General features: G+C 71.3%; 52 protein-coding genes and 1 tRNA gene. 23 read left to right on the top strand and 30 right to left on the bottom strand.

The window, feature by feature from the left end; all coding sequences use genetic code 11:
• Nucleotides 1-33: 33 nt before the first annotated feature.
• A complete protein-coding gene (locus QCN29_RS09625) occupies nt 34-723 on the bottom strand; it encodes a TetR/AcrR family transcriptional regulator (protein WP_279927330.1) in 690 nt (229 codons plus the stop codon).
• A 255-nt stretch (nt 724-978) separates the two neighbouring features.
• Between QCN29_RS09625 and QCN29_RS09620 the strand changes: the two genes are divergently transcribed.
• The gene (locus QCN29_RS09620) at nt 979-2298 is read left to right on the top strand and encodes a M6 family metalloprotease domain-containing protein (RefSeq protein ID WP_279927329.1); all 1320 of its coding nucleotides are present in this window, start codon (nt 979-981) and stop codon (nt 2296-2298) included.
• On the opposite strand, the gene QCN29_RS09615 is transcribed toward QCN29_RS09620, so the two are convergent.
• Complete coding sequence (locus tag QCN29_RS09615) at nt 2285-3967, bottom strand: class I adenylate-forming enzyme family protein (protein ID WP_279927328.1); 1683 nt, start codon at nt 3965-3967, stop codon at nt 2285-2287. The genes QCN29_RS09620 and QCN29_RS09615 overlap by 14 nt on opposite strands.
• Nucleotides 3968-4150: 183 nt before the next feature.
• Between QCN29_RS09615 and QCN29_RS09610 the strand changes: the two genes are divergently transcribed.
• Nucleotides 4151-4226 (top strand) — tRNA-Arg (locus QCN29_RS09610).
• 475 nt (nt 4227-4701) lie between these two features.
• Here QCN29_RS09610 and QCN29_RS09605 read toward each other — a convergent pair.
• The 3 genes from QCN29_RS09605 to QCN29_RS09595 are packed head-to-tail and all read right to left on the bottom strand — an operon-like array spanning nt 4702 to nt 5518.
• Nucleotides 4702-4878: a hypothetical protein gene (locus QCN29_RS09605; RefSeq protein WP_279927326.1), complete on the bottom strand. Its 177-nt coding sequence runs from the start codon at nt 4876-4878 to the stop codon at nt 4702-4704.
• A complete protein-coding gene (locus QCN29_RS09600) occupies nt 4875-5219 on the bottom strand; it encodes a DUF6415 family natural product biosynthesis protein (protein ID WP_279927325.1) in 345 nt (114 codons plus the stop codon). Before QCN29_RS09600 ends, QCN29_RS09605 begins: the two co-directional genes overlap by 4 nt.
• Nucleotides 5216-5518, bottom strand: coding sequence for a hypothetical protein (locus QCN29_RS09595; protein WP_279927324.1), 303 nt, complete (start codon nt 5516-5518; stop codon nt 5216-5218). Before QCN29_RS09595 ends, QCN29_RS09600 begins: the two co-directional genes overlap by 4 nt.
• A gap of 214 nt (nt 5519-5732) precedes the next feature.
• Here QCN29_RS09595 and QCN29_RS09590 point away from each other — a divergent pair, with 214 nt between their 5' ends.
• The 3 genes from QCN29_RS09590 to QCN29_RS09580 all read left to right on the top strand — a co-directional run bounded on the left by QCN29_RS09590 (nt 5733) and on the right by QCN29_RS09580 (nt 8118).
• Nucleotides 5733-6584 carry a helix-turn-helix domain-containing protein gene (locus QCN29_RS09590; RefSeq protein WP_240138077.1) on the top strand — a complete coding sequence of 284 codons (852 nt, stop codon included), beginning with the start codon at nt 5733-5735 and terminating at the stop codon, nt 6582-6584.
• A gap of 17 nt (nt 6585-6601) precedes the next feature.
• Entirely contained in the window at nt 6602-7159 is a 558-nt protein-coding gene (gene cyaB, locus QCN29_RS09585; RefSeq protein WP_240138078.1) for a class IV adenylate cyclase, read from the top strand.
• Between the two features lie 554 nt (nt 7160-7713).
• A complete protein-coding gene (locus tag QCN29_RS09580) occupies nt 7714-8118 on the top strand; it encodes a DUF3592 domain-containing protein (RefSeq protein WP_279927321.1) in 405 nt (134 codons plus the stop codon).
• 152 nt (nt 8119-8270) lie between these two features.
• On the opposite strand, the gene QCN29_RS09575 is transcribed toward QCN29_RS09580, so the two are convergent.
• Together QCN29_RS09575 and QCN29_RS09570 are read right to left on the bottom strand one after the other, a co-directional pair.
• Entirely contained in the window at nt 8271-9095 is an 825-nt protein-coding gene (locus QCN29_RS09575) for a M23 family metallopeptidase (RefSeq protein ID WP_279927319.1), read from the bottom strand.
• A gap of 180 nt (nt 9096-9275) precedes the next feature.
• The gene (locus tag QCN29_RS09570) at nt 9276-9836 is read right to left on the bottom strand and encodes a GIY-YIG nuclease family protein (protein ID WP_279927317.1); all 561 of its coding nucleotides are present in this window, start codon (nt 9834-9836) and stop codon (nt 9276-9278) included.
• A 171-nt stretch (nt 9837-10007) separates the two neighbouring features.
• On the opposite strand from QCN29_RS09570, the gene QCN29_RS09565 reads away from it, so the two are divergent.
• A complete protein-coding gene (locus QCN29_RS09565) occupies nt 10008-10973 on the top strand; it encodes a phage baseplate protein (RefSeq protein WP_279927316.1) in 966 nt (321 codons plus the stop codon).
• Between the two features lie 191 nt (nt 10974-11164).
• Complete coding sequence (locus tag QCN29_RS09560) at nt 11165-11587, top strand: hypothetical protein (protein WP_279927315.1); 423 nt, start codon at nt 11165-11167, stop codon at nt 11585-11587.
• A gap of 97 nt (nt 11588-11684) precedes the next feature.
• Here QCN29_RS09560 and QCN29_RS09555 read toward each other — a convergent pair whose 3' ends face one another.
• From QCN29_RS09555 to QCN29_RS09545, 3 genes are all read right to left on the bottom strand, one after another.
• Complete coding sequence (locus QCN29_RS09555; protein WP_279927314.1) at nt 11685-12617, bottom strand: adhesin; 933 nt, start codon at nt 12615-12617, stop codon at nt 11685-11687.
• 154 nt (nt 12618-12771) lie between these two features.
• A complete protein-coding gene (locus QCN29_RS09550; RefSeq protein ID WP_398859168.1) occupies nt 12772-14553 on the bottom strand; it encodes an MFS transporter in 1782 nt (593 codons plus the stop codon).
• A 182-nt stretch (nt 14554-14735) separates the two neighbouring features.
• A complete protein-coding gene (locus QCN29_RS09545; protein ID WP_279927313.1) occupies nt 14736-17192 on the bottom strand; it encodes a D-alanyl-D-alanine carboxypeptidase family protein in 2457 nt (818 codons plus the stop codon).
• A gap of 199 nt (nt 17193-17391) precedes the next feature.
• Between QCN29_RS09545 and QCN29_RS09540 the strand changes: the two genes are divergently transcribed.
• The 3 genes from QCN29_RS09540 (at nt 17392) to QCN29_RS09530 (ending at nt 19794) form a co-directional block, all read left to right on the top strand.
• Nucleotides 17392-18108 carry a GOLPH3/VPS74 family protein gene (locus tag QCN29_RS09540; RefSeq protein WP_240138085.1) on the top strand — a complete coding sequence of 239 codons (717 nt, stop codon included), beginning with the start codon at nt 17392-17394 and terminating at the stop codon, nt 18106-18108.
• A gap of 388 nt (nt 18109-18496) precedes the next feature.
• Nucleotides 18497-19354, top strand: coding sequence for a helix-turn-helix domain-containing protein (locus QCN29_RS09535; RefSeq protein ID WP_240138086.1), 858 nt, complete (start codon nt 18497-18499; stop codon nt 19352-19354).
• Nucleotides 19355-19584: 230 nt separating this feature from the next.
• Complete coding sequence (locus QCN29_RS09530) at nt 19585-19794, top strand: DUF397 domain-containing protein (protein WP_240138087.1); 210 nt, start codon at nt 19585-19587, stop codon at nt 19792-19794.
• 180 nt (nt 19795-19974) lie between these two features.
• On the opposite strand, the gene QCN29_RS09525 is transcribed toward QCN29_RS09530, so the two are convergent.
• Nucleotides 19975-20823 (bottom strand): hypothetical protein, encoded by an 849-nt coding sequence (locus tag QCN29_RS09525; RefSeq protein WP_279927312.1) that lies wholly within the window; start codon nt 20821-20823, stop codon nt 19975-19977.
• Nucleotides 20824-20908: 85 nt separating this feature from the next.
• Here QCN29_RS09525 and QCN29_RS09520 point away from each other — a divergent pair, with 85 nt between their 5' ends.
• On the top strand, nt 20909-21703 hold the full coding sequence (locus tag QCN29_RS09520) for an SDR family oxidoreductase (RefSeq protein WP_279927311.1): 795 nt from the start codon (nt 20909-20911) through the stop codon (nt 21701-21703).
• Between the two features lie 616 nt (nt 21704-22319).
• Here the strand turns inward: QCN29_RS09520 and QCN29_RS09515 are convergent.
• Nucleotides 22320-23435 (bottom strand): ADP-ribosylglycohydrolase family protein, encoded by a 1116-nt coding sequence (locus tag QCN29_RS09515; protein ID WP_240138090.1) that lies wholly within the window; start codon nt 23433-23435, stop codon nt 22320-22322.
• Between the two features lie 616 nt (nt 23436-24051).
• Entirely contained in the window at nt 24052-26667 is a 2616-nt protein-coding gene (locus QCN29_RS09510; RefSeq protein WP_279927310.1) for a bifunctional FO biosynthesis protein CofGH, read from the bottom strand.
• Between the two features lie 19 nt (nt 26668-26686).
• Here QCN29_RS09510 and QCN29_RS09505 point away from each other — a divergent pair, with 19 nt between their 5' ends.
• Nucleotides 26687-26857, top strand: coding sequence for a hypothetical protein (locus tag QCN29_RS09505; protein ID WP_279927309.1), 171 nt, complete (start codon nt 26687-26689; stop codon nt 26855-26857).
• Here QCN29_RS09505 and QCN29_RS09500 read toward each other — a convergent pair.
• Nucleotides 26839-27666 carry an LLM class F420-dependent oxidoreductase gene (locus tag QCN29_RS09500; protein WP_279927307.1) on the bottom strand — a complete coding sequence of 276 codons (828 nt, stop codon included), beginning with the start codon at nt 27664-27666 and terminating at the stop codon, nt 26839-26841. The two genes, QCN29_RS09505 and QCN29_RS09500, sit on opposite strands and share 19 nt — an antisense overlap.
• A 146-nt stretch (nt 27667-27812) precedes the next feature.
• Between QCN29_RS09500 and QCN29_RS09495 the strand changes: the two genes are divergently transcribed.
• Entirely contained in the window at nt 27813-29351 is a 1539-nt protein-coding gene (locus QCN29_RS09495) for a CehA/McbA family metallohydrolase (RefSeq protein ID WP_279927306.1), read from the top strand.
• Between the two features lie 175 nt (nt 29352-29526).
• Here the strand turns inward: QCN29_RS09495 and QCN29_RS09490 are convergent, their stop codons facing one another.
• Both QCN29_RS09490 and QCN29_RS09485 read right to left on the bottom strand, forming a co-directional pair.
• On the bottom strand, nt 29527-29925 hold the full coding sequence (locus QCN29_RS09490) for a hypothetical protein (protein WP_240138094.1): 399 nt from the start codon (nt 29923-29925) through the stop codon (nt 29527-29529).
• 80 nt (nt 29926-30005) lie between these two features.
• Nucleotides 30006-33449, bottom strand: a complete 3444-nt coding sequence (locus QCN29_RS09485; RefSeq protein WP_279927305.1) for an ALF repeat-containing protein — start codon at nt 33447-33449, stop codon at nt 30006-30008.
• Nucleotides 33450-33743: 294 nt separating this feature from the next.
• On the opposite strand from QCN29_RS09485, the gene QCN29_RS09480 reads away from it, so the two are divergent.
• Entirely contained in the window at nt 33744-34139 is a 396-nt protein-coding gene (locus QCN29_RS09480) for a PadR family transcriptional regulator (protein ID WP_279927303.1), read from the top strand.
• Nucleotides 34123-34707 (top strand): hypothetical protein, encoded by a 585-nt coding sequence (locus QCN29_RS09475; protein WP_279927302.1) that lies wholly within the window; start codon nt 34123-34125, stop codon nt 34705-34707. Before QCN29_RS09480 ends, QCN29_RS09475 begins: the two co-directional genes overlap by 17 nt.
• On the opposite strand, the gene QCN29_RS09470 is transcribed toward QCN29_RS09475, so the two are convergent.
• Nucleotides 34689-35468 (bottom strand): hypothetical protein, encoded by a 780-nt coding sequence (locus QCN29_RS09470; protein WP_279927301.1) that lies wholly within the window; start codon nt 35466-35468, stop codon nt 34689-34691. The genes QCN29_RS09475 and QCN29_RS09470 overlap by 19 nt on opposite strands.
• 120 nt (nt 35469-35588) lie before the next feature.
• Here QCN29_RS09470 and QCN29_RS09465 point away from each other — a divergent pair, with 120 nt between their 5' ends.
• The gene (locus tag QCN29_RS09465) at nt 35589-36701 is read left to right on the top strand and encodes a glycosyltransferase family 39 protein (RefSeq protein WP_279927300.1); all 1113 of its coding nucleotides are present in this window, start codon (nt 35589-35591) and stop codon (nt 36699-36701) included.
• Nucleotides 36702-36848: 147 nt separating this feature from the next.
• Here the strand turns inward: QCN29_RS09465 and QCN29_RS09460 are convergent, their stop codons facing one another.
• Nucleotides 36849-38060, bottom strand: a complete 1212-nt coding sequence (locus tag QCN29_RS09460) for an alpha/beta hydrolase family protein (protein WP_279927299.1) — start codon at nt 38058-38060, stop codon at nt 36849-36851.
• Here QCN29_RS09460 and QCN29_RS09455 point away from each other — a divergent pair.
• Complete coding sequence (locus QCN29_RS09455; RefSeq protein ID WP_279927298.1) at nt 38059-38355, top strand: excalibur calcium-binding domain-containing protein; 297 nt, start codon at nt 38059-38061, stop codon at nt 38353-38355. The two genes, QCN29_RS09460 and QCN29_RS09455, sit on opposite strands and share 2 nt — an antisense overlap.
• A gap of 20 nt (nt 38356-38375) precedes the next feature.
• On the opposite strand, the gene QCN29_RS09450 is transcribed toward QCN29_RS09455, so the two are convergent.
• Nucleotides 38376-38864: an MmpS family transport accessory protein gene (locus tag QCN29_RS09450; RefSeq protein WP_240138951.1), complete on the bottom strand. Its 489-nt coding sequence runs from the start codon at nt 38862-38864 to the stop codon at nt 38376-38378.
• A 294-nt stretch (nt 38865-39158) separates the two neighbouring features.
• Between QCN29_RS09450 and QCN29_RS09445 the strand changes: the two genes are divergently transcribed.
• Entirely contained in the window at nt 39159-40124 is a 966-nt protein-coding gene (locus tag QCN29_RS09445; protein WP_279927297.1) for an alpha/beta hydrolase family protein, read from the top strand.
• A gap of 24 nt (nt 40125-40148) precedes the next feature.
• Here the strand turns inward: QCN29_RS09445 and QCN29_RS09440 are convergent, their stop codons facing one another.
• The 3 genes from QCN29_RS09440 to QCN29_RS09430 are packed head-to-tail and all read right to left on the bottom strand — an operon-like array spanning nt 40149 to nt 41379.
• Nucleotides 40149-40289 (bottom strand): hypothetical protein, encoded by a 141-nt coding sequence (locus QCN29_RS09440; protein WP_279927296.1) that lies wholly within the window; start codon nt 40287-40289, stop codon nt 40149-40151.
• Nucleotides 40286-40528 carry a DUF397 domain-containing protein gene (locus tag QCN29_RS09435; RefSeq protein WP_279927295.1) on the bottom strand — a complete coding sequence of 81 codons (243 nt, stop codon included), beginning with the start codon at nt 40526-40528 and terminating at the stop codon, nt 40286-40288. The genes QCN29_RS09440 and QCN29_RS09435 overlap by 4 nt, the downstream gene beginning before the upstream one ends.
• A complete protein-coding gene (locus tag QCN29_RS09430) occupies nt 40525-41379 on the bottom strand; it encodes a helix-turn-helix domain-containing protein (protein ID WP_279927293.1) in 855 nt (284 codons plus the stop codon). Before QCN29_RS09430 ends, QCN29_RS09435 begins: the two co-directional genes overlap by 4 nt.
• Nucleotides 41380-41589: 210 nt before the next feature.
• Here QCN29_RS09430 and QCN29_RS09425 point away from each other — a divergent pair, with 210 nt between their 5' ends.
• The 4 genes from QCN29_RS09425 to QCN29_RS09410 are packed head-to-tail and all read left to right on the top strand — an operon-like array spanning nt 41590 to nt 44798.
• Nucleotides 41590-42012: a hypothetical protein gene (locus QCN29_RS09425; RefSeq protein ID WP_240138956.1), complete on the top strand. Its 423-nt coding sequence runs from the start codon at nt 41590-41592 to the stop codon at nt 42010-42012.
• Nucleotides 42013-42023: 11 nt separating this feature from the next.
• Entirely contained in the window at nt 42024-42845 is an 822-nt protein-coding gene (locus QCN29_RS09420; RefSeq protein WP_279927291.1) for an ATP-binding cassette domain-containing protein, read from the top strand.
• A complete protein-coding gene (locus tag QCN29_RS09415) occupies nt 42845-44149 on the top strand; it encodes a hypothetical protein (protein WP_279927290.1) in 1305 nt (434 codons plus the stop codon). Before QCN29_RS09420 ends, QCN29_RS09415 begins: the two co-directional genes overlap by 1 nt.
• Nucleotides 44150-44180: 31 nt before the next feature.
• Complete coding sequence (locus QCN29_RS09410; protein ID WP_279927289.1) at nt 44181-44798, top strand: hypothetical protein; 618 nt, start codon at nt 44181-44183, stop codon at nt 44796-44798.
• A gap of 362 nt (nt 44799-45160) precedes the next feature.
• Here QCN29_RS09410 and QCN29_RS09405 read toward each other — a convergent pair whose 3' ends face one another.
• The 5 genes from QCN29_RS09405 to QCN29_RS09385 are packed head-to-tail and all read right to left on the bottom strand — an operon-like array spanning nt 45161 to nt 49271.
• Nucleotides 45161-46429 (bottom strand): cytochrome P450, encoded by a 1269-nt coding sequence (locus QCN29_RS09405; RefSeq protein WP_240138961.1) that lies wholly within the window; start codon nt 46427-46429, stop codon nt 45161-45163.
• Nucleotides 46426-47025 carry a GTP-binding protein gene (locus tag QCN29_RS09400; RefSeq protein WP_240138962.1) on the bottom strand — a complete coding sequence of 200 codons (600 nt, stop codon included), beginning with the start codon at nt 47023-47025 and terminating at the stop codon, nt 46426-46428. The genes QCN29_RS09405 and QCN29_RS09400 overlap by 4 nt, the downstream gene beginning before the upstream one ends.
• On the bottom strand, nt 47003-47365 hold the full coding sequence (locus QCN29_RS09395) for a DUF742 domain-containing protein (RefSeq protein WP_240138963.1): 363 nt from the start codon (nt 47363-47365) through the stop codon (nt 47003-47005). The genes QCN29_RS09400 and QCN29_RS09395 overlap by 23 nt, the downstream gene beginning before the upstream one ends.
• Nucleotides 47362-47796 (bottom strand): roadblock/LC7 domain-containing protein, encoded by a 435-nt coding sequence (locus QCN29_RS09390; protein WP_240138965.1) that lies wholly within the window; start codon nt 47794-47796, stop codon nt 47362-47364. The genes QCN29_RS09395 and QCN29_RS09390 overlap by 4 nt, the downstream gene beginning before the upstream one ends.
• Nucleotides 47793-49271, bottom strand: coding sequence for an ATP-binding protein (locus QCN29_RS09385; protein ID WP_279927286.1), 1479 nt, complete (start codon nt 49269-49271; stop codon nt 47793-47795). The genes QCN29_RS09390 and QCN29_RS09385 overlap by 4 nt, the downstream gene beginning before the upstream one ends.
• A gap of 487 nt (nt 49272-49758) precedes the next feature.
• Here QCN29_RS09385 and QCN29_RS09380 point away from each other — a divergent pair, with 487 nt between their 5' ends.
• The gene (locus tag QCN29_RS09380; protein ID WP_279927285.1) at nt 49759-50040 is read left to right on the top strand and encodes a hypothetical protein; all 282 of its coding nucleotides are present in this window, start codon (nt 49759-49761) and stop codon (nt 50038-50040) included.
• Nucleotides 50041-50305: 265 nt separating this feature from the next.
• On the opposite strand, the gene QCN29_RS09375 is transcribed toward QCN29_RS09380, so the two are convergent.
• From QCN29_RS09375 to QCN29_RS09365, 3 genes are all read right to left on the bottom strand, one after another.
• The gene (locus QCN29_RS09375; protein WP_279927284.1) at nt 50306-51904 is read right to left on the bottom strand and encodes an APC family permease; all 1599 of its coding nucleotides are present in this window, start codon (nt 51902-51904) and stop codon (nt 50306-50308) included.
• 240 nt (nt 51905-52144) lie between these two features.
• Entirely contained in the window at nt 52145-53650 is a 1506-nt protein-coding gene (locus QCN29_RS09370) for an aldehyde dehydrogenase family protein (RefSeq protein ID WP_279927282.1), read from the bottom strand.
• Nucleotides 53647-55392, bottom strand: a complete 1746-nt coding sequence (locus QCN29_RS09365) for an N-acyl-D-amino-acid deacylase family protein (protein WP_279927459.1) — start codon at nt 55390-55392, stop codon at nt 53647-53649. The genes QCN29_RS09370 and QCN29_RS09365 overlap by 4 nt, the downstream gene beginning before the upstream one ends.
• Between the last annotated feature and the right edge of the window lie 173 nt (nt 55393-55565).

Raw genomic sequence — 55565 nt, 5'->3', positions numbered from 1 at the left:
AAAGCGAATAAAAGGGTCGGCGGGGTCAACGGTTCACGAGGTGCTCCGCAGGTCGCCCAACGTCGCGGGTACGCCGGGAAGTTCGGAGCGGGCGGGCGCTTCGAGGCCGTCCACGAAGAGCTGGAGATGGCGGTGGACGAAGCGGTCCATGTTCGGGCAGACGGTGCCCGGCAGGGGCCTGGCGAGCTGGGACAGCGCCACCATCAGATCGCCGACGGCGACGTCGCCGCGCATCCGGCCCGCGGACTGGGCGCGTTCGACGAGGCTCTGCACGGCCCCTTCGAGCCGCTCCCGCCCGTCGTCTAGATCGGGGTGGGCGGTGTCGAAGGCCCCGGAGAGCATCGGGCACAGCGCACCGATGCGCTCTTCGGCCGCCGTGTGCACAAAGCGCCGTACGGCGGCGAAGGGGTCGGCCTCCTCCGCCATCGCCGCTTCCGCCTGCCGGGAGACGCGGTCCAGCACGGCGACCACGACATCGCGGATGAGGACGGCTCGGTCGGGAAAGTGCCGGTAGAGCGTGGCGTTGCCGACGCCGGCACGGCGGGCGATCTCGTCGAGCGGCACATCGGGGCCGTGCTCGACGAACATCTCGCGTGCGGCGGCGACGATCCGCTCCCGGTTGCGCAGAGCGTCGGCCCGTGGTCTCGGGGCGCGACGGGCGCACTCCCGGTCGCCGGACGCGCCTCCGGCGGACCCGGCCGCAGCGGACTTCACGGCTCCCATGCGCTCTCCCACGCCCCTCGCTGTCTTGGCGAACCGGGGATCAGCTCCCCGTTTCTTGCGGACATGAGTGCAAACGGGGAAACGGTCCCCGGTTATTTCCTCCGATTGATGTGACCTGAGTCACTCGCCCGGGGGAGCCCGGCGCGAACCCCACGATCGGCCCACCCGGCGCGCGTCCCACCGTCCCCCCGCCGAGGCTGAGCTCACGGAGGGCAGCCAGGGCCGGCCGGCTGCCGCGGACCCGAAGGCGGGCGCATGCAGCACAGACGCCACCGGATACGCAGATCCCACAGCCGCCCCGCAGACCGCCGTCGCACCGGGCGACTCCGCGTACTCGCCGGCCTCGCCGCCCTCGCCCTGACCGCTCTCACCACCGCGAGCGCCACCCTGCCCGCCCCTACCCGGGGCCTCTCCGCCGGTCCGATCGCCAACCGGGACGCCGCAGGTCTCGGACCGTGCCGCCTGCCCTCCGCGATCGGCGTGCAGATGTCGGAGGGGCTCCCCACGCCGCCCGGCTACTCCCGCTCCACGGGAGAGGTCCGCGCCCTCAACCTGATGATCGACTTCCCGGACGCGGTCGGCGAGGGCAGCGCGCTCGACCGGCTCGCCGAGTTCTTCCCGCAGACCTCCGACTGGTTCTCCACCAGCTCGTACGGGCGGCTCAGCTATCGGCCGCACGCGCCGGTCGCCGACTGGCTGCGGATGCCCGCGCCGTTCGCGTCGTACGGGATAGAGCGCGGCTCCCCGTACGAGCCGGGGTACCGCAGGCTGGTCGAGGACATCGTGGCCACAGCCGACCGCAGCGTGGACTTCAGCGCATACGACCTGGTCAACATACTGGTGACCCCGAACGCCGGGCCCTCGGCGCTGGACACCGTGCTGTCCGTGACCTTCTCCGGCAACCATGAGGCCCCGACCGCCGACGGGGTGCCGCTCGCCAACACGTCCTTCGTCTACAGCCGCCAGGACGACGGCTCGGGGTCGTACGCGGAAACCGGATACCGGGTCCTGCCCCATGAGAACGGCCATGTCTTCGGCCTGCCGGACCTCTACACCGAGGAGGGCGGGGGCTCGGTCGGCCACTGGGACATCATGTCCGAGGACTGGGGGGCCAACAACGATCTGCTGGGCTGGCACAAGTGGAAGCTGGGCTGGCTGGACGGCGACCAGATCAGCTGCGCGGCGGTACCCGGCACCACCGAGCACACGCTGACGCCGCTGGCCCTCGCGGGCGGGCCGAAGCTGGCGGTCGTGCCGCTGGACGACACCTCGGGGTACGCCGTGGAGGTGCGCACCCGAGCGGGCAACGACGAGGCGGTGTGCGAGCCGGGAGTGCTGGTCTACCGCATACGGTCCGATGTGGACACCGGGCAGGGACCGGTCAAGGTGTCCGACAGCCGGCGTGAAAGCGGAGGCTGCACCCGCCGGCCCAATGTGCACGCGGAGCTGTCCGACGCCCCGTACCGGCCGGGCGACTTCTTCCTGGACGAGGAGCACGGGGTGCGGATCTCGGTGATGGAGGAGCTGGAAGGGGACCGGGCCGGAGCCTACCGGGTGCGCATCACCCGCTCCTGACCTCCGGGGGCCCTTCGGTGAACAGCCCGCGCAGCTCCCTCTTGAGGATCTTTCCCGTCGGGTTCCGCGGCAGTTCCGCCCGCTGCGTCCGCACATGGGCGGGCACCTTGAAGACGGCGAGGCTGCGGGCGACATACGCCCGCAGGTCGTCGGCGGTGACCGCGGCGGCCTCCGGGCGCAGCCGCACGACAGCGGCGACCTCCTCGCCGAGGACCGGGTGCGGCACGCCGAGCACGGCGGCGTCGAGGACGGCGGGGTGGTCGTGGAGGGCGGACTCCACCTCGGCGCAGTACACGTTCTCGCCGCCCCGCACCACCATGTCCTTGATCCGGTCGACGACGGTGACCCGGCCTTCCCGCAGCACGGCCAGATCCCCGGTCCTGAACCAGCCGTCCGGCGTGAACGCCCGGGCCGTAGCCTCCTCGTCCCGCCAGTAGCCGCGCACCAGCGACTGGCCGCGCAGCTGGAGCTCGCCGGCCTCGCCGTCGGGCAGCTCCCCGCCGTCCCGGCCGACGACGCGCGCCTCGACGGCGGGGGCGGGGCGTCCGGCTCCGGCCGGGTCGGCGCGGTAGGCGTCGCCGAAGTTCGCCAGGACACCTCCGCCGGTCTCGGTCAGACCGTAGCCGTTGCGGGCTTCGACACGCCGGCCGAGGCGCGCGGTCAGCCGCCCCACCAGCCCGGCGGGCGGCGCGGCCCCGCCGGTGCCGAGGTTGGTCAGCGTGTCCAGCCCGTGCCCGGCCCGGTCGGCGGCGTCCAGAAGCTGGAGCGCGGTCGTGGGGACGCCCGCGTAGTGGGTCACCCGGTGCCGGCCGATGAGCGCGAGCGCCTGCTCGGCGTCCCACCTGCGCATCAGGACGAGGCTGCCGCCGGCCGCCATCGTCGAGTACAGCGTGGTGAAGGCGGCCGCGTGGAAGAACGGGAACGTCATCAGCACCACCGGCGCGGGCCCCTGCCCGGGAACCGCCCCGCGGGCCAGCGCGGACACGGCGGCGAAGTACCGCGGATGGACGGCCGCCCCGGCCTGGGCGAGCTGAGTGGCGACGGCCCCCTTGGGCCGCCCGGTGGTCCCGGAGGTGTACATGATCGTGGCGTCGTCCTCGGGCCGCACCTCGACGCCGGGCGGGGCGACGGGCAGATCCGGGCGCGGCTCCGCATACGGCTCCACGCCCTCGCCCCCGTACCCCTCCCCGGAGCCTTCCGGGTGGAACACGACGACCGGCACCCCGCGCTTCCGGCTCCAGGCGGCGATCCGCGGGTACCGCTCCCCGTCGACGAGCAGCACGCCCGGCCCGCAGTCGTCCAGGGCGTACGCCATCTCGCCCTCGGTCCACCACGCGTTGAGCGGCACGGCGACGAGGCCAGCCAACTGCGCGGCCCAGAACGCGATCTGCCACTCGGGGTGGTTGCGCATCGCGACGACGGCCCGCTCACCGGGCCGCAGCCCATGCACCTCGACGAGACGCCGCGCGAGGGCGGAGGCCGCCGTGAAGAACTCCCGGTAGCCGTAGCTCCGCTCGGCCCCGACCAGAAACGGCCGCTCCCCGAAGGCCCACACCCCCTCGACGAACTCCCGCAGCGTCCGCGGCCCCGCGGCGTACTCCAGCACGCCGCTCTCCCCGCGCACCACGGCGAAGGGCGCCCCGTCCGCCACCAGTCTCTCCTCGCCCACGGCCGCCTACTCCCTCCGCCCGGCCCGCCCCGCCCCGGCGCTGAGCGCCCGCTCACATCCGGGCGACGCTATGCGGGCCCCACCCCTCCGTCAAGCGCCGCCTGAAGCGGATAAGCCGACAGCCTCCGTCACCCCACCCGCTACACTGTCCGCGGCGGATCAGCCCGTGGGCCGTGCCGCCTCGCCTCCGTAGCTCAGGGGATAGAGCACGGCTCTCCTAAAGCCGGTGTCGCAGGTTCGAATCCTGCCGGGGGCACCACCGCGACCAGGTGCCGGATCGACAAAGACCCAGGTCAGCCCATTGGCTGCCTGGGTCTTTCGTCGCTCCGGACAGTCCGCCCACACTGCCCCTACGTTCTGACTACACCTCAACTACGGAGCCCCGTCTCCTAAAATCCCCTAAACGATCACCCTGTTTGCGCTGGTCAGCGCACACAAGAAGAGCCGCCCCTGACTGATTGGGGAGGGGCGGCTCAGCGCCGGGGCCCCGAGGGGGCCACTCCTGGTGCCCCCGGCGCGCCCTGCGGGCTCACCTCGGCATGAGGCGAGCGTCCATATAGTTGAAACTTGCAGCGACCTACTTGGCGTGATCCATATGCGGAGGAATACATTCCGGTAACCGGCAGGGAACCGACATCCGAGCCCCGACCGGCCTGCGCGGGGGCTACGGCCCGGCCGGGCCCGTGGTGCCTGCCCGCCGCCGCTTCGCCGTAGTCGCGGCAGCGGGCAGGGGCTCATCGCCCGCGGGGGCGAAGCATGCCCGGGTCCCGGCGGGGCTGACACTCGGGGTCGCCCTTCTTGTGCCGGTAGCTGTTGGGGCGGGCGCCGGAGGCGGAGAACGGGATGATGGTCTCGGCCTCGCCGCGGATGGGCCGGCTGCACCAGTCGCAGAAACGGGTCCCCTCGCTCACCGTGCCGCCTCCAGTGCGGCCAGGGAGTCCGCGAGCGCGATGACGGCGCGGGCGAGGCTTTGCGCGTAGGCAATGGCCTTGGTGGGGTGGCCGTTCGGGGGCTCCTCGGCGAGGCGTCGCCGTGCCCGTGCGACGGCCGCCATTGCGTGCGCCAGGGTGTCGTCGTTGCGTGGGTGCTTGGGGATCCGGTCGGTGACGGCGGGGATGAGCTGCATGAGGTAGCCGCGGAACCGCAGCGTCAGTTCGTCGAGCTGATCGCTGGTCGGCGGGTCGGCGGTGGGGAGCAGCAGCAGTTCGGCGTCTGCTCGCATCAGCTCCGGGCGGATCGTTGTGTGGTTCACCAGCAGTGCTCCGACGTGTCCGGCGATCCGCTGACAGCAGCCGCCAGGGCGTCCCGGAGGGCCTCGGCCGCCGTCAGGCAACGCATCCGAGTCGGCGGGATGCGCCACTGAGGTCCTGCGGTGCACTGGGGGCCAGGAACAGCCACATGGGCCGTCTCACTCAGCATCTGGACTTGCGCTTGAGGGGTGAACTCCTCCTCCCACTCCAGCGTGCTGCCAGGCGGTACAAGCCAGTAGAAGGTGTTGCCTCCTGGGTCCTCGATCACCGCGCCGCTGCGGTCGCCGAGATGTTCGAGCACACTCTGGCCGATCCCTCGTGGCACACGGACGGCATCCCACCATCTCCCTGCGGGCAGCAGCACAACTGTCCGACCTGCAGGGATCCATGTTCGGCTTGGACTTTGGTTGGTCATGGCTGCAGCATTTCCTTACGGAACGTATCGGCTCGATACCATGCCTGTAATCTCACCGTGGGATAGCTTCGCATCCCACCGTGGAACCAGGGGGCCGACGATGGCGACGCAAAGCTCATCCGTCCAACTCCCGGACTGGGCCTGGGAGCGCATCGAAGTCCGGCAGGCACTACGTGCCCGGGACATTGGCGCCGTGTTCCGCTACGTCCAGCAGTACGCAGGCAGCAGTCAGGCGAAGATCGCCGCAGCGGTGGACATGACGCAGGCCCGCGTCAACGAGATCATCAACGGGCGACGCGAGGTCTCAAGGCTTGATGTCTACGAACGAATCGCAGACGGACTGGACATGCCAGACGACGCCCGCCACCTGCTGGGATTGGCCTCCAGCCGCGACAGACGCAGCGGAGGCGCGGCCTTCGACCTCGCTGCGTTCCCGGAAGTGGTGCGGGTCTACTCGTCCCAGGGGTCCGCGCGTGAGGAGATCCAGCAACAGGCCAGATCCGCTCTTGAGCTGGACGTGCTGGCAGTGCGGGGTCTCGGGCTCATCGGCTTGAACGACTCGCTGCTGCGCGCCTGCCTCGCCCGCGACGGAGGGGGCCGCCCGCTTCGAGTGCGGGTGCTGCTGCTCGACCCTGCATCACCCCTGCTCAGTCAACGTGCAGCGGAGATCGGAGAGTCCGCCGAGTCGTTGGCTGGCGGCGTGAAGCTCGCCGAGGCGCGCCTGCGTGAGCTGTCCGGCGCATGCGACATCGAGGTGTACCGATACGCCATGCTGCCGACCTGGCGCATCATCCGTACCGACTCCACCATGTTCGTGGGTGCCTTCGACGCGGGTTGGGAGGGGCATGAGTCGGCCACGTACAAGGTGATGGAAACCTCACACGGGCCGCTGTACCGAGGCTTCCGGCGCATGTTCGAGGCTGTCCTCGAGGGTGCTGAACGGACTGTATGAGGCAAGGAGAACTCTGGGTGATCGAGGCGGAGCTGAAGGCGCGAGTCCACACTCCGGAACGGGTTCTGCGCCAGCTTGAAGAGTGGGCGGCTGGGAGAGCCGAGGTCTATTCCGACACCTACTACGACTTCCCTGACGGCGCGCTCTCGGCACGAGACCAGGAGCTGCGGGTGCGGACCGTGCATGGCGCGGACAGCACTTGTACCGTGCTGACCTTCAAGGACGCCAAGGTCGACCAGGCGTCGGGGTCGAAACCTGAAGAGGAAACGCCCGTTGGTGACGCTGCAGCGATCCACGCGATCGTTCGCGGGCTCGGATACGTGCCGGTCATCTCGTTTGAGAAGCGCTGCCGCAACTATGATTTCCAGGCGCGCGGCCGAGCGATGCTCGCCACGCTGGTGCGCGTACCAGAAGTCGACGGGACCTTCCTGGAACTGGAGACGCTCGCCGATGAGAAGGAGCTGGCGGCTGCTCTGGCCGATGTCCGTTCGGTCCTGGCCGACTTGGGTATCGGTGAAGCTGATCTCACGACGGAGCTCTACACGGATGCTGTGCGTGCCCGCCGCGCCACCTGATGGCGCATCGCGAAAGGGCCCCTGCGCCCGGCCGTAGCCGGTGCTTAGGTTCTAGCGGTCCTCGCAACACTCACGACGTTGGGAGTTGCGGGGACCGTGGGCGGTAAGAGGATCGATCCTGCGCTGAAGAAGCGCTTCCTTGAGCGGGCTGGACGCCGTGCGGAGCGTGTCCGCCGTGGCGCGCGAGCTGGGGCTGAACCGGAACACCGCGTTCGCCCTGACCTACAAGGCCGGGATGAGGTTCGGGCACCAGGGACACCCACGGCGGGAGGAGTACCAGCAGCTCCGGGGGCGGAGGCCGGTCGTGCGGGGGCGCTCCGGGGGGCCGGGTCCACCGCGGAGCACGTCCAGCCGCGCCAGGCCGGACGACCTGCCGAGGTCGTTCACGCCCCTTCGCGACGGGCAAGGCCGTGTGGGCCCACGCGATCGGGGGAATCCGCACACGGTCGGTCTGCGCCCGGGAGGAGAAGCCGATGAGTCCCACACGTCCGAGACCCACCCGGGCGCGACCGGCGACGCGCGCCGTCGGACGTGCCGGGGGATGGCTGCTCGCCGTGGGCCTGGCAGCCCTGTTCGCTGCAGCGGGCATCTATCTCGGCGTCGTCGGCGCAGAAAAGACGAAAGAAGCTGTGCGACTTTCCCAGCATGGCAGGACTGTCGCCGGAACGGTCGTCGATCGGCATACGGAATTCACCCCCGGACCGCAAGGGGGCACCTCGCATGAGATGACGGTCACCTACACCGCGGGCGACGGGAGTCGGTACAGAATCACCGCAGCCGGCAGTGACCCGATCGGGAGCTCCATCCCTGTGACATACGACCCGGCCGCACCGGAGCATGCGACTCTGTCGCTGCCATGGAAGTGGTTCGGTGCTGCCGCCCGCATCGCCGTGGCCCTTGCCAACCTGGTCGCGCCGGTGCTCATCGTCGTGAACGCGAAGGAGATGTTGGACTCCTAAACTGGCGCCGCATCCCGTCAACAGCACTTCCGCCGGCGCGACCATGCATCGATGTCGGTGGCACCGGATACCGTCCGGCCATGGCAGACGCGCACACGACCCTGTGGACTAACGACCTGTGCAAGGCCCTCGCTTGCGCGTAGGGTCGCCGGTCAGAATGCCGACTGCACGCCCCGGATGATCTTCCGGCCCGCGTGCCAGGACGAGACCGCGTAGCGCAGCCGCACGCCGTGGCTGCCGGAGGCCCGCAGCAGTTCGGCTGCCTGGAGCTGGTCGGGCGTGGGGTGCTCCATGGGCAGGAAGTAGTTGTTGTCGTCGTGGTCCAGGCGTACCCGCAGATACGGCACTGACAGATTCTTGTGCTGGAGCAGGCGCAGCTCCCGGATATGGACCTCGTCCGTCTCCACCGCACCGGTGTCGGTGAACGCCCAGGGCTCCAGCGAGGGTCCGGGGTTGAGGGGGACGGAGGTCGTGTCGGCGGCCGGGTTGCCGGTGGGGTTGGTGACGTGGCGCAGCTCGAAGTGCAGGTGCGGGCCGGAGGGGTGGGAGCCGACGAAGCCGATCAACTGGCCTTCGCGGACGGTGGTGCCCACCGGCAGGCCGACGCTGAGGTGGTAGTACACGCTGAGGTGGCCGAGGGCGGTGGCAGGGGGAGGAGCTGTAGGCGGAGGAGTGACGGAAGGGTGATGGTCGAGGATCACCCAGGCCGGGCCCCGGCTGTCGGTGGGACTGGAGCCGGAGACAACGATCGTGCCGTCGGTGACGGCGAAAACGGGGTCGCCCTGGCTGGCGTTCAGGTCGACGCCTTCGTGGGCGCGGCGAGGACTGTAGGTGGTCGAGATCCCCGCGACAGTGCCGGTGCGCGAGCCGTCGGTGCGCGGGGCGCCGAAGCGGCCGGTTGGCAGGCGGCGGATCAGGAAGCGCTGGAGCGGCGGAGCGAGCAGCAGCGGGTCGTGGACTGTGGCGTTGACCGTCAAGGCGGCCCCCTCTGCGGCGGGACGTCGGCGGCGTCCGTATAGAGGAGTTCTTTCCCGGCGGGGAAGAGGCCACACGCAGCGGGCCGCGGATACGTCCGTACGGCCGGGCGGAACCAACGCGACTACGCGACCACGGCGAACACGCCGGCTCCGCAGCCGCTTCCAGGAAGGCTGCGGAGCTCAAGCCCCTGCCTGCTCAGACGGCCGAGGCCCGGCGCTTTCGTAGTACGCGGAACGCGCCTGCTTCACCCGATCGCGCACAGGGCTCTGCTCCGCGCCGTCGACGTTGAGAGGCGGGCGCAGCGCTGAGATCAGCACCGCCTCCACTATGAGGGGATCCGGATACTCGACCCAGGTGAGCGTGAGATGCCTGTGCATCCACTCTGTGAGGCGCTGCTCGTCCTCCGGCAGGAGGATCACGCGGTCACTCCACATCGTCCGGTACCCCTCCGTCGGCATGAGCAGCCCAGCCAGCGTCCGGCGCAGAGTAGAGCTTCCCGACCGCTTCAGGTGGTTCGAGACGATCCGGCTGCGAAGCCGGGTCGCCTTGCCGAGGTAGAGCAGACGCCGCTCCGGCTCCGCGGAGTTCAACAGACCTGGAAAGTCGCTCAGCACACCCGGCGGCGCCCACCAGGCGTACAGACCCGCGGTCGTCGGCAGGGCGGATGTCGCTGCGGCCAAGGGACTCGGGGCGACAAGCAGAGCGTCAGTGAGCCGCTGAACTTCGATGGCGTCAGGCATGAGCGCAGCATAGGGACCGGAGGCAGCGCCGCCCGACGTCGCAGCCGCACAGAGGTGATCTCGGGCCTCTCCCGAGGCCGTGTCGCAGGTCCGAATCCCGCCGGGGGCGCACCCCGTTAGACTCCCCGAGTCGATCAGTGCGCACCGCACTCATCCAGTCAGGGGGAACTCATGACGCAGGAACGTTTGAACCGCCGGAGTCTGCTGCGCGCGGGCGGCGGAATCGGGCTCGCCGCGCTCGGCCTGGGATACGGAGCGGGAGCTGCGTCCGCGGCGGTGTCCGCGTCGCCGCGCTTCGATCTGACCAAGCCCTCGTACGACCTGTTCCGGCACAAGCCGCTGCACGACGACACCGTGCAGCAGAGCTTCGCCTTCGACAGCGTCAACAAGCGTCTGTTCGTGGCACAGCGGCGGAACGGCACCGACACCAAGGCCGGCGATCTGTGCATCACCCAGCTGGACTTCGCCGGCAACTACGTTTCGTACATGCATCTCAGCGGCTTCGGCCACGGGGTGTCGTTCGGTGTGGAACCGCGCGGCAGCGAGAGCTGGCTGTGGACCGAGGTGGATGCGAACTCGAACGGCTACGGCACCCGGCTCGGCCGCTTCAAGTTCGTGAAGGGCGGTTCGCTGTCCCACACATCGTCGGCGATCACCAAGTACAGCCCTGTGTCGGGGGCCGTGGAGTACACCTGCTCCATCGACCCGGTCTACGACAACATGGCCGTCCGTCACCACAAGGACGGCGCGAAGTACATAGCGGTCTACGCCATGGCGGATGCGAAGGCAGGGGACTTCAGCAGCCCCAAGGCCTACTTCAAGCAGCCGTCGATTCCGGGCACCGCGCAGGGCTACACGACCTACGGTCAGTACCTCTACTACCTGACGGGCAACGCGTACTCGGCGAGCAACCCCGTGCCGGGCAACGCCGAGCTCACGAGCGTGAACCTGAACACGGGCGCGATAACGCAGGGTCCGGTCCTGACGAAGGCGGGCGGCACGCTGGAGTTCCGTGAGCCGGAGGGCCTGGCGATCTACCGCACGAACGCCGGACAGTCCCGCCTTTTCCTGGGCTTCGCTTCGGGCGCCGCGGGCGACCGGCGCTCGAATCTGTTCTACAAGAACGTCCTGGTATAGCCGCTGATCAGGTCTTGGCAGGCCGGTCCGCACATGCGGATAAGTTCTCGACCGGGCAGCAGCAGGGCGCTATGATCTTCCACGCGTTCGAACATGTATCCAGGCAGGGGGCCTGGATACAGCAGACCAGTCATGCGGGGGGACCCATGAACACGCGCCTCACCGCGGCCTGCCCTGACCAAGGAGGACCCATGAAGCGCACGATGAAGCTGACCGCCAAGGCCGTCACGGCCGGTGCGGCCGCCGTCGGGATGATGGTCGGTTTCAGCGGTCAGGCCGCTGCATCCACCAGCGTGGAGATGAGCGCCTACTACGGCGGCAAGCTGGCCGGCAGCGGCTACTTCAACGCCGACCCGTCCGGCTCCGTCCCGGGTGACGCCATCCGGGCCTGCGACCTGAGCGCCGACGGCGTGGGCATCGAGGTCCGCATGGACATCAACCCGAGCGGCGCCTGGCGCACCGACCGCGTCGCCAGCACCCGCGGCCACAACTCGCCGTACTGCTCGCCCTGGATGAGCGGCAACATCGCCGAGGAGACCACGGTGGCTCTCAAGATCTGCGCGGTGAAGGGGACCTGGGAGGACTGCTCCCCGGTGCGCTACACCAAGGCGTGAGCCCGCGGCGGCACTGTTCGCCGTGACATCACAAGCGCGGCCCCGGACCAGGCGTCCGGGGCCGCGCCGTCGTTCAGCGGCGGGTTCGCCAGGGTGCTCAGTCCCGCGCCGTGCAGTCCGCGCGCATCTGGGCTGCCGCGTGGTGGGCGCCGGTGCGGTCGGAGGAGCCCCAGTCGATGCCGCGGTCGACCAACTGGACGGTCACCCGGCGGTCGGTGACCGGGACCTTGACGACGATCAGGCCGCTGCCGCGCAGTTCGGTCTGGTCGATCCGGAAGGACTTGACGGCGCTGCGGGAGTCATCGGGGTCGGTCAGGATGTGGTACGTGGTGGGCTGGCCCGCCGCGTCCTGGGGGCGGCGGGGGTTGGGGACGGTGACCGCGATCGAGCAGTGGGTGTAGCCGCTGCCGACATACCAGGTCCAGGTCGCCGTGTTCCCGTAGTCCCTGGTCGCGCTGCCCGACATGGGGATGGCGGTGAAGCGGCCGTCGCAGCCGTCGCCCCGGTGGCCGCCTGCGGGGACGGTGTACCAGCCGTCGTCGCCGTCGGCGTAGCGTCCGTGCTCGCGGTAGTGGCCGCCGCCCGCGCAGCCGGGGCCCGCCCAGGCGGAGTACGAAGTCCGGGATGCGGACGGCGAGACGGACGGCGAGGGGGGCGGCGGGGGCGGTGTCTTGGAAGGCGGCGCGGAGGGGGACAGGGAGGGCGTCGGGGTCGGGGTCGGGGTCGGGCTCGGGGAAGGCGGGGGCTCCGGGAGCGCGCTGGGGAGTATCCGCTGCGGTGCGCCTGCGCGGTCGCCCGGGGACGGCGGCTCGCCGCCCGCCGAGCCCGCCGTCGACGCCGTCGCCTCGTCATCGCCCCCGTAGAGGACGGACACCGAGAGGACCAGGGCGCAGGCCGTCACCAGGACCCCCGCGACGACCAGCGTCTTTCCCGTCCTCGACAGCAGGGAGAAGCGTCCTGCCAGCGTCTCCTTGGCGATCCATGCGCCGCCCGGCGCCCGAGCCCCCAACTCACACTCGGGGCAGCGCATTCCCGGCAGCGTGCATCTACCGCCGTCGCATCGTCCGCAAGCCATGTCGCACCCGTACCACTAGACAGACCGACTGCCCAGTATGTGGGCGGCTCCACTATGCATCAGCGCGGGACAACGAGGTAGAGGGGGTGTGAAGTTGTCCGGCCGGGTGCTAGCGGAGTTCCTCCGGGCACGGAGTGCCTCGCGGTATCTGGTACGGGGCCGCCAGCCGGTAGACACCCGGCTCGGGGGCGAGCAGCTCGGTCCACTCGTCGCCCGCTTCGTCCTCCTCCGCCTCGAGCAGACAGCCGTGGAGGTTGACATACGACTTGGGGCCGTCCTCGCGCTCCCTCGACTCCCGGGTCTCCTGCGGGGGTTCGACGCCCTTGCCGTTCTCGTCGACCAGGCTCAGCCAGGGAGAGTAGGGGACGCGGATCAGCGCCCGCCCCGCGCTCTTCACCGTGATCCGCAGCTCGCCCGCGCCCGCGTGGTCCACCGTGGCCGGCGGGTCGGCCAGCGGTCTGGGGGCGTCGACCGCGAACAGCCGCCAGTTGGCGTCGCTCCAGATCTCCTTCAGGTACGGCTGCCCGGCGCCGACCAGCTCCGCCTCCTGCTCCGCCCCGCTGGAGTCGGGCGCGCCCTTGGGCAGCACCACGTAGTGCACCGCCCAGCGGTTCAGCCAGGCGCGGTAGTCGGTGGAGGTGAGGGGTTTGTCCTTGTCGTAGAAGAGGGGGTTGCGCTCCATGTCGGCCTGCCGGTTCCAGCCGCGGGCGAGATTGACGTATGGCGCCAGTGCGGACGCCTCGCGGTGGCTGCTGGCGGGCACGACCTCGACGCGGCCGCGTTCGGCGTGCACCTTCTGCAGCTGGTGGACCAGCGGCGCGACCTCACGGTTCCAGGACGCGGTGGGGGCTGTGCGCACCATGTCGTCGACGCCCTTGAAGCCGATCCAGACGTTCAGACCGGCGAAGGCCACGACGAGGGCGTACCACTTGCGGGAGCGCGGCACGGCGTACGGCAGCGCCGCCAGCAGCACCACGCCGGCGAACAGCATCGCGAGCCGGGTCACGTTCGAGCCGATCTGGGAGTCGACGGCCCACGTCAGCAGGGTGCCGACGGCGTAGACGGCCGCGCCCGTGCGCACCGTGCGCCATTCCGCGGGCGCCAGCAGGAAGACGAGGACGCCGAAGAGGACGGGCAGTGAGGCCGTGGCCAGCGACATCGGCTGAGTGCCGGAGAAGGGGAACAGCCAGGCGGACAGGGCGACCACCGCGACCGGGGTGAGGCCGATGGCGTATGCGCCGGGGCGGCGCTTGTTCAGGAACAACGCGGCCGCGACGACGCCGAGGAAGAGCCCGGCGACCGGGCTGGCCGCGGTGGCCAGCCCTGCGAACGCCGCCGCCGTGCCCGCCTTGGCCCAGCGGCTGCGCCGCCAGCGGTACGGCCAGCAGAAGAACGCGGCGACGGCGGCGAGCGCGAACATCAGGCCAAGACCGAAGGTCACCCGCCCCGAAAGGGCATTGCAGAAGAAGGCGAAGACCCCGGCGAGGGAGCAGGCCACCGGGTTGCGCACGGCCCGGCCGCGGCCGCGCAGCCGCACCAGGATCAGCGCGGTCAGGGCCGCGGAGACCGTCCCGGCGACCATCATCGTGGTCCGGACGCCGAGGACGGACATGACGTACGGCGAGACGACGCTGTACGAGACCGGGTGCATCCCGCCGTACCAGGCGAGGTTGTACGCGGAGTCGGGGTGGCGGCCGGCGAACTCCGCCCAGGCGTCCTGGGCCGCGATGTCGCCCCCGCTGTTGGCGAGGAAGACGTACCAGAGCAGATGGACGAGGGCCGCGACCGCCGCGGTCAGCGGGACGGGGTGGCGGGCGAGCCTCTCGCGCAGCCCCGGCGGCGGCCCGTCGGCCGCGGGGGCGGTGGCGGGCGCGGGGGCGGCGGTGGATATTCGCGGGCCCTCGTCAACGCTGGTCAATGCGGCTCTCCCCGGATCGCCGGTCGCGGTGGACACTTCGAAGACGCCTGTGCGACGCCTGTGAGTTGCTTCGAGCGGCTCGGAGCGGCTTCGGGCGTCCCGGCGGAGGGACGCCCGAAGCGGCGGACGGCACCGGGCCGACCGTACCGGCGGCCTCAGCCGATACGGGTCAGCTTGGCGCCGAGGCCCGGCTCCGCCAGGTCGCTCTGGAGCTCCACCGGCACACTGACCTTGCCGGTTCCGGACCCGACGGAGAGCTCACCGACCTTGGTGCCCGCCGGGGCGGAGCTCGGGATGCCCTTGCCGGCGTGGACGAGGTCGATCTCGGTCTTCAGGCCGGGCCAGCCGACGGCCTTGAGGTCCTCGGCCGCCACCACCGGTGTACGGCCCCCCAGCCCGTCGTCCACATAGCCGACGACCTGGCCCTTCTCGACGAGGGTCTCGGACGTGACGCCCTTCTGCGCGGCCTTGATCAGGGCGATGCTGTAGTCGATGGCCAGCCCCAGCTTCTGGCTGAGCTGCGGGGCCTTCTGGGCGCCCATCGTCACGCCGAGGATGCGGCGCTTCTCCCCGTCGACCTCGGTGTAGGCGGCCCAGAGCAGATTGCCGCCGGCCGGGGTGGAAGAGCCGGTCTTGATGCCCGCGACACCCGGCTGGATCAGCGCCTTGTCCGCGCTGTTGTAGATCTTCCCGTCGATGCCCGGCACCTCAAGGATGGTCATGTCCACGATCTCGCGGAACACATCGAACTCCATGACGGCCTCGGCCAGCTTGAGCTGGTCCTGAGGCGTCGAGACCGTCGACTTCTTGAAGCCGCTCGGGTCCGTGTACACGGAGTCCTTCATCCCGAGGTCCTTGGCGGCGTCGTTCATCTTCTCGATGAACGCCTCCTCGGAGCCCGCGTCCCAGCGCGCCAGCAGCCGGGCCACATTGTTCGCGGAGGGGATCATCAGCAGCTGGAGAAGCTGCTTCTGGGTGTACTTCTGCCCCTTCTTGACGGCGGCCCGCGACTCGTCGACGTTGTCGGCCTCGTCCTCGGCCTGCTGGTCGATCTCGATCTCCGGGCCGGTCTCGTCGCCGGTGATCGGGTGATTCTTGAGGATCACATAGGCCGTCATCGTCTTGGTGACGCTGGCGAGCGGAGCGGGCTTCTGCGCCCCGTACGTCCCGATGCGGCCGACTCCCTCGACCACCACCGCGCCCTGGCCCTCGTCCGGCCACGGCATGTCGAGCGAGCCGCCGTCGAAGGTGTGCTCACGGTCGGCGGAGAGGCCGAGCGCCGGGTCGGGGAGGGGGCGTACGAGCTGTACGACCGCAAACACGATCAGCAGCAGGAGCACCAGCGGGGACCAGATCTTGACCCGGCGGACGAAGGTGCGGAACGAGGTCGGGGGCGGCGGCGGGGTGTTCGTCAGCTCGGCGAGCAGGTCGAGCGGAGGGAGGGGCGGCAGGGGCTGCTGTTTGGTCCGCTCGGGCTCCGTGAGCGCGGCGGGTGTCGCGGCGGGAGTGACGGGCGCAGCCGCCTCGGACCGGGCAGCGGCCTTCTCCGGTGCCGCGGCCTTCTCCGGCGTCGCAGGCTTCTCCCGCGCCGCGGGCTTGTCCGGCGCGGGCTTCTCCGGCGCTGCGGGCTTGTCCTGCACTGCGGGCTTACCGGCGGGGCCGGCCGTCTCGCGCAGCGGAACGAATCTGCTCGTCCTGCCGACCGCAGGTTCCGGCCCGGCCTCACGGTCCTGCCCGGCCGCGGGCTTCGGCGCGGGCTTCGCCTCCCGCTCCGGCTTCACTTCCGGGTCCGGCTTCGCCTCGGGCTCCGGCTTCGCTTCCGGCTTGGCCTTGGCTTCTGGCCTGGGCTTCCCAGGAGGCATAGCGAGCGTGGTGGTCGGCTGGTCCACGGCCGGCGCGCGGGGCGCCTTGAAGACGGCGGTGGGCTGGTCCTTGGGCAGACCCTTGGGCTGATCCTTGTTTGCTTCCGCAGACACAGGCTTGTCGGCGACCGACTTGCCGTCGACCGCCTTCTCGTCGGCGGCGTCCTCGGGCTCCACCGGCGCGGAGGCCCCTTCGGAGGCTTCGGCGTCTCCGCCGGCGGCTTCCTCCGCGGCTTCCTCCACGTCTCCCCCGGCGGCTTCCTCCGCGGCTTCTCCGGCATCCGCCGCCTCGCCTGCCGCCCGGTCGCCGCCCTCGCCCGACATCCAGGCGGCCACGGCGGCACGCAGCCGCTCGTCGTTCCCGCCCTTCTTCCCGTCCCCGGCCGGTTCGGCCCCCGACGCCCCCAAGGAGCCAGCGGCCGACGACGTCCTGAAGACGGCGGTCGGCTGGTCCACGGCCTTCACATCGTCATCGGCGGCGTCGGCGTCGGCGTCGGCGTCGGCCCCGTCGCGCCCATCGGCTTCGTCCGGCCCGCCCGGCCGGTCCTCGTCGCCGGGCTCGGGATCCCGCTCCCGTGTCGCCGCCCCCCACGAGGTCTCGCGGTAGACGGCGAGACGCGGGTCACGTGCGGCAGCCCGCTCCGGGGTGCGCTCCGGACGGCGCTCGTCCGACGCCGTCTCCCCCGACGGCTTGTGCTGCTCCGACTTGTCGGGGGACTCGCCCGCCACCGTGCCTCCTCCATGAGTCATGCATAAGTCATACGCAGTAGTCATAGCCCTGCGCGCTGCGTATGTCCGAACCATCTCTCAGTGTCCTGTGTGAGCACATGGCTCCCGTGCCAAGACGAGAACGACATACCTACTGGTTCCCGTACGAACTACCCAGGCGCTCTCGACAGACCAATGTGAGAGGCGTCACCCTGTCATTCATCCACGCGGGGAGGCATGGATGGGCAGGAGCCGCAGAACACTTCCGGAAGAGCTTCTGCTGCTCGCTCTGGACCCGACCACGGGTACCACAGCGCAGCCGCAGTCGCTCGACCTCGGTCTCGCCGGGGCACAGCTAGTAGAGCTGGCCCTGGCGGGACGGATAGCCCCTGACGGGGATCGTATCGCCGTGGTGATGCCACGGCCGACAGGAGATCCGACCCTGGACTCCGCACTGGAGCTGCTGCGCAGGCGCGGCAGCCCGGTCCGGGCTGTCCACTGGATCGGCGGGCCCCGGCTGGGGCTGCGCCAGGTGTACCTCTCGCATCTGGAGCGTTGCGGCATGGTGCATGCCGTGGAGGGCCAGATGTGCGGAGTGCTGCCGACGACTCGCTACCAGGCGACCGACACGGCGATCAGCCGGGACATCAGAGCCCGTCTCGACAGCGCGATCCGCACCGGTGTGCCGCCGGACCCGCGGACCGCCGCGCTCGCCGCGCTGGCGCACGCGGTCGGCCTCGGCAAGCATCTGTATCCGGGGAACGAAGGGCGTTCCTCGAGGTCCCGCCTGCGGGACCTCATCAGGCACGACCCGATGGGCGGACTCGTGGCGCACGCCGTGATGGACGTCCAGAACGGCGTGGCGGCCCAGCCTCGCCGGACGGGCGCCGGCCGCCAGCCGGCGGGCGTGCCCGTTCAGCCGCGCCGCCGGGGCATGGCCCGCGTCGCGGCGCACTAGCACCGCACGCCACGCACGACGCAGCACGCCACGCAGCACCACGCACGACGCAGCACGACCACCCAGCACCACGCACGACGCAGCACGACCACCCAGCACCGCCGTACAACGCACCGCCATACAACGCAGCGCCACAGCACAACACCGCTACGCAGCACCACGCGCACAGGCATCACCGCGCGGGATCGCGCACGGGTGCGAACGCCGCGCCGACGTCCCCATGACCCGGTACGGGAGCCGCATGAACGCGCGGGGCAGCATGCTCGCTGCCCCGCGCGTCGGCGTGTCTATGGATGTGTCTGGCCATTTAGCAGCGCGGACGCGACCATTGGTGGCAATCTGCTGAGCACTAGATACGCACAGCTACGCAGCCGGAGGTGCAGTCCCCGTGGCGTCCAACGTCAACCCCACCGTCAGGAGACGCCGATTGGGCCAGGAGCTGCGTCGGCTCCGGGAACTCAAAGGCATGACGGCAGAGGAGGTGGCGGAGCGCCTGCTCGTCTCCCAGTCCAAAATCAGCCGCCTCGAGAACGGCCGCCGCTCGATCAGTCAGCGCGACGTCCGCGACCTGTGCGGAGTGTACGAGGTCGAGGATCACCGAATCGTCGACTCGCTGATGCAGATGGCCAAGGACTCCCGCCAGCAGGGCTGGTGGCACGCCTTCGGCGACATCCCGTACAGCGTGTACATCGGCTTGGAGACCGACGCGGCGAGTCTTCGCGTGTACGAGCCCCAGATCATGCCCGGCCTGCTCCAGACCCGCGAGTACGCCGAGGCGCTGATCACCGGCGCGATGCCGGAGAGCGGCCCCAGCGACATCGAGAAGCGCGTCAACGTCCGGATGCGCCGCCAGGAGCGGATCAGGGAGCCCGAGCATCCGCTGCGGCTGTGGGCCGTCGTCGACGAGGCGGCGCTGCGCCGTGTCGTGGGCGACAGGCGGATGATGCGCGAGCAGCTCGAACATCTCGTGGAGATGTCCCAGCAGCCGCATGTCACGGTGCAGGTGCTGCCCTTTGACATGGGTGCGCACCCGGGCATCAACGGTCAGTACGCGATCCTGGAGTTCCCGGACGCCTCCGACTCCAGCGTCGTCTACATCGAGGGCGTCACCAGCGACCTGTACCTGGAGAAGCCGAACGACGTCCAGAAGTACACGGTGATGTACGAGCACCTGCGCGCCCAGGCGCTGAACGTGGACCAGTCACGGCAGTTCATCGCCGACACTGCCAAGGAGTACGCCCGCTGACGGCGATGCGGTCACTGCTCGGCTCCACCAGCGGAAACCTTCACCCAAGTGACAGAGGTGGCGAGGGGGCCGCATGGTACACCCCCGCCACCTCTACATGGAAGACCACACCGGAATATGCCATCCGGTCGAGTGAACGCATGTCCCACACACAGGCCCCGCCGAGTAGCTTCGATCACGCCAGCAAGAACGTTGGCGCAAACACACCTGCTGCCGAAGGGGAGTTAGACATGGCAATCATTCAGGGTGCCACGGACACCTGGACGAAGTCCTCGTACTCCGGCGGGAACGGCGCGTGCATCGAGGTCAAGTCGCCGGTGACGCACGCCCTGCTGGTCCGGGACTCCAAGGCGCCGGCCGGCCCGTCGATCACCTTCGTTCCCGACGCGTGGAGCGCGTTCGTCGACGAGGCGGCACAGGGCGCGTTCGACCGCTCCTGAGCGTTGCGCCGAGGAGAGCGCAGCGACTCAGCACAGACGAACACGACATGAGCCCTCTCGACTGGTTCGCCGTCCCGGCCGAGGGGGCTCGGCCGTGCCGACGACATACGTCGGCCCGTCCCCGCATCCCGAAGTCCGCCCCATGTCCCACGCCCCGGGCACGCACGGCGGCCCGCCCCCTCAGCGCAGTTCATCCACATAGCGATCGGTTCCGGGGACCGTGGGGATGAAGGGAGCCACCAGCTCCATCCGCCCGAGCCCCGTGCCCGCGACCGCCGTCTCCAGCCCCGCATCCGACGAGAAGCAAGCCTCCCAGCACTCCCTCGGATCCGCCTCGAGAAACCAGAGCAGGGTGAGCCGGGTGTCCACCCCCTCCACCTGCTTCACATAGGTCATCCGGTCCCCCGGCAGCGGAGTCGGCCGGAAGACCGTCACCATGGCTGCGGGCGAGCCCGCCAGCCGGCGGGGCAGTTCCCTCGCCCGCAGCCACTCCAGCAGCTCAGGCCGCTGCTCAGGACCCTCCGCGTCCACCACCTCCACGACCAGCCCCGCGTACGGATGGTCCAGTGCATGACGGTCCCGCGGGCCGGAGGCGCCGTCGCGGTAGACCGTCGCCGCATGGTCCTGGAACGACGTGAAGACATGAGTGCGGTCCCGGTAAACCCGGCCGTCGCGATTCAGCCGCTTGTTGATGGCGACCGTCCACCTCATATGGTCCTCGTAACGGCCGTCGACGATCCAGTACACGGAGACATAGCAGCCCGCCGTGACCGGCTGCGCGACCGCGGACCTCTCCGGACGGCGCAGCAGCTGCAACTCCCTGGTGGCCACCCAGCGCCGCCCCGCGTACATCCAGGGCATGGCCATCGCACCCGCGTAGTAGTGGTCGTCCTCGTACCAGCGGTTGTACGCGTACTCATGGCCGGGGTGCGGTTCCACCATCGTGATCAGGGCATGGCCGGGACGGACCCCGTACGGGCCCACCGCCGCCAGCTCCGTGTACACCTCACTGCGCGTGTCCTCGCCCATGGTCGCCTCTCCCCTTCCACCCTCGCCTGCGGAGACCTACTCTGACGGCCCGTCAGGTAGTTGACCAGACAGCGGAGGCCTCCGGATGCCGGCAGAACTGCTGCTCCAGGGAAAGACCGTGATCGTCTCCGGCGTCGGCCCGGGTCTCGGCCACCGGGTCGCCGCCGCCGTCGTACGGGACGGAGGCCGTGCCGTGCTGGGGGCGCGCACCCGCGCCGGACTCGCCAGGACGGCCGAACAGATAGACCCCGACGGCGGCCGCAGCGCCTACCGCACCGCCGACATCACCGACGAGACCCAGTGCGAGGCGCTGGCCGCCCTCGCCGTGGAGCGCTTCGGACGGATCGACGCGGTGGTGCACGTGGCTGCCTGGGACAGTTCCTTCGGCGGTCTGGAAGACGCCGACTTCGCCGTCTGGCAGCAGGTGATCGACGTCAACCTGCTGGGCACCCTGCGGATGACCCGGGCCTGCCTGCCGTCGCTGAAACAGCGCGGCGGCTCGGTCGTCATCATCGGCACCCAGTCCGCCGTCGCCGCCCCCTCCCAGGTCAGACAGGCGGCGTACGCGGCCTCCAAAGGCGCCCTGACTTCGGCGATGTACTCCCTGGCGCGCGAACTGGGCCCGCACCGGATACGGGTGAACACCGTGCTGCCGGGCTGGATGTGGGGCCCACCGGTCCAGGCGTACGTACGTCTCACCGCGGACTCCGAGGGCGTGCCGGAATCCGAGGTCCTCGCCCGCCTGACCGAGCGGATGGCCCTGCCGGAGCCGGCCACCGACGCCGACGTCGCCGAAGCCGCGGCCTTCCTCGTCTCGGACCGGGCGCGTTCCATCACGGGCCAGTCGCTGCTGGTCAACGCGGGCGAAGTGATGCGCTGACCACCACCGTGCTGAAACGGGCGTCACCCCGCACGGGGTCACGCCCGCGGGCAACGGGCCAACCAGCCAGAGCCACGCCCACGGGCAACGGGCCAACCAGCCAGAGCCACGCCCACGGGCAACGGGCCAACCAGCCAGAGCCACGCCCGCGGGCAACGGGCCAACCAGCCAGAGCCACGCCCGCGGGCAACGGGCCAACCAGCCAGAGCCACGCCCACGGGCAACGGGCCAACCAGCCAGAGCCACGCCCACGGGCAACGGGCCAACCAGCCAGAGCCACGCCCGCGGGCAACGGGCCAACCAGCCAGAGCCACGCCCGCGGGCAACGGGCCAACCAGCCAGAGCCACGCCCACGGGCAACGGGCCAACCAGCCAGAGCCACGCCCACGGGCAACGGGCCAACCAGCCAGAGCCACGCCCGCGGGCAACGGGCCAACCAGCCAGAGCCACGCCCGCGGGCAACGGGCCAACCAGCCAGAGCCACGCCCACGGGCAACGGGCCAACCAGCCAGAGCCACGCCCACGGGCAACGGGCCAACCAGCCAGAGCCACGCCCACGGGCAACGGGCCAACCAGCCGGAGCCACGCCCGCGGGCAACGGGCCAACCAGCCGGAGTCACGCCCGCGGGTAACGGGCCAGCCAGCCGGGGGCGCTGATGGCCGGGCCGTGCAGGGCCGGCCCCTGGGTCATCTCCATCGCGAAGTCGTCCGCCAGCTCCAGCAGCGTGCCGCGCCCCTCCACCTCGGCGAGCCACGCGGGCGGCAGGGCGGTCTCGCCGTGGAGGGCGCCGAGCAGGGAGCCGCACAGGGTGCCCGTGGTGTGTGAGGGGCCGCTGTGGTTGATGGCGAGGCGCAGGCCGTGACGGATGTCCTCGCCGACGAGGGCGCAGTACACGGCGATGGCGAGGGCGTCCTCCGCATGACGGCCCTCGCCGAGGGCGGCGACCCGTGACGGGCCGGGAATGCCCTGCCGTACCGCGCCCAGCGCTTGTCTGAGCGCGTCCGTGACCGGCTGGTGGCCGGGCCGGGCGGCGAGCTGGGCGAGTGCGCGCTGCACCGAGGCGTCCAGGGACTCACCGCGGGCCAGCCCGTGCACGATGACCGCGAACGCGCCCGCCGAGAGATACGCCGTGGGGTGCCCGTGCGTCTGCGCCGCGCACTCCACCGCGAGCTGGCACACCAGCTGCGGCTCCCATCCGACGAGCAGCCCGAAGGGCGCGGAGCGCACCAGCGCCCCCGCGTCCCTGGCCGTCGGGTTCTTGGGCGACTCCAGCGTGCCCATCGTCTCGTCGCCGAGCCCCGTCAGACAGTCCCGGGACGGGTCGCGGCGGCTGTAGAGCCACTCCTCACGGGCCAGCCAGCCGTTGTCCTTGCGGCGTTCGTCCGGCCCCCAGTCGCGCTGGGTCGCCAACCACCGCAGATAGGCGCGGTGGACGTCGGTGGGCGGATGCCAGGCCCCGGTGTCGCGGCGCACCTGGGCGCGGATCAGTCCGTCGACGGTGAACAGCGTCATCTGGGTGGCGGCCGTGACCGCCCCGCGGCGGCCGTACACGGACACGAAGTCCCCGACGCCGTCCGGACCGTGGGCGGTCCGTATGTCGTCCAGTCCGAGGTCGGCGACCCCCGCGCCGAGCGCGTCGCCGATGGCGCCGCCCAGGAGCGCACCGCGCACCCGGGCGCGGAAGTCCTGTTGTTCGGCACGTCCCCATACGGCTGTCGCTGCTGCGCTCACGGCGTCCCTCCCCGGACGTCGACCGTCGACCGGCGAGCCGGGGACCGGCCGACGGTCGAACGTATGCCTGGCGCAGCACTGTAATCGACCCTGGTGATGACCGGTCCGGCTGCTCGGGCGGCAGCCGCACCCTGTCATGCTCCCGGGTACCGGGGTTGTGGGCTGGCGCGGGGTTCGCTCGTGTGCGGACGTGCGGGGTTGCGCGACGGCCGGCCGAGCCGTGGGGGGAGGCTGGTGGGGGGTTTCCCCTCCCCGCCCCTTCCCGTAACTGGGGGCTCCGCCCCCAGACCCCCTGTACGGCCTGAAGGCCGTGTCCTCAGACGCCGGACGGGCTGAATTCTGCGCTCGACGCACAAGGTCCAGAAACCCGGCCCCGTGGGGGCGCCCCCGGACGGAGTCCGGGGGCGATTGAGGCGCGGGGGTCCGGGGCGGAACCCCCGGCACAGGGTCGGGGACGGAGGCCCCAGACGGGGTCGGGGGCGGAGGCCCCGCACAGGGTCCGGGGCGGAGGCCCCAGACGGGGTCGGGGGCGGAACCCCCGCACAGGGTCCGGGGCGGAGGCCCCGCACAGGGTCCGGGGCAAAGGCCCCGCACAGGGTCCGGGGCGCCCCGGTTCTCAGTCCGACAGCACCGGCAGCAGCCGCGGCAGATGCCCGTCCGACTCCTGCGCGGCGCGGACGCGCTCCTCGGGGACCTCGCCGTACAGCGTGGTCCGAGGGCGGGCCGGGCGGCCCGCCGCCTCGGCGATGGCGGTCAGGTCCCGGATGGAGCGGTACGAGCCGTAGCCGGAGCCCGCCATGCGGGAGATGGTCTCCTCCATCAGCGTGCCCCCGAGGTCGTTGGCGCCTGAGCGGAGCATCTCGGCCGCGCCGTCCGCGCCCAGCTTCACCCAGCTCGTCTGGATGTTGGTGATGTGCGGGTGGAGCAGCAGTCGGGCCATCGCCGTCACCGCGCGGTTGTCGCGGACGGTCGGGCCGGGGCGGGCGATGCCCGCGAGATAGACGGGCGCGTTGGTGTGGATGAAGGGGAGGGTGACGAACTCGGTGAAGCCGCCGGTCTCCTGCTGGATGCGCGCCAGGGTGCGCAGATGGCCCAGCCAGTGGCGCGGCTGGTCCACATGCCCGTACATCATCGTGGAACTGGAGCGGATGCCGAGCTGATGCGCCGTGCGGATCACCTCGATCCAGGTGGCGGCGGGCAGCTTGCCCTTGGTGAGGATCCAGCGGACCTCGTCGTCGAGGATCTCGGCGGCCGTGCCGGGGACGGAGTCCAGGCCGGCCTCCTTGGCGGCGGTCAGCCAGTCGCGGATCGACATCCCGGTGCGGGTCGCGCCGTTGACGACCTCCATCGGGGAGAAGGCGTGCACATGCATGCCGGGTACGCGCTCCTTCACGGCGCGGGCGATGTCGAAGTAGGCGGTGCCCGGCAGGTCGGGGTGGATGCCGCCCTGCATGCACACCTCGACCGCGCCGACGTCCCATGCCTGCTGCGCCCGGTCGGCGATCTGCTCCAGCGACAGGGTGTAGGCGTCGGCGTCGGTGCGGCGTTGGGCGAAGGCGCAGAAGCGGCAGCCGGTGTAGCAGACGTTGGTGAAGTTGATGTTGCGGGTGACGACGAAGGTCACCTGTTCGCCGACGACGTCCCGGCGGAGTTCGTCCGCGATCCGGGTGAGGGCGTCCAGCGCCGGCCCTTCGGCGTGCAGCAGCGCGAGGGCCGCGTCGTCGTCGAGCTTCGTCGGGTCGTCGGCCGCCTGCGACAGGGCGGCGCGCACATCGCCGTCGATGCGCTGCGGGGCCATGCCGGGCGCGGCGGCCTCGCGCAGCGCCTCCCAGTCCCCGTACACCTCGTCGAAGTCGTTCCGCCGGTCGCCGGTGCGGCCCTCCGTGTCGATGGTGCGGTGCAGATCGGTGCGGCCCGTCCCCTCCCCGGCAGCGGCGAACGTCTCGTCCGGCTCCTGCCAGGGCAGGCCCCGCACGACGGCGTCCTCGCGCGCCAGCCCGGTTTCCGGGTCGGCGAGCGCGGCGACGTGCGGCCGCACCCGCGGGTCGAGCCAGGGCTCTGCGCGCCGCACGAACTCCGGGTAGACGCAGAGGCGTTCCCGCAGGGTGAAGCCCGCCTCTGCGGAACGCTGCGCCAGGACGTCGATCTGCGGCCAGGGCCGCTCCGGGTTGACATGGTCGGGGGTGAGCGGCGAGACCCCGCCCCAGTCGTCGATTCCGGCGTCGATGAGCCGCCCGTACTCCTCGTCCACCAGGTTGGGCGGGGCCTGGAGACAGCCGGCGGGCCCCATGATGTGCCGGGCGACGGCGACCGTCGCGACCAAGTCGTCCAGTTCTGCGTCGGGCATTTTGCGCATCGCCGTGTCCGGTTTGGCGCGGAAGTTCTGAATGATCAATTCCTGGAGGCCGTGGTACGCACGGGAGACGCGGCGCAGCGCGAACAGCGACTCGGCCCGCTCCTCATGGGTCTCCCCGATGCCGATGAGCAGCCCGCTGGTGAACGGCACGGACGAGCGCCCCGCGTCCTCGAGAACGCGCAGCCGGACGGCCGGCTCCTTGTCGGGCGAGCCGTAGTGGGGGCCGCCGGGCTCGCTCCACAGCCGCCGCGCCGTGGTCTCCAGCATCATGCCCATCGACGGGGCCACCGGCTTCAGTCGCTGGAAGTCGGTCCAGCTCATGACGCCGGGGTTGAGGTGGGGCAGCAGCCCGGTCTCCTCCAGGACGCGGATCGCGATGGCGCGTACGTACGCGAGTGTGTCGTCGTAGCCGTGGGCGTCGAGCCACTCCCGGGCCTCGGGCCAGCGGTCCTCCGGCTTGTCGCCCAGGGTGATCAGGGCTTCCTTGCAGCCCAGTTCGGCGCCGCGCCGGGCGATCGCCAGCACCTCGTCCGGCGACATGAAGGCCCCCGCGTGTCCCGCGCGCCGCAGCTTGCCGGGGACGGTGGCGAAGGTGCAGTAGTGGCATCTGTCCCGGCACAGCCGGGTCAGCGGGATGAACACGCTCTTGGAGTAGGTGATGACGCCCGGCCTGCCCGCGGCCTGAAGTCCCGAGTCCCGCACCCGCGCGGCCGAGGCGCACAGGTCCTCGAGGTCCGCTCCGCGTGCCTGGAGCAGCACGGCGGCCTCGGCGGCGTCGAGCGCCACGCCCTCTCTGGCGCGCTTGAGGGCTCTGCGCATGGCGTTGGAGGTCGGGCGTCCTGGCTCGCTGCGCGCATTCGCGGCACTCGTGGTCATGTGTCCGAGCATACGAGCGATGCAACTGCGGGCCGAGGCCGTGCCCAGGTCAACTGCGCGCGCGATGCCGGGGCAGGTCGGGCTGGGGCTGCTGCTGGCGGCGGGCCCGTCCAGGCGGGCGCTGCACGACCGGATGTCGCTGACGGCGGTGGCGTCGGCCCGCGGGGACCGTCACATATACCGCGCGTAGTCGTCCAGCGTGCGCAGCACCTCCCGCTCCCCGGCGGGCGGCAGTTGCAGCACGACCTCCGTCACGCCCAGGTCGGCGTAGTGCGCCAGCTTGCCGGGGCTGGGCAGGACGGCGTACGGCACCACCTCCAGGTCCTCGGGCTTGCGCCCCGCGGACTCCCATGCGGCGCGCAGCGCGGGGAGGGACTCGGTGAGCCCGCGCCCGCCGATGGGCAGCCAGCCGTCCGCGAACTGGGCGAGGGAGGCGAAGAGCCGGGGCCCCGCGGCGCCGCCGAGGAGGGTCCGCGGGGCTCCTCCGGCGGGTTTGGGGTGGGCGTACGAGGGCCGCACGGAGCAGTGCTCGCTCTGGTACCCGGTCGGCTCCGCCGCCCAGAGGGCGAGCATCAGCGCCATCCGGTCGCGGACGACGTCCCGTCGTGTGGACCATGCGACGCCGTGGTCCGCCGCCTCCTCCTTGTTCCAGCCGTAGCCGAGGCCGAGTGTGAACCGGCCGCCCGACAGATGGTCCAGGGTCGCGATCTGCTTGGCCAGGGCGATCGGGTCGTGCTGGGCGAGGAGGGTGATGCCGGTGCCGAGGCCGAGGCGTTCGGTGACGGCGGCGGCCTGGGCGAGGGCGACGAAGGGGTCGAGGGTGCGGCCGTACTCCGGCGGCAGTTCGCCTCCTGCCGGATAGGGGGAGGTGCGCTCGACGGGGATGTGCGTGTGCTCCGGCAGATAGAGCCCTGTGAAGCCGCGCTGCTCGAGTTCCCGCGCCAGCTGGACCGGGGTGATCGTCTCATCGGTGAGGAAGATCGTGGTCGCGATGCGCATCTGGTGTCCTCCCGGGGCCGGATCGGGTCCTCACGGTAGGCCGCGCGGGCCGGAAAGCCGAGAGCGCCGACTCGACAGGGCCCCGCCATCCCGCAACCCCCTGGTCTTCCGGGCGGGTTCACGCCGCTGTGTCACCGTGTCGGCGTATGGACGCATGCGAAGCAGGCACGGAGCACGCGAGACACGCGATGAGACGGCGCGCTCTGCTCGTGACGGGGGCGGCCGCCGCGTTTACGTTGAGCGGTGTGAGGTACGCGCAGCCCGCCGGCGCCGGTGACAGCGGCGGCGACGGCGACCAGACCCGGGTGGTGGGCGGCACCCTGCCACCCGGCTCACCCGACTATGTCTATCTGCCCGTCGAGGTCCCGCGCGGGGTGCGCGAGATCCATGTCGGCTACACGTACGAGCGGGTCCCCGTCCCCTCCGGCACCCAGGGCAACGCCCTGGACATCGGCATCTTCGACGAGCGCGGCACCGCGCTCGGCGGCCGCGGCTTCCGCGGCTGGTCGGGCGGGGCGCGCACGGAGTTCTTCATCCGCGCGGACGCGGCGACGCCCGGCTATGTTCCGGGGCCGGTGCACCCGGGCACCTGGCATATCGCCCTCGGCCCGTACACGGTCGCCCCGCAGGGACTGCGGTACGAGGTGACGGTCACCCTCCGCTTCGGCGAGTCCGCCCCCGCGCCGAGGCCGGTCTACCCTCCGGAGCGCGCCGGCGGGCGCGGCCGGGCCTGGTACCGCGGCGACTGCCATCTGCACACCGTCCACTCGGACGGCGGGCGCACCCCCGAGGAGGTCGCGTCGGGGGCGCGGGCGGCCGGGCTGGACTTCATCAACACCTCGGAGCACAACACCCATGCGGCGCATGGGGCGTGGGAGGGCCTGTGGAGCGATGACCTGCTGATCCTCACGGGTGAGGAGGTCACCACCCGCAACGGCCACGCCATCGCCCTGGGCACCGATCCGGGCACGTTCGTCGACTGGCGCTACCGGGCCCGTGACGACCGCTTCGGCCGGATCGCCCGCGGCATCCGGCGCGCGGGAGGCCTGGTCGTGCCCGCCCATCCGCACGCTGTCTGCATCGGCTGCAGCTGGAAGTTCGGCTTCGGCGAGGCGGACGCGGTGGAGGTGTGGAACGGCCCGTACACCCCGGACGACGAAGTCGCCCTCGCCGCCTGGGACGGCACGCTGGTCGCCGCGGCCCGCTCCCGGCGCGCCTGGATCCCGGCGATGGGCAGCAGCGACGCCCACCGGGAGCCGCAGGCGATCGGGGTGCCGCAGACGGTCGTCCTCGCCGACGAGTTGTCCCGCGCGGCGATCCTCGCGGGCATCCGCGCGGGCCGCTCGTACGTCGCCGAGTCCTCCGAGGTCTCCCTGTCCTTCTCCGCAGCGGGCGGCCGGGGCGACCGCGCGGGCATCGGCGGGCGCCTGCGCGTCGCGGACGACGCCCCGGTCACGGTCCGCCTCGACGTTGCGGGCGCCCCCGGCTGCACGGCCGGCTTCGTCACCGACCAGGGCACGCTGCACACTCAGGCGCTGCCCGCGTCCGGGACGGGGTCGGCAGAGTGGACCACCACCCCGCAGTACGCTGCGTATGTACGGGCGGAGGTGCGCCACGCACCGGTGACGCCGGGTCTTCCGGGCCCGCTGGCGGCGATGACGAACCCGGTCTTCCTGGGTCGGTGAGTCCGCGGTCGGCGAGTCCGCGGTCGGCGAGTCCGTATCGTCAATTTCGCCGTCGTCAACTCCGCGGACGCCGACTCCGCAGTCGCCGGAGTTCGCGATCGTCAGAGTTCGCGATCGTCAGAGTTCGCGGTCGCCGGAGTTCACGGTCGTCAACTCCGCGCTCGGCGAGTCCGCGTCACAGCGAGGCCGAACCCGCGGACCATACGGCCATGACCGTGATCAGCATGACGAATCCGGAGCCGAAGATCCACCACAGTGAAGGGGCGTGGGCCTTCACCTTGATATCCGGGTTGTCCTCCTGTTTCGCGATGTCCGCGCCCACCCATTTCCTCACCGGTGCGATCATGACGACGAACATGACCAGCACCGCGCTGTAGAGATAGAGGATTTCAGCGACCATGTAGCCTTTCGCGGCGGCGAAGGCCAGCGCGGAGACGGCGACGGGCAGCGGCACGAAGGAAACCGACTGCTTGGCCTTGGGGGTCGGCATCGACCAGCGCATCAGGGCGATATGCGCCGGTGTGACGGCGACGGCTATCGCGACCCAGGCAAGGGTGGGCAGGGAGAGAAACATGGAATTCCAGCCTTTCCGGGCCGGAGAGCATATCGCGGCGCACGCGGAGTTCGCTCTCCGGCCCGGATCGTATCAACCGACTACCAGGGGGTAATGGCGTCCCAGCCGCTCTTCACCCCGTCCCAGGTGTCCTTCGCGGTGTCCCAGGCTCCGCCCCAGTCGGTCGTGAACACACCGACGACGGGGGAGATGATTTCCTGCTCGAACCGTGCGGCGAGGACGGACGCGGAGCGGACGCCCTCGGCGCCCCACTTGATCACTCCGGACACGCCTCCCAGCTTCGTGAACGGAATGCCGCCGGTGAGGACGCCGATGGCGACGCCTCCCGCCGACGTCAGGAACGCCTTGGAGGTCCAGCCGTCGGTGAATCCGGTGATGATGGCGGACGCGCCGCCGGCGATGAGGGAGACGGCTCCGGCGACGCCCGCGATCGCCTCACCGGCGGGCGGGGGGATGAACAGGGCGCCGGCGGCGATCATGCCTGCGACGGTGCTGACGCCGGACAGGACGTTGGCGGCCTGACGCCAGTTGTCCTTGTCGGAGACGGCGTCCCACAGGGAGTCGAGAACGTCGTTCCCCTCGTTGTCCGACGGGTCGACCCCCTGCTCCCTGTTCTTCCGCGCCTCTTCCGCCGCCTTGCGCGCCGCCTCGGCGGCCTCGGCCTTCCGCTTGGCGACGACGATCTGCCGCGCCTCGCTGGCGGCGGCCGCGGCCGCCGCCTTGTCCTTGCCCGCCGCGACGGCGGCGGCCTGGGCGCGGTTGGCCGACGCCTGCGCGCTGGCCGCGGAGTTGACGGCCCGCTGGGCCGAGGCGGTGGCCTGGTTGGCGGAGTAGTTGGCGCGGCGGGCCGCACCGCGCGCGGACGCTGCCGCCGCCTTCGCCTTCTTCGCCGAGGCGGCGGCGTCGGCGGCGGACTTCTCGGCCGCGTCGGCGTTCCTGCGGGCCTCGGTGGCGTAGCCGGACGCGCGGTCGGCCGACGCCTTGGCCCTGTCCGCCCACTCCGCGGCCTCCGCCGCCGCCTTACGGGCCTCCGCCGCCGCCTTGGACGCCTTGTAGGCGTCCGCCTGCGCCTCGGCTGCGATCTTCGAGGCGTGGGCGATGGACGCGCGGATGGCCGCGGTGTGGGTGGCCGCGTCATGGTCGATCTGCGCGGTGCGGTGTGCGATGTGCGTGACGAAGTCACGCCGCATCCAGGTGGGTCCTTCCAGGGCCACCTGGGCGGCCGCCTTGACATAGGCGCCGCCGCTGTTGAGGAGCGTGAAGGTGGCGACCCGGTCGTCCTCACGCATGGCCGGGGCGTACTTGGCGGCGAAGAAGTCGTGCAGGGCCTTCGCGCTGCCGTCGGACAGGGCCGCGTCTGCCGCCGCCCTGACGGCCTTGCCGGGGTTGCCGCCGAGGATGCGGAAGATGGAGACGCGGTTGTCGGTCGCCGCGGCCTCGACCATCCCGGTGTTCAGAAAGGCGGTGACGGCCTTCGGGTCGTCACTGGCCAGCGCCTTGTGCGCGGCGTCCGCGACGGCGGCGGTGGAGATGGTGGCGAGGTAGAGGACGGTTTCGCGGTCGTCCTGCGCCTGCGCGATCCCCCGGTCCGCGTCGATCCAGGCGAGGATGGACTCGTCCGTGCCGGCGAGGGCGAACTCCGCCGCCTCCCGTGTCCAGGTGCCGTTGGAGGTCAGCAGGTTGAGGGCCGCCTTGCGGCCGGCGGTGACCGCGGCGGCCGTGTCGCCGGCCTTGAGGGCCTTCTCCGCCGCGGCGATGGAGTCGCGGGTCTCGCCGTCCAGTGCGTCGGCCTGGGTGCGGTGCTGGCGGGCCGCCTCCAGGTCCTCCTGCTCGGCCCGGGCGAGGATGCGGGCCTCGTCCATGCCCTGCGCGGTCTCCTCGGCGAGCTGCTTGGCCTCCGCCTCACGCGCCTCCTGCTCCACCTTCCGGGCCTTCTCCACCATCTCGGAGGCGGCGTCGGCGGCCTTGACGGCGTCCTTGGCGTAGGCGGTGGACCGATTGGCGTAGTCGACGGCCTTCCCTGCGTGCTTGGCGGCCTCCTCGGCCGCGTCCGCCGCCTTGTCCGCGTGATCGGCGGCGGAGTTGGCCGCGTCTCTCGCCTCCCGTGCCGCGCGGGCCGCGGTGTTGGCGAGGGACTGGGCGGCGTTCGCGGCGCGGGTGGAGCGCGCGGCCTGCGCATTGGCGATCTCCGCCTCGCGCCGGGCCTTGGCGGCCTCGCCCTTGGCCGCCCCGGCGGCGGCAGCTGCCTGCGCCGAGGCGTTGGCGGCGGCAGCTGCGTTGCGGGAAGCGGAGGCGGCCGCGGAGCCGGCGGACGCCGCCTGGGCGCCGGCGGCAGCGGCGTGGTCGGCGGCCTTCGCCGCCGTACGGGCCTTGGCCGCCGCGTTCCTCGCGCCTTCGGCGGCCAGGCGGGCGGCCTTGGCCTTGGAGGCGTCCTTGGATGCGGCCATGGCGGAGTTGTAGGCGCGCGTGGCGGCGTATCCGGCGGTCGCGGCGGCCTGCGCGGCGGCCGACGCGGCCCAGGCGGCGCGGCGGGCGGCCGACTGCGCGGCGGCGGAGGCGCGGATGGCGGTGCGGGCCGCGTTCGCCGCTCCCTTGGCCGCCCCGGCGGCCTTGCGGGCAGCCTGGCCGGACTTGGCGACGTCGTCGCGGGCCGCGTCGGCCTCTTCCGCCGCCCGCAGGGCCGCCTCCTTCGCCTTCTCCGCGGCCGTCTTCGCCTTCTCGGAGGCGTCTACGGCCTGGTCGGTGCGGAGCTTGGCCCGCTTGCCCTGGCGCTCGACGACGGCGACGAGCTGGTCGATGGTCGCCGTCTCCTGGTCACGGGCGCGGGCGATGTGCTGCCCGGTCTCCAGGAACCAGTGGACGGCGCCGGGAGTGCCCTCGTTCAGGGCGCGTTGGGCGTACTTCGTCACCTCCGGCGAGGCGGTGGCGAGGATCTTGAAGACTTCGGCGCGCTCGTCCTCGATGCGGGCGGTGTACTGACCGGTGGTGAGGAACTCGGTCAGGGCTTCGCTGGTGCCCTTGTCCAGCGCCGCCTGCGCCTCGCGCTTCACGCCCCTGTCGCCGTCGGCGAGGATGCTGAAGGTGAGGACGCGCAGGTCTTCGAGTTCCGCTGTCTTGAAACCGCCGTCGAGGAAGGCGGCGACGGCGTCGTCTCCGGCGTTGAGCGCAGCGGTGACCTCCCGGCGGGTTCCCCGTCCCGCGCGGGAGAGGGCCTTGATCACGGCGACGCGGTTGTCCTCGGCGACGGCCCCGGCGAGTTCGGCCGTGAGGAAGCGGTCGATGTCCTCGGGTGTGCCGGTCAGGGCTGCGGCGGCGGCCTTCTTCACGGCCTTGCCGCCGGCCTTCCACGCCGTGACGGCCTTCGCGCGGGCGGTGTCGGGCAGGGTCTCCGGGTCAGGAAGGCCGACGTCGGGCAGTGTGGCGGCCATGGCACGGGTGCCGGCAGCCAGCGGGAGAGCGGTCGCGGCGGTGGTTGCGGCTATGGTGCCGAGGATGCGCCGCCGGCTCCAGAACGTACTCTCCAAGATGGTCCCCCTTTGGATCGGCGCGCCCAACGACAGTGCGCATGCGGATGGGCCGCCAGACGTATTCGCTTGGTCAGATGCGCATGCGTCATGTCCGCTGCAGGACAAGGGTGTTACGCAGAGACGTGAGACATGCGCCCCGTGACCATATGCAAGCAAAGGGTGTATTGGCCACCTATGAGGAAGAGATCAAGACATGAGAAGGGCCACAACACCCGTGCCTGACGGGGTGGTTGAGGCCGCAGACGTCAACTACCTTGCCGCACAAGACAGCCCTTGACTATCATGCGCCGCATGACAATTGCGTTGCCCGGCGCGGCGGCCGACCAGCGGCGCACCCAGCTGCTGCGCGGCGTCCTGGACCTGTGCCTGCTGGCGCTCATCGCCGAGCGCCCGCGCTATGGCTTCGAAATCGTCTCGGGCCTGGCGGAGAACGGGCTGGAGCTGGTCAGCGAGGGCAGCATCTATCCGCTGCTGGCCCGCCTGCAGAAAGGCGGCCTCATCGACGCCTACCGGGCTCCGTCACCGTCGGGCGGGGCGCCGCGCAAGTACTACCGGCTGACCGACGAGGGCCGTGCCGCGCTGACCGCGGGCCGCACGACCTGGCAGGGCTTCGCGGCGGCCGTCGACCGGACGCTGTCCGACACGCAATCGGGGGAAACGGATGAGACCCATGACGCTGACCGCTGACGACATCCTCGACCGGTGCCGCAGCGAGTGGCTGTTCCGCGATCTGCCGGAGGCCGAGGTCGACGACATGGTCGCGGAGCTGCGCGACCACCTCGACGACGCGTCCGGCGCGGGCAGACCGGCGGCCGCGGTGGTGGGCGAGGACCTGAACGCCTTCGCCTCGGCCTGGGCGGCCGAGCGCCGCGCCGAGCGGCCGCGCCGCCGGACGCCGCGACAACTCGCCCTCCACGCCTACAGCGGTGCGGCCGCTCTGCTGCTGGGCCACCACCTCGTCGGCTGGTCCGCCCGCGTCGACGTCGTCCCCGGCTCGGTCGCCGCCATCGGCCTCTTCGCCGCGCTGATGTCCTGCACCCCGTACTGGCGCGCCCTGCTGCACTGGCCCCTGGGCCGCTGGATGGCGCTCTGCTTCGGCTTCTCCGCGCTGCTGCTCGCCCTGTTCCTGGTCGGCGGCGCACCGGTCCTCTTCAGCGTCCCGCTGTGGGGCACCGCGCTGTTCTGCCTGCCGGCCTTCGCCGTCGCCGCCGCCTCCCGGCTCAGGCCTTCACCGGATCAGACCTTCACCGGATAGGAGATGAGCAGGCCCACCGCGCCCAGCAGGGTGACCAGGCCGAGGACGAACAAGCCCAGCCGGGCGGGACCCACCCGCATACGGCTGGTGAGGGCGGCGAAGAACAGCACGAGCGCGAAGAGCACCGCCGTCAGGACGTAGTTGTCGGAGCGCTGGTTGGCCTGCCGCGCCTTGGCCGACAGGTCCTCGGCCTCGTTCAGCTGCCTCACCGCTTCCTGCAGGGTGGCGAGCTGGTACTCGGGCATGGCGAACGGCGTGCTCGGAGCGTCCGGGTTCTGCAGCGGACGCGTGGCCAGCCATGCCTGCATCGCCGGTTTGAACTCGCTGCGGAACCTCTCGAACAGCGCCCCTGAGGCGCGGTCCGGGTCCGGGACGTACTGGCCGTCCGGGCGCTCCGCGCCGCCTTCGAGGATCTCCTGGTTCAGCAGGGAGAGCCACTGCGTGAACATGATGACGTCGATCGTGACGAACTGGCCGGCCTCGGTGGAGTTGCGGGTGGACTCGGTGCGGGTGGCGGACGCGGACGCATACGAGTTGGCCTGGACCCCGCTCCACTTGGCACTCTGGAAGCCCGCCCAGGCGGTGCCGACGGCGGCCAGGGCGATCACCACGGTGAGCGTGAGCTCCAGCCAGCCGGGCATCTCCTTCTTCTCCCCGGCCTTCTCCTCCCCCGCCTTCTCCTCAGGCGCTTCGGTCCCTTCCCGCTCCCCCGGCTCCTCCGGCTCCCCCCGCTCGTCCGGCTCCTGCTCCTTGCCCTCCATTCGGCCAGCGTATGAAGGCCCACGCCGGTCTACCCGCCGAGAGCTCCGGGGCTGAGCCGTCCGGGTGGCGGACCGCCGGATAGCATGCACCGTTCAGGGCAGTTGGCGAGGGAGTACGGGGTGCGGGCAGGTTCGTCACGATGGGACCTGCGGTCCCTCGCCCCGGCCGTCTCCCTCTATCTGGCGATACGGGTGCTCGGCTTAACCGTTCTTGCACTCTGGTCGACGGCGAACGGCGCCAGCGCGCATGTGCTCCTCAGCCGCCGCTGGGACTCCCTGTGGTACGCGCGGGTCGCGGAGCACGGCTACGGGTTCACACTCCACGCGCCCGACGGCCGGGACCTCTCCAGCATGGCCTTCTTCCCGCTGCTGCCCTGGCTGGAGAAGACCGGATCGGCGCTCTCGCCCCTGGCCCCGTCCGACATCGGCCTGCTGGTCAGCGCCCTGGCCTCGGCAGCCGCCGCCGTCGGCCTCTTCGCGCTGGGCCGCCAGGTCCACAGCGACCGGGCGGGGCTGATCCTCGCAGGCCTGTGGGCCGCGCTGCCCGTCGCCGTCGTGCAGTCCATGGCGTACAGCGAGTCGCTGTTCGTCGCCCTCGCCGCCTGGTCGCTGTACGCGCTGCTCCGCGACCGCTGGCTCACGGCCGGGGTCCTCGCCTGCCTCGCCGGGCTGACCCGGCCCGTCGGCGTCGCACTGAGCGCCGCGCTGATCGTGACCGCCGTCCTCGCCGGACGCCCCCGCCCCGCGCGCATGATCGCGGGGTGCGCCCTCGCCCCGCTGGGCGCGGCGGGCTACATCCTGTGGACGGGACACAAGCGGGGCGAGCCGCTCGGCTATCTCGACGTCCAGGCGGAGTGGGGGAACGGCTTCGACGCGGGGCTGGGATTCGCCCGCTTCCTGGCGACGCCCGTTTGGGCCTCCCCCCTCGCCACGGCCCTGGTCCTGGCCGCGCTGCTGGCGCTCGCCGCCTGGCCGCACCGGGCCGCCTGGAAACAGCGCCTGCCGATCTCCCTGATCGTCTACTCCGCCGTGGTGACCGCGCTGGCACTCGGAGCCTCCGGCTACTTCGGGTCCAAGCCCCGGCTCCTCATCCCGGCCTTCCCGATCCTGCTGCCGCCGGCCATCCTGCTGGCCCGCTCCCGCCCGGTGTACACCTGGGTCACGCTCACGGCACTGGCGGCGGTCAGCGCGGTCTACGGCGCGTACTGGCTGAACGGCACGGGCCCCCCGTAGGGCGGCGTCCCCGTGCGGAGAACCGGTCGCGGCCCGGCCCCGGGCCGAGGCCGACGGCTGCGGCTGCGGCTTGGCTGACTTGCAGCTGTGGCTGCGGCGACGGCTGGGACTGCGGCTGATGCCGCGGCGACGGGACGGCAAGGGGCCTCACGCCGCGCTCTCCGGGGAGAGAATCCCGTCGAGCCAGTCGAAGGCGCAGCGGTCGAAGACCGACCTGTTCCAGATCTGGCAGTGGCCGAAGGCGCCGTCCTCCCCGCCCAGCCGCACCAGCGCCTTCGGTCCCGCCACCGCGTCGTGCAGCAGCTGCGCGTGCGCGGAGAGGGGGTCGCTCTCGTTGGCGACGACCAGCGCGGGGCAGGCAATCCGTCCCGCGACGTCGGAGAGCGTGTAGCGGCTCAGCTCGATGATGTACGCGCCGAGCGATTGGACGCCGTGCGTCCACAGTCCTCGCTGCACCAGCCGCCAGCGGCCCATCGGGCTCTCGGCCGCCGGGGCGACGAGCGCGCTCAGCTCGTCGGGGTCGACGTCAGGCAGCCGGTCCATGACGTCCGGCGGAAGCCCCATGCCCGCCAGCAGGTCCCACATCCCGGGGTCGGCGATCAGAGCCGCCACACGGCCGTCGCCGCTGACCCCCCGCGGCGCGAGGAAGCCGCCCAGGCTCATGCCCATGACGGCGATGCGCCCGGCGTCGACCTCGGACCGCCCAGCGGCGTAGTCGATCACCGGGCGGAGCACGGTCTCCCAGTCCGGTCGCAGCCGCAGCCCCTGCCGGATGAGCACGCTGCCCTGCCCGGGGCCGTCCACGAGCAGGCAGGCATACCCGCGGCGCACCGCCGGGACCGCGTGCATCGCATAGGCCTCGTGAACGTTCGAGTCATAGCCGTTGACCGACACCACCGTGGGCAGCGGCGGCCCGGCGGGGTCGGCGTCGGCCGGCAGACAGAGGTGTCCGGGGAGGGTGGTCCCCTCGAACGGGATCTCCACCGCCTCCACGGGCTGCGGGGCGAGCGCGGCGAAGCTGCCGAAGCAGTCGCTCTCCAGGTCGAACGCCTCCGTGAGCCGGGGGTCGACCGGCTCTCCGAACAGCGGCTGGTAGGCCGTCCGGAAGTAGGTGGCAGCCCGCTGGTAGCCGTCCGCGGCGCTGGTCCAGCGACCGGCGGCGGCGCTCTCGCCCGCCGTCTCCGCCAGCCTGCGGGCGAGCGCCGTCCACTGTCCGTACCAGCCGTCCCGGTCCCCGGGCTCGATCCGCCGGGCGGTTGCCGAGCACTCCCCCATCTCCGCCGCGCCCCGGGCGACCAGTGCGATCGCCCGGTCCGTGAACATCTGGAACAGCGGGTCGTCGTCGAAGAACTCCAGCATGGAACGCGCCTCCGCGGTGACGGCACAGTGGGACTGCCACGCTATGGCGCGCCGGTGCGGGGCGCTTCCCGGCGGGGACCGCACGGTGGACGCCCTCCCGTCCTGCGGTGCGGCATCGTGCGCGCGGCGTGATCGTGAGCGCGTCCGTGCGGGAGCTCACCGCCCCCTCGCCGTACTGCGAGAACTGCGACGCCGCACGGGACGCGGGGCCGCCCCTCTGCTGCGCGGCCGGCCGGGGTACGCGCCGCGCCTCGACGCGGACGACGACGGCATCGGCTGCGAGCGCGAGAAGTGATGCCCGACGCCGCCACCGCGCTAACTCTGACCGGGCACGCCCGTCTCGCTCGGCCAGTGCTCGGGCTCCTCGCTGGTCTTCACCTCGCACACGGCCGGTTCGCCCGGCGCGGGCGAGATCCCGGAGGCGACCTCGCGGACGCCGTCGAGCATGATCCGGCAGGACGCGGTCCGCCCGTCCTGCGGAGTGATCACGACGCGGGCGACGTCTCCGGTGTTCACCACGGACTCCCCGCTCCACGGCAGCGACGCCCCGCTGACCCGCTGCGTGTCGAGGGCGCCCTCGAACCGGTCCGGGCTGACCGTGTAGGCGATCTCCCCCGTCCCCGGCCCGCCCTCTCCGTCCGCGGAGGCCTCATACGTCAGATACCAGCCGTTCCCGCCGCGCAGTTCCTTGAGCCAGGTGAAGCCGGGGCGGCCGACGAGGACGGCGACGGCGAGCCCGGCGACCGCTGCTACTGCGAGAACGATCCCGAGCGCCATCGGCGTGTTCCGGGTGCGCTTAACCATGCCTGTCACGCTACGGCGCTCTGCCGGGCCGTTTCACCAGACCGCAGACGGGCTTCCGCGTCCTACCTGAGGCTGACGCCGGGCCCGGACGTCAGACCTGCGACGCGGTCGTCGACCACGCCAAACAAAACGGAACGCCGTTCCACTTGATAAACGGAACAGCGCTCCGTATCTTAAACGGAACGGCGCTCCGCTTCATCTCGCGGAGCTGCGCCCGGGACGCCCTTGTCCACCTCCCCCTCCGCCGGCCCATGGGATCTCACCGGCGGAAGCCATCGAAGGGAAACACCCATCGTGAGTGCACCGACCTCCGCATCCGACGCCTTCACCTCACCATCCCCCGTCCTCTCGGTCAGTCCGGTCACACTCAAAACACCCGGCCGAGCAGTCGACCTGGAGGTACGCGTCTCCGCACCCGTGACCGGGAGCGACCTGCCCGTCATCCTCCTGTCGCACGGTCAGGGCTACTCGAACCACCTCTCCTCGCTGAACGGCTACGCCCCCCTCGCCAACTTCTGGGCCGCGCACGGCTTCGCCGTGATCCAGCCCACCCATCTGAGCTCCATGACACTGCGCGGAACCCTGGACCCCGACACCCCCGGCGCGCCGCTGTTCTGGCGATCGCGAGCAGAGGACATGACATGCGTCCTCGACCAGCTCGACGCGGTCGAGGCCGCCGTCCCGCAGCTCCTGGGACGCCTGGACCACGACAAGGTCGCCGTGGTCGGACACTCGATGGGCGGCCACACAGCGAGCCTGCTGCTGGGCGCCCGGCTCACCGATCCGGACGACGGGACGACGGTGGACCTGGCCGAGCCCCGGATCAAGGCCGGCGTACTGCTCGCCGCGACCGGCCGGGGCGGCGACGCCCTCACCGAGTCCGTGGCCGAGAACTGGCCCTTCTTCCGCACCACGGACTTCTCCCGGATGACGACGCCCGCGCTCGTGGTCGCCGGGGACAAGGACGACTCCGCCCATCTGACGGTCCTGGGCCCCGAATGGCACGCCGACCCGTACCACCTCGCACCGGGCCCCAAGTCCCTGCTCACCCTGTTCGGCGGGGAGCACGGGCTCGGCGGCGTCTCCGGCTACGACGTGGCCGAGACCACGGACGAGAGCCCTGAGCGGCTGTCCGCGGTCCAGCGCCTCACCTGGGCCTACCTCCGCAGCCGGCTCTACCCCGGGGATCCCGCCTGGCAGGCGGCGCAGGACGCGCTGGCGGCGGACCCCAACCCGCCCGGGACGATCGAGTCCAAGTAGGCGGGAGGCCGGGGACGCCGGGGCTCAGGGCCGGATGCTGCGGGCGAGCCAGGGGGGTGTGAGCGTGAGGCTCGTGATCGGCTCCTTGTACACGGCGTCCCCCGGGCAACGAGTCTCGGCGATCTCCGTGATCGCGGCGACGGCGAACTCGGTGGAGTGGGTCACGCGCGGGAGAGCCCCGAGGCGATGAACTGCGCCCACTGGGCCTCGGGGAAGGCGAGTTGCGGGCCGGGGACGTTCTTGGAGTCGCGGACGTGGACGAGACCGGGGGTGGCGGCGACCTCGACGCAGTTGGGCTCATCGTTGCTGCTGTGGCTGCTCTTGAACCAGGCCACCTCCACGCAGGCGGGGCCTTCATTGCCGCTGTAGCTGCTCTTCGTCCATATGGACGGCTTGAGTGTCATGTCTCTCCCAGCAGTTTCTCGATGAAGGCGAGTGACTCCCGTGGGGTGAGAGCCTGCGCCCGGATGCTTCCATACTGCAGTTCAAGGACCCGGACGACCTTTGGATTGGCTGTCAGTCGACTCCTGCCATAGCCCTCCGAATATCCAAGCACTGCCCCGTCCTTGAGCTTCAACATCTTGATGTCACCACCCATGCCAGCGTGTTCCTCGGTCTCCGTCGGCATGACTTGCAGCTCGACATGCCGCAACTCACCAAGTGCAATCAGGTGTTCGAGCTGGCGGCGCAACACCATCCTGCCCCCCAGTGGACGCCTGAGCGTCGACTCTTCCTGGACGAAGGTTAGAGCGGGAACCGGCTTGCGCTCGAAGATCGCATGCCGAGCCACACGAGCGGCCACATAACCCTCGATCTCGTCCTCGGTGTATGTCGGCCGCCTCATTGCGTACAGAGCCCGCGCGTACTCCTCCGTCTGCAACAGGCCATGGAGGTTGTGTGTGCCGTACCACCCGATCTCGACGGCCTTCGTCTCCAGCTTCACCAGGTTTCGAGCCTTATGCGGAAACCGGGTCTCCGCCACGTCCTCCTTGAACTGCGCGATCTTGCCGCCCGCGCCCAGCACCTCGTCCGCCTTCTCCAAGAACGTGTCACTCGGGGTCCGGCGGCCGCACTCCACCGACGAGACCTGCTCGTCGCTGTAGCCGATCGCCCGAGCCAGCTCCGCCTGGCGCATCTTCGCCGTTTCTCGCCACAGCCGGATCTGCTTGCCGACCGTCTTGAGGACCGCGCCGGAGTCGTCCTCGAGGTCCATCGGGTTCGTCGGGTCTGTCGGGTCCGTCGTCGAATCGTCCATGCCGACCACGCCTTTCGTTCACGCTCCGTGCCGGGACAACCACCCATCACCGTATGCACGGACGGCCACACCGAGTGACATAAACGCAGGAATCACCCACACGTGGCTGCCGCTGTGATCACCGACACATGTGGGGCGCATATGACCAGAGTTAACTGCTGCGACATAGCATGGAAGACGACCAACTAGCCTTCTTTCATTGGGGGATTGATGCGCTCGGCCTTAGCAAGGAAGCGCAAGCTCGCCGTCGTCGGAGTCCTGACCGCCATAGGCATGGCGACTCCCGTCGTCAGCGCCGTCGCCGCGGAGATCAGCGGCAGCAGGCTCCCGTTCTCCATCGCGACATCGGGCAGCAAGGAGGACGGCGACCGCTGGAAGGGCAAGAGCAGCGGTCACGCCAAAGCGTGCGGGGACGTTCCGGTGAATGACACCAGGACGTTCAGCGCCTACATCTACCAGGACAAGAGCTTCCGCCCCGATCCGCAGATCGCCAGCACCTCGCGCAGCTACAGGCAGGGGTACGGCTGCGGCTCGTACAAGGGCACCAGCACGAGCGGCAAGTACTACACCAAGGCCACCTGGTCGGGGATCTCCGGCAGCCGGGCCTACGGCTACGTGAACGCCCAGAACTGATCGGGCGGCACATGACCACTCGCAACAGCGCCGCCGCGGCCGGCTCCCAGCCGGTCGCGGCGGTCGCGGGCGTGACCGTGCGGTACGGGTCCACGACCGCCCTGGACGACGTCTCCCTTGAATTCCGCTCCGGGGTCACCGGGCTTCTGGGGCCCAACGGAGCAGGCAAGAGCACCTTGTTGTCTGTGCTGAGCACCGCCCGCAGGCCAAACTCCGGTGCGGTCGCCCTGCTCGGGGAGGAGACGCCGGGGCGTGCGTCGCGGGCGCGGCGCGTGCGGGAACGGATCGGTGTGCTTCCGCAGTCGTTCGGGTTCTATCCGCGCTTCACCGTCCTGGAGTTCACCGAGTACGCGGCATGGCTGCGCAGGGTGCCCGCCGCCCGGCGGCGGGAGCGGGCCCGTGAGGCGCTGCACCTGGTGCAGATGGAGAAGCACGCGGACGCCCGGATGGGGGCGCTGTCCGGCGGCATGCTCAGGCGCGTCGGCATCGCCCAGGCCATGGTGAACGAACCTGCTCTGGTGCTCCTCGACGAGCCGACCGTCGGCCTGGACCCGGCCCAGCGTGTGGGATTCCGGACCCTTATCACCGAACTGGGCGAGCGGTGTGCCGTGGTGATGAGCACGCACCTCGCCGAGGACGTGGCCCATGTCTGCGGCCGGGTCGCCGTCCTCCTTGAGGGAAGCGTCCGCTTCACCGGGACGGTGGCCCAACTGTGCGCGCTGCCCCGAGCGGACTACGGGGACGACGGAGAGAGCGGCGACGGCGCGGTCGACGGTTCCGCTGTCGAGGCCGGGTATCTGCATCTGGCCGGAGCGGGCGCGGTGACGACCTGATGCGTGTGCTGCTGACGGAGATGCGGCGCGGCGAGGCGAAGTGGGCGGCCCTGCTCATGGGCGCCGTCGGCGTCTACTACCTGCTCTCCGGGAGTCCGGCCGACAGCGACTGGATCGGCTGGTGGACCCAGACCAGTCTGGTCGTCCAGCTCTTCGCGGTGATCGTGATGGGCTCGGTGATGAGCGCCGCTGCCGCCTGGGCCGCCGGCCGCGCCTTCCGCCACCGGACGAGGGACTGGGCGGATGCCGCTCCACGCGGCGGCTGGGCGCAGGCGCTGCTGCTGTGGCTCGCGGTGTGGCTGTGGGCGCTGTTTGCGTACGTCGTGCTGATCGCCGTGGCGTTCTCGCGGACCGCGCAGGTCAGCGAGGTCAGTGAGCCGTCGTGGACGCCGCTGCTGCTCGGGGCCGGGATGCTCGGCCTGGAGATCGCCGCGGGGATCGCGATCGGGTCGGCGCTGCCGTCCCGGGTGGTGGCTCCGTTCGCCGGGATCTTCTGGTACGGGCTCTTCGTCTTCGTCGCGTTCGTTCCCGGCACGGCGCTCGACAAGCTGTTTCCCGCCGTCGACGAGTTCTGGGGGCCGGAGTTCACGCCGAACACGGCGAGGATGCTGCTCGCCGTCGTCTGGTGTGCGGCTCTCGCCCTGCTGCTGCCCGGCCTGCCCGCGCTGTGGCGGCGCGCCGCGCTCGCCCCGCGGCCGCTGGCGGTGGGGGCGCTCACGGCAGCCGCGCTCCTCGCGGGCGGCACGCTGACGGCCCTCGCGGCTCCCGCGCCCGACTCGTACTGGGCGGTGCGCAGGGCGCAGCCGGAGCGACCGGTGTGCGCTGACAGCGGCCGGACCGAGGTGTGCCTGTGGCCTCAGGACCGCCATCTGCTGCCGCGGGCCCGCGCGGCCGTCCGGGCGGTCGACTCGGGGCTCGGCGGTTTGAAGGGCCTCAACCGCAGCTTCTATGCGAGCGGTCTGAAGCGTCCCGCGTCCCCCTACGGCGCCGAGCTGTCCCTGATGTCGCCCGCGGTGACCGAGGCCGACCTGGTGGACAGCATGTTCACGGCCGCGCTGCCGCAGCCGGACTCCCCGCACTGCGAGCCCCATCTGCTCAAGGAGGCCGGCGGCTACCCGGACACGTTCCTCTTCGAAGCCGTCGTCCGCGGGCGCGTCGGCGCGCCGGCGGAGTACTACGGCGAGCAGTTCGGCAGTGCGCTGGAACGCGTTGCCGGCGCGCCGCGTGCACGCGAAGACGCGTGGATCGAGGGGGCGGCGGACGCGATCCGCGCCTGCCGTCCCGTTCCCGAGCTGCCCCGGTGACCGGCGCGATGCATGGCAGGGGAGCCCCGGCGTGAGGGCCGTGCTCGCCTTTGCGCGCTGCCGCGGACTGCACCGGGCGGCGGGGGTCGCGCTGCTGGTGGCCCTGGCGGCGACGGCGTTCTCCGCGCAGCGGGTCGCCGTGCCGCAGTTCCGCTATCTGGTGGACTTCAGCGTGCCGGTGGCCGAAGTCGTGCCGCTCGCCCACGCGGTGGTCCTCGCCACCACGCTGTTCTCCCCCATGGCCGACCTGGAGGAGACCGCCGCCCAGCCCATGAGCCGCCACCGTGCCGCCTATCTGGCGGTGCTGCTCGCCCTGGCGGCAGGGCTGACCGCACTGCCGCTGCTCACCGGTGCGACCGCGGAGGTCTTCGGGGCGGCGGCCCGGAACGTCGTGGGCTATCTGGGTCTGGGCATGCTCAGCGCCCGGCTCTTCGGCAGCGGGCTGGCCTGGCTGCTGCCGCTCGCGGTGTTCGGGCCGACGCTGCTGCTGGGTGTGGCCGCCGACAACACACCGGAGCCATGGGCCTGGTCGCTCCACACGGCCTCCAGTACGCCCGCCGCCGTCGTGGCCGTGCTGCTGTGGCTCACCGGCGCGGCCGCGGCGGCGACGGGCCGGCCTCGGCAGACGGAACGCGCGGAGCGGCGTTAGGGCTGCCGTCACCCACAGGGGTGATCAGAGCCAACTCCGATGGCGGATATGCCCTTGGCCACGCACACGCGCGCTGTGACACAAGCGCCCGACTCCGCGGTTAGGCTGACCGGTGCATCCCCGTGGGAGGACACCGTGAGCGGCATGAGCCCCGAGCAGATCAAGCGCATGCGCGAAGTGGTCGACCATGTCTCCGACTATGCCGAGCAGCTCGAGAAGGGCTGGAAGGTGGAGACGACGGACGGGGAAGTGAAGCTCGTCCTCGGTTCCGTACGAGTTCGGGGACACCGTGCCCGCCGGGCGGTGGACGTTCGACACCAGTGGGCTGGTCCGCTACCGCTGACCGGCCGCGTCGGCGGAGGTCAGCGCACTCGGTCGGGCAGGAGTGCGCGGATCGGCGGGAAGCGCACGGGCAGGGAGACGAGCGCCCGGTGGAAGGGGCCCGGCCGCCAGCGCAGGTCCGCTGCCGGGACGGCCAGTTCGATGTCGGGCAGCCGGTCGAGGAGCTTCTCCAGCGCGGCTGCGGCGATCAGCCGGGCGGGGCCCTTCGCCGGACAGGTGTGCGGGCCCGCACTCCACGCGAGATGCGCGCGGTTTCCGGCCCGGCGGTCGCCGGAGAGGCCGGTGCCGGTGTTGGCGGCTGCCAGGCTGATCAGAAGAGGGGTGCCTTCATATACGAGGTTCCCCTCGATCTCCATGTCGCGGAGCGGATAGTGAATGGCGTAGTTCGCCAGCGGGGGGTCGGTCCACAGCACCTCGTCGATGGCGTCGTCGACGGGCATGCTGCCGCCCGCGAGGTCGCCGGCGAAGCGGTCGTCGGACAGCAGCAGCCGCAGCCCGTTGCAGATCAGGTTCTGCTGCGGCTCGGTGCCCGCGCCCATGAGGACCACCAGCTGGTGCATCATCTCCTCGTCCGTGAGCCGGGCCGGATGCGCCATCAGCCAGGACGACACGTCCGGTCCCGGCTCTCTCCGCTTGAGGGCGACCAGCTCGGCGACGCCCTCGGTCAACACCGCGTTCGCCTTCTCCGAGTCGGCGTCGGCGTCGAAGATCCCGGACATGCCTTCGACCAGCTTGTCCCCGATGTCCGGTGGGCAGCCGAAGAGCCGGTTGAAGACCAGCAGGGGCAGGACGGCGGCGTACTCGGAGAGCAGATCCGCCCGCCCCTCGGGCCCGATCCGGTCGATCAGCGTGTCCGCGATCTGCTCGACGTATCCCCTGAGCGCGTCGGGGTCGACGCGGCCGAGGCTGTCGGTGATGGCGCCGCGCAGTCTGCTGTGCTCTTGTCCGTCGGTCCACAGGGCGTTCGGCCGATACATCATCATGGGCACGACCGGGCTGTCCGGCGGCACCGTCCCGTCGGCGAGGGCCCGCCAGCGCCGCGGGTCCTTGGAGAAGCGCTCCGGACTGCGCAGCACCTCCAGTGCTCTGTCGTAGCCGGTCACCAGCCAGGCGTGGACACCGGGGGCAATCTCCACGGGCGCGAGGGAGCCGCGGGCGCGCAGCCGGGTGTACGAGGCCATGGGGTCGGCGGCGAACTCCGCGCCGTACAGGCGCTCTGCCGTGGGCGCGCTCGCGTGCGCCGGGCAGCCCGGAGGCGCCGTCTCGGACGTGGATCGGGGTGTCGTCATCCTTGCTCCCAGGGTGTGCGGGTCTGCAGGTACTCGACGAGGGAGATCAGCGCTCCGGCCGAGGACGCGGCCTCCCGCGCATCGCATACGACCAGCGGGGTTTCCGGAAGCAGGTCGAGGGCCTCGCGGATGTCCGCCTCCGGGAAGGCCGGTGCGCCCTCGAACTGGTTGACGGCCACCGCGTACGGCACACCGTGCTCTTCCAACAGGCCCATGATGTCGAAGGAGTGGTCAAGTCTTCGGGTGTCGGCGAGCACCAGGGCGCCGAGCGCACCGTGCAGCATGTCGTTCAACAGCCCGGTGAAGCGTTTCTGCCCGGGCGCTCCGAAGAGATACAGCACCAGGGACTCGCTGAGCGTGATGCGGCCGAAGTCCATCGCGACGGTCGTCGTCGTCTTGCCGGGGACTCCAGCGAGGTCGTCGACGAGTTCGCCGGCCTGCGTCATCGTCTCCTCGGTGCGCAGCGGGCGGATCTCGGAGAGGGTTCCGACGAACGTGGTCTTGCCGACGGCGAAGTGGCCGACGACCAGGATCTTGACCGCGGTCTGGACCGTGTCGGGGACGTAGACCGGGTCAGAAACGGGAGCGGAGCCCATGGAGCACCTCCTGCAGGAGCCGGGCGTCGGGAAGTTGTGCCTTGGGGATCGGGGGCCGGACGGTGAGATGGCCGCTGTCGATGAGGTCGCTGAGCAGAACCTTGGTGACGCTCACCGCCAGAGAGAGGTGGGCGGCGACTTCGGCGACCGACAGGGCTCCTCCTCCGCACAGTTCCATGACCCGTCGCTTCTCGGGGTTCAGCGAGTTCAGGGGGCGGTCGCGTACCGCCGTCACCAGCGTGACCAGGTCCACCGTGTTGCGTGTCGGATGAGCGCGGCCCTCCGTGATGACATACGGCCGTACGAGTCCTCTGTCCCGCCCCGGTCGTGACGGAGTCATGCCGTGCCGGCGCCGTCTGGTGCGACCGCCTCCGAGGTCAGCCGCGGCGGGGAGGTCATCTCCCTGCCGAGCCGGTCGACCAGTTTGTGCATGCTGTAGGTGACGGCTTCCATGTCGACGTCCTGACCGGCGGAGACCGCCAGGTACGCGCCCGGGCCGGCCGCCACCAGGAAGACGTAGCCGTCGACGAACTCGACCAGCGTCTGCTGCCACGGAGACGTCTCCTCCGCGCAGAACTCGGCCGTGCTCCGACTGATCGACTGCAACCCGCACAGCGCCGCGGCCTGCCGCTCGGCCTCGTTGCGGTCGATGTCCTTGGAGTGGGCGCGGAGCATGCCGTCCGAGGAGAGCAGAATCGCGTGGCGGGCTTCGGGGACTCTCAGGACCTCGTCCAGCATCCATCCGAGTTCGTTGGTCACGGGGCTGGTCATTGCGCGGCGTTTCCTTCGCTGTCGGTGGAGGCGTCGCGGCCGGAGCGGGTGCCGCGGGCGAACGCGCCCATGCGGGAGGCGGCCTCGGCGGGCGGACGGGCGAGCTGAGAACCGGGGCGGGCCGGGGCCGGGGAGGCGTCGGTCTCCTGACGCAGCGGGCTGCGTCTGCGGCGCTTGGGCAGACCTCCCGCGGCGGACGGCGCCGCCGACCCCGCTTCGGGGGAGGGCTCCGCGGGCGGTCCGGGGCGTGCGGCGGCTTCCGGGGCGGCGGTACCCGCTCGGGCCGCCGGGGCTTCCCCGGCCTCTCGGGCTCCGGGTACGGCTCCGGCTCCGGCTCCGGGTACGGCTCCGGGTACGGCTCCGGCCCGGGGTACGGCATCCGCTGCTGCTCCGGCCTCCACGCGGGAGGGAGACGGGGAGGCGGGCTGCGCCTCCGCTCCCTGCACGGGGATCGGCGGCCCCATGAACCGCACACGGTTGAGGAGGACGTCGGGGAGGAACAGCACCGCCCGCACGCCGCCGTACGGCGACTGCATGTCCACGGAGACCCGGAAGCCATAGCGGGCGGCAAGGACGCCGATCACGGCGAAGCCGAACTGCGGCGGGTCGCCGAGTCGGTGGATGTCGATGTCCTCCCGGCCGGACAGACGCCGGGCGGCTTCATCGGCTTCGCCCGCGTCCATGCCGATGCCTGCGTCGTCGACGACGATGCTGACGCCGTTGTGCGCCGGCCGGATGCCCACCTCGACCTTGGTGTTGGGCTGGGAGTGCCGCGCCGCGTTGTCCAGCAGCTCCGCGACCGCGAGGACCACCGGCTCGACAGCCCGGCTCACCACGTCCATGTCCACCCGGGAGTGCACCTCGATGCGCCGGTAGTCCCGGATTCTCGACGTCGCGCCGCGTACCACCTCGAGCAGCGGCGACGCCGCCCGCTGCCGTCCGGGCCATGAGCCGCAGAGCACTGCGACGGCCTGGGCCCTCCGGCCGAACTGCGCGTTGGCGTGGTCGACTTCCAGGAGGTCCTGGAGCACATCGGGGTCGTCGTGCCGGCCCTGCATCTCCGAGATCGACAGCTGCTGCTCACTGGCCAGTGCCTGCAGAGCGCGCATCGTCGTCTTCAGCGTCGATTTCGCGGACTTGTCCGCCCGCAGCCGGGCGGCCTCGCCGACGCCGGAGAGCTGGTCGACGATCCTCTGCAGGCTCCTCCCGTACGGCGTTGCCGCGAGCTCCGCGTCGAGTGGCCGTCCCGGCACGGGCGTTGCGTCTGCGTCACGGGACGCCTTCACCAGCGCGGGGAGCCGGGTCTCCGCGAGGTGCCGTATCTCCTCGTCGCGGGCGGACAGTGCGGCTTCGTGAAGTCTCAGTCGACGGCGTAGGGCGGCGGTGATCCGGTGCTGGCGTATCAGAAGCAGCAGTCCGACGAACGTGACCACGGCGAGGCACCAGACCACCGCCCCCGGTATGTGTTGTGTCATCAGGTCCTCGTACGGGGGAGGGAGGCATGCCCGGAGAGAGCAGGACACGCGGCAGCCGACTCTGAGGGCCCATCGGATTTCGATCGGCTACGCCGGGCGCGGCACCGTGGCACGGGTGAGGCCAGGGAGCTCCCGCGTCCTTTCAGGGGCGCCGGAGCGATCGATCATCCACGGTCCACGGGGAGGTCTTCAAGTGCCGTGCGTAACAAATCGAACACGACGAGGAGCTGCGCCGTCGGCCGGACGACGCCGACGGCTGGTCGCTCCAGCCGGGTCAGTGCTGGTTACCGGGCGGTTTGCCGCAGTCAACCGTGCGACGGCATCCGTCACGTCTCCGCCGCCCCAAAGAGCGGCCGTCGGGTCCGGCCACGCGCACCCGTGCGCATGGCCGGCGCTTCACCCGCCTGCCGACCAGGCGTGGCGGGGCCCCTCCGGGGGACGCAGGCTGACGGCAGGCCGCCATACGCACAATCGCAAGGAGAGGGACATGGCGATTCTTGCGCACAACCAGAGCCCCGACTGGAACGAGGAGCTCTACCTCGGGACATTGGAGCGTGCGATCCCCGACCCCCAGAACCCGCCCTCAGGGCTGGTCGCCCACTTCGCCGGGCCCCGCGAGGGCGGCGGCTGGCAGGTCATCGACGTATGGGAGTCCGAGGAGCACCTCCGTGCGTTCCTGGAGGGGGCCGTTCTGCCGGCGGCGAAGGAACTGGGAGCCCCGCCCTTCGACACCGTGGTGACCGAAGTGCGGAACTCCCTGATCCCGTAGTCCCGCGGGCCCCGTACGACCCGTGGACTCCGTAGCTCCGCGGGCCCCGTACGACCCGCGGACTCCGTAGCTCCGCGGGCCCCGTACGACCCGCGGGCCCCGTACAACCCGCGGGCCCGCAGGCCCCGTACAACCCGCGGGCCCGCAGGCCCCGTACGACCTGCGGGCCCCGCATGCCCCGCGGGCCCCGTCGACCCTGATGGACCCCGTACGACCCGCCGGACCCGTCAGACCCGCTGGACCCGTCGTGAAACGCGGCGGCGGCTCAGTCCGCGACCGTCAGCGCCGGAGTCTCCTTGGTGAGCACCTCACCCCGGAAGAACGCCGGGCTCCGCTTCTGCATCACCAACATCAGCGCCACACCCAGGAGCAGCAGCCCGACACCGATGACGAAGACGCTGCCCATGCCGAGGACGGAGCTGCCGCTGCCGTACGCCGGGTCCCACATGTCCTTGAGGGTCTGGACGAAGACGGCCGCGAGCATCAGTCCGCCGAGCCCCGGCAGGATGCCCTTGACGAAGAGGTCGCGGGTGGAGGAGCGCAGCTCGCGGCGGAAGTACCAGACGCAGGCGAAAGCCGTGATCGAGTAGTAGAAGCAGATCATCAAGCCGAGGGCGTAGATGGTGTCGACCAGGACGTTCTCGCTGATCAGCGTCATGACCGCATAGAAGACGCCGGTGGCGACGCCGGCGATGACGGTGGCGCGGCCGGGGGTCTTGAAGCGCGGGTGGACCTTGGCGAAGGAGGCCGGCATCGCCTCGTAGGCGCTCATCGCCAGCGCCGTGCGGGCGACGGGGATGAACGTCGTCTGGAGGCTGGCCGCCGCGGAGGCCAGGACCGCGACGAAGAGCAGGACGCCGAGGCCGGAGCCCATGATCGGGCCTGCGAGGACGGCGAAGACGTTGTCGGAGGTGTCCGGGTTGCCCAGGCCGAGGCCGCTCTCGCCGATGCCCGCGTACATCTGGACCGCGACGGCGACCAGCAGATACGAGGCGACGATCACGACGATGGCGAGCAGCGCCGCACGGCCGGGGGTGCGGTCGCTGCCGACGCTCTCCTCGTTGACGGACAGACAGGTGTCCCAGCCCCAGTAGATGAAGATCGAGAGGGAGAGCCCGGCGGTGAAGGCGGTGAAGGACTCGACGCCGAAGGGGTTCATCCAGGAGAGGGAGAAGTCGAGGGCGCCGGCGACCTCGCCGGACTTGGCGATCGCCATGGCGGCGAAGAGGACGATGACGGTGAGCTGGAGGCCGACCAGGGCGTACTGGACCCACTTGGTGGCGGTGATCCCGCGATAGCTGATCGCCGTGGCGATGGCGATGAAGACCAGAGTGGTGAGGATGTGGACGGCCTTGTCGCCGTCGAGAGCGGCGATGTCCGCGCTGCCGGTGATCTCGCCCGCGGTGAGCCAGAAGAAGGAGGTGGCCACTCCGGCGAGGTTGGACAGCACGACGACGGTGGCGACCAGCAGGCCCCAGCCGCAGAGCCAGCCCACATGCGGGCCGAACGCCTTCACCGACCAGGTGAAGGAGGTGCCGCAGTCCGGGACCGCCTTGTTCAGCTCGCGGTAGGCGAAGGCGACGAGCAGCATCGGCAGAAAGCCGGCCAGGAAGATCGCGGGCATCTGGAGCCCGACCTCGCCGACCGTGGGGCCGAGCGTGGAGGTCAGGCAGTAGACGGGCGCGACGGTGGAGACGCCGATGACGGCCCCGCCCATCAGGCCTACGGAGTTGCCTCCGAGGCCCTTCTCGCGCACGCCCTCGCGGACGCCTCCTCGTACACCGCCCTCGGCGGCGGCCGGGGCGGGTCCCGCGACGCCCCTTGCCGTGTCTCCGGCCTGGGGCCGTGCCTGCAGCTCAGTCATGGGCAGGACGGTAGGCGCTGCGATTTCCATATTCGAAGGCTTGGAACCCTTTTACTTGATCCTTGAAATCCTAGGAAATTCCAAGGATACACCTACGAATAGATGGACATTCGGCCGAATTTTACCGATATCCAGAAGGCCCCGCGGCCACTTTTCCGCGATGCGAGAATCGCAGCACTCGGCCGAAATGTCGGTTTTCGGATTTCCCTGTGAGGTGCGTCACCAGACGACCGGCAACGGTCAGCCCGGCCAGACCAGTGCCTGCAGTTCGCTGTACGCGTGCAGTGCGTACGACCCCACGTCCCGGCCGACCCCGCTCTGCTTGAACCCGCCGAAGGGGGCCTCCATGTTCCGGCCCACCGTGTTCACCCCCACCCCGCCGGACCTCAGCCGCCCCGCCACCCGGAAGGCGCGCGCCACATCACCCGACCAGACGTAGTCGATCAGGCCGTACTCGGTGTCGCCCGCGAGCGCGACGGCCTCCTCCTCGTCCTCGAACGGCAGCACCACCACGACCGGGCCGAAGATCTCCTCCCGCACCACCCGCATCCCACCCGTACAGTCCGCGAAGAGCGCCGGGGCCACATGGAAGCCCCGCTCCGGGCTGCCGGGCCGCTCGCCGCCCGCGACCAGCCGTGCGCCCTCCTTCCTCCCCGACTCGACATACGACTCCACACGGTCCCGGTGAGCCGCGGAGATCAGCGGGCCGACGACCGTGTCCGGCTCCGTCGGATCCCCGGCCTTCAACCGGGACGCATAGGCGGCAAGGCGCTCCACCAGCCGGCCGTACACGGCGCGGTGCGCGATGACCCGCGTCGGGGCCGTGCAGATCTGACCGCTGTAGAAGGAGAAGGTCGTGCCGATGCCGCGCACCGCCGAGTCCAGGTCGGCGTCGTCGAAGACCAGCGCCGCACCCTTGCCGCCCAGCTCCATCAGCTGCCGCTTCATCGTCCGGCCGCAGACCTCGCCGATGCGCCGGCCGACCGCCGTGGAGCCGGTGAAGCTGACCATGTCGACGTCCGGGCAGTCGACGGCCGCCTCCCCCGCAGCGGCGCCGGAGCCGGTGACCACGTTCACCACACCGGGCGGGGCCCCGGCCGCCGCCAGCGCGCGGGCCATCGCATAGACGGACAGCGGGTCCTGCGGGGCGGGCTTGACCACGACCGTGTTGCCCATGGCCAGGGCCGGGGCGATCTTCCCCGCCGGGTTGGCCCAGGGGTTGTTGTACGAGGTGATGCATGCGACCACGCCCACCGGGCGGCGCACCGCCAGCGCGCCGAGCACCCCCGCCTTCCCCATCGGCCCCGCCGCGCTGATCTGCGGCGGCAGCGGCTGCTCCACGGGCTCCAGCGCGCCCTTGGCATACCGGCGGAAGCGGGCCGCGGCGACCGCCACCTGCATGCCGCGCGCCGTCGCGGTCGTCGCGCCGGACTCCGCGACGGCGAGCCGGGTGTACGCCTCCGACTCCCCCTGGATGAGGTCCGCCGCCCGGTCGAGGACCGCGGCCCGTTCCTCGGGGCGGGTGCGGGACCAGACGGCGAAGGCGTCCTTCGCGGCGGCCGCGGCCGCATGGACCTGGGCGCGGCTCGCCTCGGGGGCGAGGCCGACGACCTCCTCGGTGGCCGGGTTGACCACCTCGTACCAGCCGTCGTCCGGCGCCACCCGCTCGCCGCCGATGAACAGGCGCTCTGTCAGAGGTTCCGCCAGGGATTCCGCCAGGGATTCTGTCAGGGGCTCAGGGGTCATCGGGTGGCCACCGTCCCGGTGTCACGGCCGGAGCGCAGCACCCTGCCGGGGATCGCGCCCGTCACCCGGTCGTTCCGCACGGTCTCCACCCCGTTGACGCAGACGGAGGCGATGCCGACGGCGCGGGCGTCCAGGCGCGGGCTGTCGCCGGGAAGGTCGTGGACGAGCGTGGCCGGGCCCGCGTCGATGCGCTCCGGGTCGAACAGCACGAGGTCGGCGTGGAAGCCCTCCTGGATGCGGCCGCGTTCGCGCAGACCGAAGAGCCGCGCCGGGTCGTCGGTGAGCATCCGCACCGCCTCTTCGAGGCCGACCAGCCTGCGGCCGCGCAGACAGTCCCCGAGGAAGCGCGTGGTGTACGGAGCGCCGCACATCCGGTCCAGATGCGCGCCCGCGTCGGAGCCCCCGAGCAGCACGTCCTCGTGCTGCCAGGTCCGGCGGCGCAGCTCCCAGGAATCCGGGTCGTTGTCGGCGGGCATCGGCCACAGCACGGTGCGCAGTTCGTCGTGGGCGCAGATCTCCACGAGGGCGTGGAAGGGGTCCTGGCCTCGTTCTGCGGCGATGTCGCCGACGACCCGGCCGGTCAGGCCCTCGTTCTCCGCGCTGTAGGTGTCGCCGACGACGTACCGGCCGAAGTGCGCGAGGCGGCGGAAGACGCCCGCCTCCTCGGAGTCGGCCCGCTTCAGCATCCCGGCGCGGACGGCGGGATCGCGGAGCTTCGCGATCCGCTCGGGGACGGGAAGGCCGAGGATCTCGCCCCAGCCGGGGATCAGGTTGAGCGCGCAGAACGTGCCCAGCGACATGTTCATGGGCGTGAGGATCGGCATGGTCAGCGCGACGATGCGGCCGCCGGCCTTGCGGGCGCGCTCGGAGGCCGCGAGCTGACGCGGTACGCGGTCGGGAACGGCGGCGTCGATGGTCAGCACGTTCCAGTTGAGGGGCCGTCCGGCGGCGGCGCTCATCTCCACCAGGAGGTCGATCTCGTCGTCCGAGAACCGGTCCAGACAGCCCCCGACGATCGCTTCCAGCTGGGTGCCCTCGTGGTCGGCGACGGCCCGCGACAGCGCGAGGAGTTCGTCGGGGCGGGCGTGGCGGGAGGCGACGGGCCGGCCGTCGCCGTCGGAGTGGGTGGACGACTGGGTCGTCGACAGGCCCCAGGCGCCGGCGTCCATCGCCTCATGGAGCAGGCGGACCATCGCCTCCAGCTGCGCGGGCGTGGGCCGCCCGCCGATCGCGTCCGGCCCCATGACATGGCGGCGCAGCGCGCAGTGGCCCACCATGAAGCCCGCGTTGACTGCGGTGCGGCCGTCGAGGGCGTCGAGGTACTCGCCGAAGGTGTGCCAGGTCCACGGCGCGCCCCTTTCGAGGGCAACGAGCGACATGCCCTCGACCTTGGCCATCATGCGGCGTGTGTAGTCGGCGTCTTCCGGGCGTTCCGGGTTGAGCGGGGCGAGTGTGAAGCCGCAGTTGCCGCCGGCGACGGTGGTGACGCCGTGGTTCATGGACGGGGTGGCGTACGGGTCCCAGAACAGCTGGGCGTCGTAGTGGGTGTGCGGGTCCACGAAGCCGGGAGCGAGGACGAGGCCGTCGGCGTTCCGATACGTACGGGCGGGGTGCGCGGCGGCCGCCTTGCCGGGCTCGGCTATGACCGCGATGCGGCCGTCGCGTATGCCGACGTCGGCGCGGTAGGAGGGAGCGCCGGTGCCGTCGACGACGGTTGCGGCCTGGACGAGGTGGTCGAGCATGCGGATCGCTTCCTCTCGGAGCGGAGCGGCGGGCGGCTTTGCCGCGTGCGGCGGCACGGTGCGGTGCGTGCGGCGGCACGGTGCGGGCAGTGCGGACGGTGCGGGCGGCACGGCCGGTGCGGGCGGTGCGGTGCGTGCGGCGGCACGGTGCGGGCGGTGCGGGCGGCACGGTG

It is taken from the genome of Streptomyces chengmaiensis (genome assembly GCF_029846775.1).
GTDB lineage: Bacteria > Actinomycetota > Actinomycetes > Streptomycetales > Streptomycetaceae > Streptomyces > Streptomyces chengmaiensis.
Note: the sequence above shows the minus strand (reverse complement) of the source record. Positions and strands in the feature narration are given on the sequence as shown.

Coding starts and splice junctions, on each gene's coding strand:
- QCN29_RS09510 (WP_279927310.1), bottom strand. CDS start 26,667: ATGACCACGAGTGCCGCGAATGCGCGCAGCGAGCCAGGACGCCCGACC.
- QCN29_RS09620 (WP_279927329.1), top strand. CDS start 979: ATGCAGCACAGACGCCACCGGATACGCAGATCCCACAGCCGCCCCGCA.
- QCN29_RS09455 (WP_279927298.1), top strand. CDS start 38,059: ATGGAACGCGCCTCCGCGGTGACGGCACAGTGGGACTGCCACGCTATG.
- QCN29_RS09415 (WP_279927290.1), top strand. CDS start 42,845: ATGCGTGTGCTGCTGACGGAGATGCGGCGCGGCGAGGCGAAGTGGGCG.
- QCN29_RS09625 (WP_279927330.1), bottom strand. CDS start 723: ATGGGAGCCGTGAAGTCCGCTGCGGCCGGGTCCGCCGGAGGCGCGTCC.
- QCN29_RS09520 (WP_279927311.1), top strand. CDS start 20,909: ATGCCGGCAGAACTGCTGCTCCAGGGAAAGACCGTGATCGTCTCCGGC.
- QCN29_RS09545 (WP_279927313.1), bottom strand. CDS start 17,192: ATGACTCATGGAGGAGGCACGGTGGCGGGCGAGTCCCCCGACAAGTCG.
- QCN29_RS09490 (WP_240138094.1), bottom strand. CDS start 29,925: ATGTTTCTCTCCCTGCCCACCCTTGCCTGGGTCGCGATAGCCGTCGCC.
- QCN29_RS09380 (WP_279927285.1), top strand. CDS start 49,759: ATGGCGATTCTTGCGCACAACCAGAGCCCCGACTGGAACGAGGAGCTC.
- QCN29_RS09560 (WP_279927315.1), top strand. CDS start 11,165: ATGAAGCGCACGATGAAGCTGACCGCCAAGGCCGTCACGGCCGGTGCG.
- QCN29_RS09480 (WP_279927303.1), top strand. CDS start 33,744: ATGACAATTGCGTTGCCCGGCGCGGCGGCCGACCAGCGGCGCACCCAG.
- QCN29_RS09450 (WP_240138951.1), bottom strand. CDS start 38,864: ATGGTTAAGCGCACCCGGAACACGCCGATGGCGCTCGGGATCGTTCTC.
- QCN29_RS09495 (WP_279927306.1), top strand. CDS start 27,813: ATGGACGCATGCGAAGCAGGCACGGAGCACGCGAGACACGCGATGAGA.
- QCN29_RS09460 (WP_279927299.1), bottom strand. CDS start 38,060: ATGCTGGAGTTCTTCGACGACGACCCGCTGTTCCAGATGTTCACGGAC.
- QCN29_RS09375 (WP_279927284.1), bottom strand. CDS start 51,904: ATGACTGAGCTGCAGGCACGGCCCCAGGCCGGAGACACGGCAAGGGGC.
- QCN29_RS09395 (WP_240138963.1), bottom strand. CDS start 47,365: ATGACTCCGTCACGACCGGGGCGGGACAGAGGACTCGTACGGCCGTAT.
- QCN29_RS09390 (WP_240138965.1), bottom strand. CDS start 47,796: ATGACCAGCCCCGTGACCAACGAACTCGGATGGATGCTGGACGAGGTC.
- QCN29_RS09400 (WP_240138962.1), bottom strand. CDS start 47,025: ATGGGCTCCGCTCCCGTTTCTGACCCGGTCTACGTCCCCGACACGGTC.
- QCN29_RS09555 (WP_279927314.1), bottom strand. CDS start 12,617: ATGCGCTGCCCCGAGTGTGAGTTGGGGGCTCGGGCGCCGGGCGGCGCA.
- QCN29_RS09530 (WP_240138087.1), top strand. CDS start 19,585: ATGGCAATCATTCAGGGTGCCACGGACACCTGGACGAAGTCCTCGTAC.
- QCN29_RS09505 (WP_279927309.1), top strand. CDS start 26,687: ATGCAACTGCGGGCCGAGGCCGTGCCCAGGTCAACTGCGCGCGCGATG.
- QCN29_RS09525 (WP_279927312.1), bottom strand. CDS start 20,823: ATGGGCGAGGACACGCGCAGTGAGGTGTACACGGAGCTGGCGGCGGTG.
- QCN29_RS09565 (WP_279927316.1), top strand. CDS start 10,008: ATGACGCAGGAACGTTTGAACCGCCGGAGTCTGCTGCGCGCGGGCGGC.
- QCN29_RS09590 (WP_240138077.1), top strand. CDS start 5,733: ATGGCGACGCAAAGCTCATCCGTCCAACTCCCGGACTGGGCCTGGGAG.
- QCN29_RS09365 (WP_279927459.1), bottom strand. CDS start 55,392: ATGCTCGACCACCTCGTCCAGGCCGCAACCGTCGTCGACGGCACCGGC.
- QCN29_RS09420 (WP_279927291.1), top strand. CDS start 42,024: ATGACCACTCGCAACAGCGCCGCCGCGGCCGGCTCCCAGCCGGTCGCG.
- QCN29_RS09540 (WP_240138085.1), top strand. CDS start 17,392: ATGGGCAGGAGCCGCAGAACACTTCCGGAAGAGCTTCTGCTGCTCGCT.
- QCN29_RS09370 (WP_279927282.1), bottom strand. CDS start 53,650: ATGACCCCTGAGCCCCTGACAGAATCCCTGGCGGAATCCCTGGCGGAA.
- QCN29_RS09470 (WP_279927301.1), bottom strand. CDS start 35,468: ATGGAGGGCAAGGAGCAGGAGCCGGACGAGCGGGGGGAGCCGGAGGAG.
- QCN29_RS09425 (WP_240138956.1), top strand. CDS start 41,590: ATGCGCTCGGCCTTAGCAAGGAAGCGCAAGCTCGCCGTCGTCGGAGTC.
- QCN29_RS09405 (WP_240138961.1), bottom strand. CDS start 46,429: ATGACGACACCCCGATCCACGTCCGAGACGGCGCCTCCGGGCTGCCCG.
- QCN29_RS09500 (WP_279927307.1), bottom strand. CDS start 27,666: ATGCGCATCGCGACCACGATCTTCCTCACCGATGAGACGATCACCCCG.
- QCN29_RS09475 (WP_279927302.1), top strand. CDS start 34,123: ATGACGCTGACCGCTGACGACATCCTCGACCGGTGCCGCAGCGAGTGG.
- QCN29_RS09430 (WP_279927293.1), bottom strand. CDS start 41,379: ATGGACGATTCGACGACGGACCCGACAGACCCGACGAACCCGATGGAC.
- QCN29_RS09570 (WP_279927317.1), bottom strand. CDS start 9,836: ATGCCTGACGCCATCGAAGTTCAGCGGCTCACTGACGCTCTGCTTGTC.
- QCN29_RS09385 (WP_279927286.1), bottom strand. CDS start 49,271: ATGACACAACACATACCGGGGGCGGTGGTCTGGTGCCTCGCCGTGGTC.
- QCN29_RS09435 (WP_279927295.1), bottom strand. CDS start 40,528: ATGACACTCAAGCCGTCCATATGGACGAAGAGCAGCTACAGCGGCAAT.